Source organism: Rhizobacter sp. P2_G4, from assembly GCF_056403575.1.
The window spans coordinates 169,698-225,207 of sequence record NZ_JBFUFG010000005.1 but is presented as its reverse complement, the minus strand read 5'-3'; the positions used below and the strand labels follow the sequence as shown (position 1 = coordinate 225,207).

The following is a 55,510-nucleotide window of genomic DNA, read 5'->3' as shown; positions in this document are numbered from 1 at the left end:
TTCGCGATCTGCAGCGCGAACGGCCGAGTGTTGGCCGCCATTGATCTCGATGCCGAGCGCGGAAACTCGCATCGCATTCAACAGATAAAGCAATCGGTTCTGTCGGCCTGTCGGGTTCGCTACCTGCGCTGCCCAGCCGATCACCTGCCTTCCGTCGCCGAGCTGCAATTGCTGGTGCCGCACAGTGGTGCCGCTTCGCGCGCCCCGCAACCTGCCCACACACTCCACCAAGCCCGCGACACCCTGGCCAGCACGGTCGCTAACCGCCGTGCCGAGCGAACGGCGCTATGGCAAGACTCCACACTGTTCCAGGACTCCTTCTTCGCGCCCGACAGCCGCCTGGACGCGTTCGCCGCCAGCGAATTCGCCAGCAACACGCTGTCGGACCGCCCATCGTCCTTGATCAGCGGGCATCCTGATGACCGCGACGATGTTGGCGGGGTTGTTGTCGACAATCCTGCTCTCTCGTCGAACGCGCGCCACTGAGCGCAGCATCGCGAAGCGGCGCGTACGATGCGCCATGCCCGATACGCCCTATTCCGCTGAAACTCCTTACGCCGGGCTCACTCCTGAGGCAGTGCTCGATGCGCTGGATTCGGTGGGCTTGCGCGGCGACGGCCGCCTGATTCAACTCAACTCGTACGAGAACCGCGTGTTCCAGGTGTTCCTGGAAGACGGCCGCGTGGTGGTGCCCAAGTTCTATCGCCCAGGGCGTTGGAGCGATGCGCAGATTCTTGAAGAGCACGCTTTCGCAGCCGAACTGGTCGTGGCCGAGATACCCGTGGTCGCGCCGGCGAAGTTCGGCGACAGCACGCTGCCCTCGTTCAACATCGACGGCAAACCCTACCGCTTCAGCGTCTGCGAACGCCAGTCCGGCCGCGCTCCCGAAATCGAAGAGACCGCGACACTGGAGTGGATCGGCCGCTTCATCGGACGCATCCATGCCGTGGGCGCTCGTGCCCCTTTCGCACATCGGCTGACGCTCGACAGCCACAGCTACGGCGAGGCCCCGCGAGATTGGCTGATGGCCTCCGGCATGATCGCCGTCGAAGCGCAGGGCCCATGGAAGGAGGCCGTCAACGAGGTGCTTGGCGAGGTGAAACGCTGCTTCGAGAACGCAGGCCAGTACAAGCCGATTCGCTTGCACGGCGACTGTCACGTCGGCAACGTGTTATGGACCGAGGCCGGCCCGCATTTCGTCGACCTTGACGACGCGCTGATGGGCCCGCCGGTGCAAGACCTCTGGATGCTGCTGTCCGGCGACCGAGACACGATGCAGCGCCAGCTCTATGCGCTTCTCTCAGGCTACGAAGATTTCATGGACTTCGACTGGCGCCAGCTGCGGTTGATCGAGGCCTTGCGCGCCCTGCGCATGATTCACTACAGCGCCTGGATCGCACGCCGCTGGGCCGACCCGGCATTTCCCGCTGCATTCCCGTGGTTCGGCGGCCGTTCGTACTGGAGCGAGCAGACCATCCGCATGCGCGAACAGCTCGAGTCGATGCGGCAACCCGCACTGGGCGGGCTGCCGCTCTGAGCGTCAGGCCGTCAGCAGCGCGTTGACGCGCCTCACGTAAGCCGCGGGGTCTTCGAGGTGGCCGCCTTCGGCGAGCACCGCCTGGTCGAAGAGGATGTTCGCCAGCTCATCGAAATGCGAGCTGCCTTCGAGACGCTTGACCAGCGCGTGCTCGGCATTCACCTCAAGCGTGGGTTGCGACTTGGGCGCTGTCTGCCCCGCCTGCTTCAGCATGCGGGCCAGATGACCGCTGATATCACCTTCATCCACCACCAGGCACGCCGGTGAGTCCACCAGGCGCGTCGTCACGCGCACATCCTTCGCGCGGTCCTTCAGCGCTTCCTTCAGGCGATCAAGCACCGGCTTGAAGGCAGTGGCCATCTCTTCGGCCTGCTTCTTCTCGGCTTCGTCTTGCAGCTTGCCGAGGTCGACAGATCCCTTGGCCACGCTCTGCAAGGTCCTGCCTTCGAACTCGAACACATGGCTGAGCATCCACTCGTCCACGCGATCGACGAGCAGCAGCACCTCGATGCCCTTCTTGCGGAAAATCTCCAGCTGCGGGCTGCTCTTGGCCGCAGCCAGCGTGTCGGCGGTCACGTAGTAGATAACCTCTTGCCCTTCCTTCATGCGGCTCGCGTAGTCGGCGAACGACACGCCTTCGTCCGCATGGGTCGATGCGAAGCGGAACAGCTTTACCAGCCGCTCCTGGTTGGCGTGGTCCTCGCCCACACCTTCCTTCAGCACCGAACCAAAGTCTTTCCAAAACGCAGCGTACTTGTTGCGTTCGGCTTCGTCTTCGCTGTTGGCCAATGACTCGAGCATGCCCAGTACGCGCTTGGTCGAACCTTCGCGAATCGCCTTCACGTCGCGGCTCTCCTGCAGCAGCTCGCGGCTCACGTTCAGCGGCAGATCGGCACTGTCGATCACGCCCTTCACGAAGCGCAGGTACACCGGCATGAGCGCCTCGGCGTCGTCCATGATGAAGACGCGCTTTACGTACAGCTTCACGCCGCCGCGCTTGTCGCGGTTCCACAGGTCGAACGGCGCCTTCGCCGGCACGTAGAGCAACTGGGTGTATTCGCTGCGCCCTTCCACACGGTTGTGCGTGTAGGCGAGCGGCGCATCGCTGTCGTAGCTGATCTGCTTGTAGAACTCCTCGTACTGCTCGGGCGTGATCTCGCTTTTGCTGCGCGCCCACAAAGCCGCTGCCTTGTTGACCGGCGCCCACTCGTCCTTGACCACCTGCTCGGTCTTCTCGGGGTCCCACTCTTCTTTCTGCATCAGGATGGGCAGCGAGATGTGGTCGGAGTATTTGCTGATGATGGAGCGCAGCTTCCACGACGTGAGGAACTCTTCTTCGCCGTCGCGCAGGTGCAGGATGATGTCGGTCCCGCGCGTCGGCTTGGTGATGGTTTCGACCTCGAAATCGCCGCTGCCATCGCTGCTCCAGCGCACGCCCTCTTCGGCCGGCTGACCGGCGCGGCGCGACTCCACGGTGATGTGGTCGGCCACGATGAAGCCGCTGTAGAAGCCCACGCCGAACTGGCCGATGAGCTGCGCGTCCTTCTTCTGCTCACCCTCGAGCTTGCTCATGAATTCACGCGTGCCGCTCTTGGCAATGGTGCCCAGGTTGGCCACTGCTTCTTCTGCCGACAAGCCGATGCCGTTGTCGCGGATGGTGATGGTCTTGGCCGCCTTGTCGAAGCCGACGCGCACCTCGAGATTCGGCGCGTCTTCGTACAGCGCAGCATTGTTCAAGGCTTCGAAGCGAAGCTTGTCGCAGGCGTCCGACGCATTGGAGACCAGCTCCCGCAGGAAGATCTCTTTGTTGGAGTACAGCGAGTGCGTGACGAGGTGAAGGATCTGCTTGACTTCAGCCTGGAAGGAGAGAGTTTGCTTGTTCATGTCGGTATTTTTTGCGATGCGGAAAACAGGTCGATTCTCAACGGCGAGCATTTTGGGCAAGCCTGCCGCGTTTTCAAGACCCCACGCGCAATGCGCTAGTGGAGCTTGATGCGGGGCCGGTAGGTGCGGTCGAGCAGCTCGGACAGGGTGATGAGCAGCATCCTGCGCATGCCGCCCAGTGCGAACTGGTGCTGCTTGTGCAGCGCCCAGTACATCAGCTGCGCCAGCCGCCCTTCGATGAACAGGCTGCCCCGCGTCAGACTGCCCATCAGGCTGCCGACGGATGAGTATTCCGACAGCGATACCAGCGACCCCTGGTCCCTGAAGACGAACGGAACCACCGGTTCCACCTTCATCAACTTGGGCAACGCGCGTACCAAGTACATCGCCTGCTGATAGGCGGCCTGTGCCCGTGGCGGCACCCAGGTGCCGTCAGGTTGCTGGCACGCTGCGCAGTCGCCGAAGGCAAAGATGCACGGGTCGCGTGTCGATTGCAGATTGCCGTTGACCATCAGTTGATTCAACCGATTGGTTTCGAGCGGTTGTTCGCCGCCGATGCCGTTCAGGAAATCGGGCGCCTTCACGCCTGCGGCCCAGACCGTGAGCGTCGAGCTGATCACCTTGCCGCTGGCCATCTTCAGGCCCTTGGCAGTCACCTCGACCACTTTCTCGTTGGTGTGGACTTCGATCGCCAGCTTGCGCAGCTCGCGCACCGCCGCTTCGCTCAGGCGCTCGGGCAGCTGCGACAGCAGCCGTGGCGCCGCTTCGACCAGCACAATCTGCAGGTCTTTCTCGGGGTGGATGTGGTCGAGCCCAAAGTTGGCCAACATGCGCGCCGCGGCATGCAGTTCAGCCGCAAGCTCCACACCGGTTGCCCCGCCCCCGACGATGGCCACCGTGAGCCGCCCGCTGCCTGCCACACGCGGCACGCTCTGCGCGCGGATGCAGGCATTGATCAAGCGGTCGTTGAAGCGCTTGGCTGCCTGCGGGCTGTCGAGCTTGATGGTGTGCTGGGCCGCACCCAAAGTTCCAAAATCGTTGGTCTGGCTGCCGACCGCGATCACCAGCGTGTCGTAGCTCACTTGCTGATCGGGCGTGATCTCGATGCCGCTCTCGTCGTAGCTGGCGGCCAGCTGCACCGTCTTGTTGACGCGGTCGATGCCCACCAGGTTGCCGAGGCGAAACTTGAAGTCGTTCCAGCGCGCCTGCGCCAGGAACTCGAGCTCTTCGGCGTGGGTGTCGTAGCTGCCAGCGGCGAGCTGGTGTAGCAGCGGCTTCCAGACATGCGTGCGGGCTGCGTCGACCAGCGTCACCTCGGCCAACTTCTTGCGGCCGAGGCGCTTACCCAGTTGCGTAGCAAGCGCCAGACCACCCGCCCCACCACCCACGATCACGATGCGATGCATCCGACTTCCTCCCTTGCCGTCTGTTGGTCTATCCGGGCGTTGCCATGTGCTGCGAAGCACGTTGCATCTTATCTGCCACCCTTCAGTCGACGGTCTGCCGATAGCGCAACATCGCCACCGAGCCGGCCACCAACATGAAGAGCGCGATGGGCCAGAGATGTGGAGCAATCTCCGCCAAGCCATTTCCCTTGAGCATGATGCCGCGGACGATGCGCAGAAAGTGCGTCAGCGGCAGCGCTTCGCCAATGGCCTGCGCCCACGCCGGCATCCCGCGAAACGGGAACATGAAGCCCGTCAACAGCATCGACGGCAGGAAGAAGAAAAACGTCAGCTGCATCGCCTGCAGCTGGTTGCGCGCAATGGTCGAGAAGGTGAAACCCACGGCCAGGTTGGCCGCGATGAAGAGCACCAGCACCGCCGACAGCAGCAAGAGGCTACCCACCATCGGCACGTCGAACAACAGGCGCGCGGCGATCAAGATCACTGTCACCTGCACATAGCCGATCAGGATGTAGGGCACGATCTTGCCCAGCATCACCTCGAAGGGCTTGGCCGGCGTGGCAAGCAGGTTCTCCATCGTGCCGCGCTCGCGTTCGCGTGTCATCGCAAGCGAGGTCATCATCACCATCGTCATCGTGAGGATCACGCCGATCAGGCCCGGGATCACGTTGTAGCTGGTCAGGCCCTCGGGGTTGTAGCGCCGCTGCACGCGCAGCTCGAACGGTGAATCAGACGCGCGCAACGCAGCCAGCGGCCCAGTCAACTCACGCCCGATGCTGCGCTGGCCGATGCTGCCGAGCGCCGCGATCGCATTGCCGGTGGCTGCCGGGTCGGTGGCATCGGCCGCCAGCAGCATGGCGGGGTGTTCACCGCGCTGCAGCTTGCGAGAAAAGTCAGACGGCACGACCAACGCGAACTGCACCTGCCCACGCGCGAGCAACTCGTCGGCCTGCTGCACGCTGGCAGGCCGGTGGGTTACGCGAAAGTAGTCGGAGTTCTCGAGGCCGGCGACGAAGCTGCGCGAGAACTCGCTCTGGTCCATCACCACCACGGCCAGCGGCAGGTGCTTGGGGTCCCCATTGATCGCAAAGCCGAACAGGATCAGCTGCACGATGGGCACGGCCACCATCATCCCGAAGGTGAGCCGGTCGCGCCGCACCTGTCGCAGCTCCTTGATCAAGATCGCGAGGAAGCGCACCCAGCTCATGCCGAGGCCTTCGCTGCGAAATTGTCTTGCGCGTCCCGCATAAGCGCGATGAACACATCTTCGAGGCTGGGCTCGATGGTTTCGATCTTCAGCCCGCGGTCTTTCAACGATGCCGTGGCGCGCTCGAGGGACTCGCTGCTGTCGGCGCTGACGTGCAGCGTCGCGCCAAACGGCGCCACCGTCTTGATGCCCGGTGCGTCGCGCAGTTCATGACCGACCTCGACCAGGTTGGCGCCAGCGATGGACCACGTCGTCAGGTTCGCCCCGGCGATCACCTCGGCCACCGTGCCGCGCGTCAGCAGCTTGCCGTACGAGATGTAGGCCAGCTCGTGGCAGCGCTCGGCTTCGTCCATGTAGTGCGTGGACACGAGCACCGTCAAACCAGCGGCAGCCAGGTCGTGGATCTGGTCCCAGAAGTCGCGGCGCGCGGCAGGGTCGACGCCGGCGGTCGGCTCGTCCAGCAGCAACAGCTTCGGCTCGTGGATCAGACAGGCGGCAAGCGCAAGCCGCTGCTTCCAGCCGCCCGACAGCGAGCCCGCCAGCTGCTTGCGCCGCGTGCCGAGGCCGAGGCGCTCCAGCGTGTCGCTCACCTTGCGCTTGCGATCGGGCACGTCGTACACGCGGGCGATGAAGTCGAGGTTTTCCTCGATGCTAAGGTCTTCGTACAGGCCGAAACGCTGGGTCATGTAGCCGACCTGCCGCTTGATCAGCGCCGCTTCGGTGCGAATGTCGTAGCCCAGGCAGGTGCCCTCGCCTTCGTCGGGCGTGAGCAGCCCGCACAGCATGCGGATGGTCGTTGTCTTGCCGCTGCCGTTGGGGCCGAGAAAGCCGTAAATGCGCCCTTGCGGCACCTGCATGTCGAAATGGTCGACCACGACACGATCGCCGTATCGCTTGGTCAACCCGCGCACGTCGATGACGACGGCATCGCTCACAGGCGAACTTCCAGCGGTTGGCCGGGATGCAGACGGCGTGCGTCTTCGGCACTCGGCCGCGCTTCGACCATGAACACCAGCGCCGCGCGGTTCTCCTTGCTGTAGATGATGGGCGAAGTGAACTCGACCTCGCGCGCGATGAAGCTCACTTTGGCTGCGATGGGCGCCGGGCAGCCATCGCAGTGCAGCTGCACCGTCTGGCCGAGCGCAATCTGGCCCAGCACCGGCTGCGGCACGAAGAACCGCGCCTTCACATTGGCGGGCGGCAGCAGGCTCAGGATCGGGCTGCCCTGTGGCACCCATTCACCTTCGCGGTAAAGCAGGTCGACCACGTCGCCTGCGATGGGGATGCGTTGCGTCTTCTGCTGCACGCGCCACTCGGCCTGCGCGAGCTGCGCCTTGGCAGCGTTGACTTCCTGCTGCGCAGCGGCGATCTCGTTCTGGCGGCTGCCCTGGCTCGCAAGCCGCAGCTGCGCGTTGATTTCGTTCACGCTGGCCTGATCGCGCTCGACCGCCGCGCGTGCCTGGTCGAGCGTGGCCGGTGAGTTGAATTTTTCGGCAACCAACTGGCTCGCACGGGCAAACTCGTTCGTCGACAGCTTCAGCGCCGCCTGCGCCTGCGACAACTGTGCCCGCAAGGCCTGCAACTCTTCAGGCCGGCGGCCGAGCTTCAGGTTGGCCAGCTGAGCCTGTGCCTGCTGCACCCGCGACTCGGCCTCTTGCCGCGCCGAGCGCTCGCTTTCCTGTTCGAGCACGAAAGCGGGGGCAGCGGCCGCGACCGTGTCGCCACGCTGCACCAGCAGCTTCGTCAGCGTGCCGCTGATCGGTGCCGAGAGCCGTACGTTCTCGCCTTCCGCATAGCCAGGGTAGACGTCGGCCGGCGGCTTCGCGCATGCCGTAACGAACAGCGCCATGACGCCAACAAACAGAAGTCTCATGGTGATCTCCCGGCAGAGGGTGCAGACAATCCGCGCAGAGCGAGGTCCACGCGCTGCGCGATGGCGGCGTCGGAGAGCACCATCCCGTCGATGCTTTCCGCGGTGGTCACATCGGTGTGCTGCTGCATCGCGGCACCGAAGAGGATCGGCGCACCGACAGCACCAAACAGGAAGGCGATCGCGTTGAGTGGCGGCAGCGGAACCAGCAGCCCGGCCTGCTGTGCCTGCATCAGCAACCCGCCGATCACGTGCAGGTGTCGAGGCAGGTTGGCGCGCAGAAAGTCGGCGGCGAGTGCTTCACCGGCCATCGCATCGGCGGCGATGCGCAGCACCAGTGTGCGGCGGTCACGCGCGAAGCGGGCCAGCACGCTCACGGCGTCACGCAGGTTGTCGAGTGGTGAACGCTGGGGGTTCACCTTCAGCGTGAGTTCCGAGAACATCTCTTCATAGACGCGCTGCAAGACGGCGCGAATGAAGTTGTCCTTGTTCTTGAAGTGATAGTGAAACATGCCGAGGTTGACTCCGGCGTGTTCGGTGAGCCGGCGCACCGATAGGCCCGCGCAGCCGGTGAGCGGCAGCAGCTCGAGGCCGGCATCGAGCAGCAGTTGATCCACGTTCTGGGAAGGGCGTGCCATGCAATTACTATACGTTTGTATAGTAATTGCGTCAACCACCCAAAAGCTCAAAGAAAAAGCGGGCCGAAGCCCGCTTTAGTCATGAGTGCCGAGGCCCTCAGTTCGAGAAGGCAGCGATCCCGGTTTGCGCGCGGCCAAGGATCAGCGCGTGCACGTCGTGCGTGCCCTCGTAGGTGTTCACCACTTCGAGGTTGACCAGGTGGCGCGCCACGCCGAACTCATCGCTGATGCCATTGCCACCCATCATGTCGCGCGCCAAGCGGGCGATGTCGAGGCTCTTGCCACAGGAGTTGCGCTTCATGATCGAGGTGATCTCGACGGCAGCCGTGCCTTCGTCCTTCATGCGGCCCAGGCGCAGGCAGCCTTGCAAGCCCATGGTGATCTCGGTCTGCATGTCGGCGAGCTTCTTCTGGATGAGCTGGTTGGCCGCGAGCGGGCGGCCGAACTGCTTGCGGTCGAGCACGTACTGGCGAGCGCGGAACCAGCAGTCTTCAGCCGCACCCAACGCGCCCCAGGCAATGCCGTAGCGCGCGCTGTTGAGGCAGGTGAACGGGCCTTTAAGTCCACGCACTTCGGGGAAGGCGTTCTCTTCGGGGCAGAACACGTTGTCCATCACGATCTCGCCAGTGATGGAAGCACGCAGGCCCACCTTGCCGTGCACGGCGGGCGCCGACAAACCCTTGGCGCCTTTGTCGAGCACGAAGCCGCGGATCGCGCCTTCATCGTCCTTGGCCCACACGACGAACACATCGGCGATGGGGCTGTTGCTGATCCACATCTTGGCGCCGGTGAGGCTGTAGCCGCCGGCGACTTTCTTCGCACGCGTGACCATGCTGCTCGGGTCGGAGCCGTGATCCGGCTCGGTCAGGCCGAAGCAGCCGATCCACTGGCCCGAGGCCAGCTTCGGCAGGTACTTCTGCTTGGTGGCCTCGTTACCGAATTCGTTGATCGGCACCATCACCAGCGATGACTGCACGCTCATCATCGAGCGGTAGCCCGAGTCGACACGCTCCACCTCGCGTGCAATCAGGCCGTAGCACACGTAGTTGAGGCCCGACCCGCCATATTGCTCGGGGATGGTCGGCCCCAACAGGCCCAGCTCACCCATCTCACGAAAGATGGAAGGGTCGGTCTTCTCGTGGCGAAAGGCTTCGAGCACGCGCGGTGCGAGCTTACCTTGCGCGTAGGCATTGGCGGCGTCGCGAATCGCGCGCTCGTCGCTCGTGAGCTGCTGGTCGAGCAGCAGCGGATCGTCCCAATGGAAAGCGGCTTTGGTGGAAGACATGGTGGGTCTCTTGGGTCTCGTTGATCAGGCGGCCTGCGGCACGTCGCGCTGGCTCAGCTCGGCGAATCGCTGCAGGTGGGAGTCAGTGTCGCCGAAGCTCAGCTCGAAGGCCATCAGGCGCTTGAAGAAGTGGCTCACATTGAGCTCGTCCGTCATACCCATGCCGCCGTGTAGTTGCACCGCCTGCTGGCTGATGAAGCGGCACGCGTTGCCGATCACCACCTTGGCGGCCGACAGCGTGCGGTGGCGTTGCCCATCGTCGGCAAGCGCGCAGTTCATTGCCGCGAGATAAGCCATGGAGCGTGACTGCTCCAGCTGCAGCAGCATGTCGGCCGTGCGGTGTTGCAAGGCCTGGAAGCGGCCGATCGGCTGGCCGAACTGCTGGCGGGTCTTCAGGTATTCAACGGTCGCGTTGACGGTGGCTTCCATCACGCCCAGCGCTTCGGCGCAGAGGCCGGCCAGGCCGATGTCCAACGCACGCGCGATGGCGGGCAAGGCGGCGCCTGGGGTGCCGAGGCATGCGCTGGCGGGCACGTTGACGTCACGCAGGGCCACTTCAGCGGCGCGCCGTCCGTCGAGTGTCGGGTACGCCCTCAGCTCGAGCCCCGGTGTGTTGCGCGGGACGCGGAAGACGCTGACACCCGTCGCATCGCCGGCCGCGCCTTCGCTGCGCGCCGAGACCAGCAGTTCATCGGCAGCCGACGCAAGAAGCACCACGGCCTTGTGGCCGTTCAGCACATAGCCAGCGCCGCTTTGCCTGGCCGTTGTCTCGACCCAGGCCGCATCGCCGCGTGCAGCGGCTTCGCCATGGGCCAGCACCACGATGCGCTCGCCCGAGGCCATGGCAGGCAGCAGCTCCGCTTGCTGCTCGGAGCTGCCAAAGTCACGCACCAGCGCCGTCGCGATCACCGCGCTTTCGAGCAGCGGCTCGCACAGCATGGCGGGGCCGACCGACTGCATCGCCAGCAGCGTCTCGACCGGCCCATAGCCCAGGCCGCCATGCGCCTCGGGCACGTTCATCGCCAGCACGCCCAGATCGCCCAGGCCCTGCCACACCTCGCGGCTCCAGCCTTCAGGGCTCGCGATGATGCCCTTGCGTCGCTCGAAGCTGTAATCGCCTTGAACGAAGCGGGTGATGGCGTCTTGCAGCTGTTGCTGCTCTTCGCTGAAGCTGAAGTCCATTTACTTTCTCCAAAAGGGCCGAGCGCCGCTCCCGAGGTTCTTTTGCTCCCCTCGGGGGGCGGACTCGGCATGCCGAGTCCTTGGGGCTGTCACAAGCCGAGCAATTGCTGGGAAATGATGTTCTTCTGGATCTCGTTGGAGCCCCCGAAGATCGACAGCTTGCGCATATTGCAGTAGTGCGCGCCGAGCGGCGCGGCATAACTCGGCCCGATGTGATCGCCTTCGTAGTTGGCGGCAATGGCCTCTCGCACGAAGGGCAGCGCATACGGCCCGACCGCCTGCACCAGCAGTTCGGTGATGGCCTGCTGGATCTCGGTGCCCTTGATCTTCAGGATCGATGCCGCCGGGCCTGGCGTCTTCTGGGCCTTCTCTTCGGACAGCACACGCAGGTTGGTCATCTCCAGCGCCAGAAGATCGATCTCGACCTGCGCCACCTTGGCGGAGAACAACGGGTCTTCGAGCAGCGGCCGGCCTCTTTTCTGCTCGGTCGCGGCGATGCGCTTCAGGCGGCCGAGTTCGCGCTTGGCGATGCCGATGCCGGCGATGTTGCTGCGCTCGTGGCCGAGCAAGAACTTCGCGTAAGTCCAGCCCTTGTTCTCTTCGCCGATCAGGTTCTCGGCCGGCACGCGCACGTCCTCGAACCAGACTTCGTTGACCTCGTGCGCGCCATCGAGCGTGATGATCGGCCGCACGGTGATCCCGGGGGTCTTCATGTCGATCAGCAGGAAGCTGATGCCGCGCTGAGCCTTGGCCTGCGGGTCGGTGCGCACCAGGCAGAAGATCCAGTCGGCGTACTGGCCGAGCGTGGTCCATGTCTTCTGGCCGTTGACGATGAAGTGGTCGCCCTGCGCATCCACGCCACGCACCGCGCGGGTCTTGACCGACGCGAGGTCGGAGCCGGCGCCCGGCTCCGAGTAGCCCTGGCACCACCATTTGCGCGCCGAGCTGATGTCGGGCAAGAAGCGCTGCTGCTGTTCGGGCGAGCCGAAGGCCATGATCACCGGCGCCACCATCTTGATGCCGAAGGCAATGAGACGCGGCGCGCCGGCGGCGGCGCACTCTTCTTCGAAGATGTACTGCTCGACGGCATTCCAGCCTGGGCCGCCGAATTCCTTGGCCCAACCGGGGCCGCCCCAGCCGCGCTCATGCAGCGTGCGTTGCCACAGCACGTGGTCTTCTCGCGAGAGGCGCAGGCTGTTCACCACCTTGTGGCGAATGGATTCCGGCAGCTTGGCTTTGACGAAGCTGCGCACCTCTTCGCGGAAGGCTTGTTCTTCAGGTGTAAAGGTCAGGTCCATGGGAATCTCTCGTGGATGGCCGGTTGACGCATCGTTCTGCTATGCAGAACTATGTTCCGCATGAAAAGACGATCCGCGATTGTTCTGCTCGGGCGAGATGCTGTCAACTTGCGGTCTCTACCGAGGAAGTGAGCTCCTCCCGCAGGTGAACAATGGGCAAATGGCATACGCATCGGCGACAAGGTTCGGGAATGTCACGAGCATCCGTTTGCAGATTTATGTTCCACTTTGCGCGCCACCGCAGGGAATGAGGAAGATGGAAACACTGAGCAAGTTCGCCAAGGTTGAGCGCAGCCCGCACGTCAGCAAGCCAGGCCCGAAGACCAAGGAAGACCGCCATTTCGTCACCGCGCTGGCGCGTGGGTTGGACGTGCTCTCGTGCTTCCGTTCAGGCGACAAGGCGCTCGGCAACCAGGAGATCGCGCAGCGCTGCCGCCTGCCCAAATCGACGGTGTCGCGGCTTACCTCCACGCTCACCAAGCTGGGTTACCTGATCCAGGTCGAAGAGAGCGGCAAGTACCGCCTGGGCACGGCCACGCTGTCGCTGGGCAGCGCGATGCTGGCACGGCTCGACGTGCGGCAGATCGCCCGCCCGATGATGCAAGAGCTGGCCGATGCGTCGCGCTCGATGGTCTCGCTGGGCACGCGCGATCGGCTGTCGATGATCTATGTCGAGAACTGCCGCAGTTCTGCAGCACTCACRCTGAGCCTCGACGTGGGTTCACGCATTCCGGTCGCCACCTCGGCCATCGGCCGCGCCTGGCTCGCCGTCATCTCGGAGCGCGAGCGGCAAGACTTCATGGAGCGCATCCAGGAGATCGATGAAGTGGCGTGGCCGGAGATCCGCGATGGTGTCGACCGCGCCGTCAACGACTACAGCACCCTGGGCGTGACCTGCTCCTTCGGAGAGTGGCAGAAAGACGTGAACGGCATCGCGCGCGCCTTCCAGCCCGGCGGCGGCTTGCCACCCATGGCCATCAACTGCGGCGGGCCGTCGTTCAACCTCTCGCGCGAGTACCTGCTCAACGAGGTGCGCCCTCGCCTGATCGACATGGTGACGCGGCTGGAAGCCTCGCTGCTGCGCTAAGGCGCTACCAAGCCCAAGCGCCGCTCAGTGCGACGCCTTGTGCCGCCCGTGCAGGCGGCGTGATTCGAGCGACCAGTGCCGTGGATCGGCATACGCGCTCGCCAGTCCGCGCCGAACACCTTTTTCCAGCTGGGTCGAGCTGATCGGTTTGACCCAGTACTCATAGGCACCCAAACTCATGGCCTTGAGGATGTCCATCGACAGATGGTCGGCAGTCAGCAGGGCGACCTTCAGGCCTTCCGAAATTTCCAGCGTCAGCGCGCGCACCACCTCTAGACCCCCGAGGTCCGGTAGGTGCATGTCCAGCAAGACGAGGTCGGGGTGTTCGGAGCGCACCAAGCGCACGCCTTCGGTCCCGGTGCTCGCCTTGATCAGGCGCACGTTCGGCAAGGTGGCTGCCAACTGCGCTTCGACGAGCAAGGCATTCACCTCCTGGTCTTCGATGTAGAGCACCGTGCCATCGGGATTTCTGTCTAGCGACGTGGCTTCACCGACCATGAATCTGCCCCTCTTGTTGCACCGCATCAAGCATAGGACTCGCAGGCGCAGACACAAGGCAAAGCGATGGTCGAGAAAGGGTTTTCGCGGAGGAAACCTGCGCTTCTGAAGGCTTGTAATTATGAATTATTGACTCTAGAGTCGCGTCAGCCGCTTTGCGGAATCCGCTCCCTTCGAGGCCCTCACACCATGGTCGATGCCACGCCGCTGCGCCCTGCTTCACTGCACGAAGAAGTGGCGACCCGACTGCGGCACATGGTGTTCGAACGGCAGCTGGTGCCCGGCCAATGGATCGACGAACTGGCGCTGGCCAACGAGTGGCAGATCAGCCGCACGCCGCTGCGCGAAGCGCTCAAGGTGCTGGCCTCCGAAGGCCTGATGCAGCTGGTGCCACGCCAGGGTTGCCGCGTCACCGAAATGTCGGAAGACGATGCCGATGAGCTGTTCCCCGTGATGGCCCTGCTCGAAGGCCGCTGCGCCCACGAAGCGGTACGCAAAGCCACACCGGAGGGCATCGCCCGTTTGCGCCACCTGCACGACAACCTCGAGATCCATGCCGCCGCGCACAACATCGACGGCTACTACCGCGCCAACCACGAGTTCCACAGCAGCGTGCAGGCGCTGGCCGCCAACCGCTGGCTCGATCGCACCACCAACGACTTGCGCACCTTCCTGCGCCTGCTGCGTGGTCGGCAGCTCAACCTGCCGGGCCGCGTCGAAGACTCGATCAACGAACACCGTGTGCTGATTGCCGCGATCGAACAGCGCGACGCAGAACGCGCCGAGCGGCTGATGCACGATCACCTGATGGCGCAGCTGAGTGCGCTGAAGGCACTGCGCGCCCACGAAAAACTGACAGGACAACGGCATGCTTGACGGCTTGAAATCTGCAGCCCGCCGCGTTGGCGACGATCGCCAGCTGCGCAGCCTGATGCTCGATTGCAAGCGCCTGCTGTCCGAGCGCGGCGAAGCCAACAGCGTGGCCATTGCACGCCAGCTGGTGGCACGCTTCAGCGCGCTGCCCGACGACCAGCAAGGCGGCTTCTTCAGCCGCCTGTCGCGCGATTTCAGCCCTGATCCGCAAGCCGTGTTGTCGATTGCGCAGGCGTATGCGCAAGACCCATCGGCCGAGAACCTGATTCGCCTGACCCACCTGGCCGAGCCGCCGCGGCAGGAGCTGCTTCGCCGCATCAACCGCACACCGGGCGGCACGGCACAGATCGTCTCGATGCGACGCAAGCTGCTCGCGCGCGTCGGCGTGCAGCCCGAGCTGCGCGCGTTGGAGAGCGACTTCCTGCACCTGCTGTCGTCATGGTTCAACCCCGGCTTTCTGCAGATGCAGAAGGTCGACTGGGGCTCGCCCGCGCAGCTGCTCGAGCAGATCATTCGACACGAAGCCGTGCACGAGATCGACGGCTGGGACGATTTGCGCCGTCGCCTGCAGCCCGACCGCCGCTGCTTCGCGTTCTTCCACCCGCAACTGCCCGACGAGCCCCTGATCTTCGTCGAGGTGGCGCTGTTGCCCGAGATGCCGGCGGCCATCGCACCGCTGATCGACAAGCAGGCCAAACCGCTCACGCCAGACCAGTTCAAGGTGGCCGCGTTCTATTCCATCAGCAACTGCCAGCCGGGGCTGCGCGGCGTCTCGCTCGGCAACTTTTTGATCAAGCGTGTGGCCGAACAACTGCAGCGCGAACTGCCGCAGCTCAAGCGCTTCTGCACCTTGTCGCCCATCCCTGGTTTTGCAAGCTGGCTGCAGAACGACAGCGAACCGCCCACCGGCCTTCGGCGCGGCACCGCGGAGCGCATCACCGAGTCGCGCAAGCAGCTGCTGGCCACCACCGGCGGTGATCTCGGCGCGCTGGCCAACACAAGCTTTCTGCAATCGATGTCCGAGCCCGACCACGAAGCTTTGAGCCGCCTCTGCGCGGTGTATCTGATCCACCATGCCACCACGTCGAAGGGCGATGCCGTCGCGCGTTTCCACCTCGACAATGGCGCCCGCCTGGAGCGCCTCAACCCCATGGGCGACCTGTCACGCAAGGGGCTGAAGCAGTCCTGCGGCATGATGGTCAACTACCTCTACGATCTGCAGAAAATCGAAGCAAGCCACGAACAGTTCGTGAACGGTGAAGTCGCGCATTCGCGCGCAGTCGCCGGGCTGATCTGAACCTCTCCACCCATTCCAACTGCACACAGATTCTCGGGAGAACACCATGACCCACGACTCTCACACCACCGCCTCGCGCCGCCGCTTTCTCAACACCGCACTGCGCGGCACCGCCGGCGCCGCTGCCGTGCTCGGCAGCCCCTGGGTCGCTGCACAGGCAGGCTGGCCGAACCGCCCGGTGAACGTCGTGGTGCCCTTCCCTGCCGGGGGCGGCACAGACGCGTTTGCGCGGCCGCTCACCGCCATCCTGAGCCGCAACACCGGCAAGCAGTTTCTCAATGACAACCGGGGTGGTGCCGGTGGCACGCTGGGCGCCACCCTCGCGTCGAAGGCCGCACCCGATGGCTACAACTTCTTCATGGGCGCGGTGCACCACGCGATTGCACCGGCGATGTACCCCAAGCTCGAATACAACCTCGAGACCGATTTCATCCCCGTCGGCTTGATCTCGAGCGTGCCGCAGGTGATCGTGGTCAACCCAACCCGCGTGCCCGTCAAGGACCTCACCAATTTTCTCGACTACGTGCGCAAGAACCCCGGCAAGCTCAACTATGGCTCGGCCGGCAACGGCACCTCGCACCACCTCGCCGGCGAGCTCTTCAAGCTGCAGACCAAGACCTTCATCACCCACATTCCATACCGTGGCGCGGGCCCCGCGCTGCAAGACCTGATCGCCGGGCAGGTCGACATGATGTTCGACGGCCTGGGTTCATCGGCGTCGCACATCAAGAACGGCCGCATCAAGGCGCTGGCCGTTGCAGCTGAAAAACGCGCCCCCGGCTTCCCGGAGATTCCCACCACCATCGAAGCAGGCGTACCCGGCTACCAGGTGGCCACCTGGTACGGCCTGTGGGCACCCAAGGGCACGCCGAAAGAGCTGGTCGAAGCCATGCGCACCGAACTGGCCAAGGCGCTCGGCTCCGACGAGCTGAAGAAGACCTGGAACGGCCTGGGCACCGACACGCCCAACCTCTATGGCGATGCCTTCGGTAAATTCGTCAGCAGCGAAATCAAGCGCTGGGCCGATGTGGTGAAACGCTCCGGTGCCACGCTCGAATAAGCTCGAACAGCTCAACGAGAGCAAGAACAAGAACATCGGGGACCCATGAACCACAGCCTCTTTGCCGCGCTGCGCGGCCAGTTTCCTCACGACCTGGACAGCACTGCGATCGAGACTGCGGACGGCACGCCGGCCCTCTACAGCTGGCGTGATCTTGAACGCGCCACCGCGATGATGGCCAACCTGTTCGCCGCGCTCGGCCTGCCTGCCGGCAGCCGCATCGCGGTGCAGACCGAGAAATCGGTCGAGGCGCTGATGCTGTATCTCGCCGTGCTGCGTGCAGGTTATGTCTACCTGCCACTCAACACCGCGTACCAGGCCGCCGAGATCGAGTACTTCATCGGCAACGCCGAGCCCGCGGTCGTGGTGTGCTCGGGCAAGAACTTCGGCTGGGTCAGCCAGATCGCGTTCAAGGCCGGCTGCACGCACGTGTTCACGCTCAACGAAGACCGCAGCGGGAGCCTCCTCGAACGCGCTGCGCACCACAGCGATCAGCACACGCCGGTGCAACGCCAGGCCGACGACCTGGCCTGCATCCTCTACACCAGCGGCACCACCGGGCGCAGCAAGGGCGCGATGCTCACGCATGGCAACATCCTGAGCAACGCGCAGACGCTGAAGGAATACTGGGGCTGGCGGCCGGGCGACGTGCTGATCCACACGTTGCCACTGTTCCATGTGCACGGCCTCTTCGTCGCCGCGCATAGTGCGCTGCTCAACGGCAGCAAGATGATCTGGCTGTCGAAGTTCGATCCCAAGGCTGTGGTCGCGCGCCTGCCCGAAGCCACGGTGTTCATGGGCGTGCCGACACTGTACGTTCGGCTGCTGGCCGAACCCGGGCTCACGCGCGAAGCCTGCCGCAACATGCGGCTCTTCGTCGCCGGCTCGGCGCCGTTGCTGATCGAGACCTTCAATGCATGGCGAGAACGCACCGGCCACACCATCCTCGAGCGATACGGCATGAGCGAGACCGCCATGCTCACGTCCAACCCCTACGACCCGAAAGACGGCGAGCGCCGCGGCAACACCGTGGGCTTCCCGCTGCCCGGCGTGCAGCTGCGGGTGCGTGACGAGCGCGGCAACGTCTGCGCCGCCAACGAAGTGGGAGGCATCGAGGTAAAGGGACCGAACGTATTCGCCGGCTACTGGTGCATGCCCGAGAAGACGAAAGAAGAATTCACCGACGACGGCTGGTTCAAGACCGGCGACGTGGGCAAGATCGATGAGCGCGGCTACGTCTGCATCGTCGGCCGCAGCAAGGACCTCATCATCTCGGGCGGCTACAACGTCTACCCTGCCGAGATCGAAGGCTTCATCAACGAGATGCCGGGTGTCGCCGAAAGCGCCGTCGTCGGCGTGCCGCACCCGGATTTCGGCGAAGCCGGCGTGGCCGTGGTCGTGGCCCAGCCCGGGGCTTCGCTGGACGATGCGGCCATCGTCAATGCCCTGAAGAGCCGCATCGCCAACTTCAAGGTGCCCAAGCGCGTCTACGTCGTGCCCGAGCTACCGCGCAATGCGATGGGCAAGGTGCAGAAGAACGTGTTGCGCGAGCAGCATAAAGAAGTATTTGGGCCCCCCAGTCGCTAGCGCTCCTGCCCCCGAGGGGCGCCACCCAGCGGCCCGGCAGAGCCGGTTCCGCGGGCGTTGCTTGATGGGGCATCGCTACGCTTGCCCTAGCGGCATCGCGGCTTGGCTTCGATACCTCAGTCCGTTAGAAGCTGAACTGCACGCCCACGGAGGCGAAGTTGCCGTCCGAGCCGCCGATGTTCTCCAGCTCGAAGCGCATCGCAGCCGTGTGCGAGAAGTTCCAGGTCAGGCCGGCTCCGAGGCCCAGCTCGATCGAACTGTCGGGATCGCTCGCGCCTAGCCCGCTCTGCCTCGGCTGCACGTAATGCAAGCCTGCTTTGCCGAAGGCGCTGAGGCTGGCATTCAGCGGAAAGCGTGCCGTGCCCGACGCGCCGATGGCCGTGGCCGAGTGCTTGTAGCCGGGCCGGTACTCTTCGGAGCCGAAGCTGGTGATCTGACCTTCCCAGCCGAAGATCGGTGTGATCTTGCCGCCCAGAAAAACCTTCAGGCCGGTGCCGTAGTCGGTAGATGCGAGCGATGCGCCTGCATACGACGGGGCGCCCGTATTCTGCGCGTGGGCACTTCCCATGGCCAACACAGCGAGCGCAGTGCACACGACTGTGCGGATGTTGATGTGATCGAGCGGGTTGCGGTTCATGGTCTTTTCCTTGTTTGCAATGGCCCGGGCCCCACGGCCGCGCGGCAGCCAGGGAGCTTAGCGATGCAGCTGCCGTTCTTGCCTCACAAGCCCTCGAAGCATCGGCAATCTCGTTGGATGCATGCCACTGCGCGTAAGCAGAAGCATCCTGGCGTGACGGGCGGCAACGCGGCACGCAGCTGTGGCATGCCAAACACCGCACACCACAGGTGATCGCCCCCACGGGAAGGCAGTCGGCCATTCAGCACCTGGCCACACACGGCGTAACAACCTCGCACGGACGCCAACGAGCCGGCACGATGAAATGCATGCATCCGGAAGCTCTGGGGGGCGGTGGCGCCCTTCCATCCATGAATTTTCTCGAACGAATCCCGACCCGCTGGCTTCTCGCTGGAGCAGCGCTTGCCTGCCTGGCCCTGTGGGCCGCGCCGAGCAGCGCGCAGACGACAGGCGACGCCACGCTGGGCAAGACGCTGTTCGAAGACACGCCCAACGCCGCGCCCGACGCCAACCTGACCCACGCCTGCATGAACTGCCACGGTAGCGTGCAGGACCGGCGCAAGAAGATCTCCGGCGACAGCACCACCGCCGGCGGGTTCGCCGACATCAGCTACGACACCGCGATCGGCCGTTTCGGGAACGCGATTGCCACGCAAGCGGCGATGAGCGAATTCAAGGGGCTCGACGTCGATCAGGTGCAGAACATCGCGGCTTACCTTGCGGACACACCCAAGGTCACGGCGCCGGGGCTTTCAACGAGCGCACTGGCTTTCGCATCAGCCGCGTCGGGCACATCGGTGAGCAAGACGGTGACGCTCCACCATTCCCTGGCCACCACCGACAACCTGCAGATCACCGGCATCAGCCTGGGCTCGGGCACGACAGCGTTCACGCGCGGCAGCGGCTGCGGCTCGACACTCGCACCTGCAGGCACCTGCTCGTTCTCGGTCACCTATACGCCTACCAGCACGACGGCGGAGACCCGCACGCTGACCCTCTCTCTGAAGCAAGGCACCGTCGCCTTCACCCGCGCCGTCACGCTGAACGGTTCGGTCGCGGGCGGCACCACCCCACCACCCGCAACACCCTCTTCCGGAGAAGACTCCGGCGGCGGAGCACTCGGCTGGATGTGGCTGACGGGCCTCGGACTCGCCACGGCGGTGCTGTCACGCCGCCGTCGCACCTGAGGTGACACTCAACGCGACCTGCCCGCGCTGCGGCGGCGCGTTTCACTGCGGCGTCAAGGAGCCCATGCCTTGCGCATGCGGTCAGTTCAAGCTGTCGGCTGCCACCACGCAGATGCTGCGCGAGCAGTATGACCGTTGCGTCTGCATGGTCTGCCTGGCTCAGCTGCAAGAGCTTCCGTCGGACACGCCTCCACCAGAAACGAAAAAGCCGGCTCAGTCCTGAGACTGTCCGGCTTTCCGCAGAGCGAGGGTCGTGTCGTCTAGTTCGACGCGGCCGAGGCCGCTGGTGCCACATCAACACTGTGCTTCTCGCCGCTCATGTCGATGTCACCGCCCTTGCCGAGCACCCAGATGACGAGCGCAGAAAAGGCCACGAACCCCACAACGTACTTCCACATGCTTCAGTTCTTTCGTTGAAGGATGTCAAGCCGGAGACAAGCCGGCGTTGGCCCTCGCATTTGCAATGCTCGGGCCTTCGCCGGGACTCCGGCCCTGAGATCAGTCCTTGGCGTAGATGTCCACGTCCTTGGTTTCCTTCACGAACAGCATGCCCACCACGAAGGTGATGCTTGCAAAGATGATCGGGTACCAGAGACCGTTGTACATGTTGCCCGTCTGCGCCACGATGGCCAGGCCGGTAGCAGGCAGCAGGCCGCCGAACCAGCCGTTGCCGATGTGGTACGGCAAGCTCATCGAGGTGTAGCGGATGCGGGTCGGGAACATCTCAACCAGCATCGCCGCGATCGGGCCGTAGACCATGGTCACGTAGATCACGAGCAAGGTGAGGATGGCCACGATCAGCGGCTTGTTCATCTTCTCCGGGTCGGCCTTGGCGGGGTAGCCGGCCTCCTTCAGCGCTGTCGAGATGGCCTTCTTGAAATCAGCATCTGCCTTTTTCACGTCATCCGGTGACATGCCCTTCGACTCGAAACCCGGGATGACCTTGTCGCCGATCTTGATCTGCGCGACGGTGCCCGTGGGCGCTGCTTCGTTGTCGTAGCTCACGGAGCCAGCCGACAACACCTGCTTGGCGATGTCGCACGAGCTGGTGAACTTGGCGGTACCCGTCGGGTTGAACTGGAACGAGCAACGCTCCGGGTCGGCCACGACGACCACCTTGTTCTTGGCCTGCGCAGCTGCCAGGTCGGGGTTGGCCGCTTCGGTCAGCGCCTTGAACAGCGGGAAGTAGGTCAGTGCCGCGATCAGGCAGCCGGCCATGATGATGGGCTTGCGGCCGATCTTGTCCGACAGCGTGCCGAACACGATGAAGAAAGGTGTGCCGATGATCAGCGAGATCGCGATCATGATGTTGGCGGTGGCGCCATCGACCTTCAGTGCGCCGGTCAGGAAGAACAGCGCATAGAACTGGCCCGTGTACCAGACCACGGCCTGGCCCATCGTGAGGCCCACCAGCGCGAGGATCACGATCTTCAGGTTCTTCCACTGGCCGAACGATTCGGTCAGCGGTGCCTTCGAGGTCTTGCCCTCTTCCTTCATCTTCTTGAAGGCAGGCGATTCGTTCATGCTCAAGCGAATCCAGACGCTGACGCCGAGCAGGATCACCGAGACCAGGAACGGAATGCGCCAGCCCCATTCGGCAAAGGCCGCTTCGCCCATCGCCGTGCGCGTACCGAGAATCACCAGCAGCGACAGGAACAGGCCCAGCGTCGCCGTGGTCTGGATCCACGAAGTGAACGCGCCACGCTTGCCATGAGGTGCGTGCTCGGCCACATACGTAGCGGCACCGCCGTACTCACCACCGAGCGCCAGGCCTTGCAGCATGCGCAGGCCGATCAGGATGACGGGAGCCGCCAGGCCGATCGATGCGTAGTTGGGCAACAGGCCGACGATGAAGGTCGACAAGCCCATGATCAGGATGGTCACCAGGAAGGTGTACTTGCGGCCGATCATGTCGCCCAGGCGGCCGAACACAAGCGCGCCGAAGGGGCGCACGATGAAGCCGGCAGCAAACGCGAGCAGCGAGAAGATCGTGCGCGAAGCGGGGTCGAGCGCCGAGAAGAACTGGTTGCCGATGATGACGGCCAGCGTGCCGTACAGGTAGAAGTCGTACCACTCGAAAACGGTGCCGAGACTGGAGGCGAAGATGACCTTCTTTTCCTCTTTCGTCATCGGTTTGCCGACCGCGGATGCAGTTGCCATGAATCTCTCTCCTCGTTGGGGCACCTCATGACAGATGAGGCTGGGCGCATCTTCACGGCACGCTCTGACCACGCGCTGACGCCACGCTGATGCGAAGCTGACAAACTAGGGTGCAACCCTGACGTCGCATTTCTTCATGCGAGATCTACAGGGCTTTCGAGATCAGTATTTACGCGGGGGGCGTTCTGCGAGGCAGGCCGCTGCTGGCTTGCTCCATCAACGAGCGAGGCTCCTCAAGTCGCCTTTGGAGTTCTGCGGACACCCACCGGCACCGCGGCGGCACCGGCCCATTGCGGCCCCTCGAACCATGCATCGCCACGCAGGTAGGCCGACAGCATTTCGAGCCCGTCCAGGCCCCAGAAAACACGGCCATCGACTTCGATCGTGGGCACGCCGAAAAGGCCGCGTGCCGCCGCCTCCACAGTGGCTGCCTTCAACTCGTCTTTCACCTCACTGCCGCTCGGGTCACGCTGCGGCGACAACACTTGCGTCAACGACGCGAGCCGCTCCGCGTCGTTGGCATCGCCACCACCGAGCCAGACATGGCGCAGCACCTGCTCGCATGCCCAGCGATTCGGTGTGTAGCCCGACGGCGCGCTGGCCAGCAGCAAGCGCAGCAAAGCCAGCGGGTTGAACGGATGCTGGGCTGGTATCTCCACCGGCACGCCAAGGCTGTGCCCGAGCCACATGATCTGCCGGTACGTCCACTCACGCTTGGGCTCGATCTCTGCCGGACCCTTCTGCCCCCAGTGCTGCAGCAGCCCCGCGAGCAGGATAGGTTCGTAGCTCACCTCGTAGCTGACACCTTCCAGCACCTGCGGCATGCGCTCGAACGCCAAGTAGGCGTAGGGCGACACGACGTCGAAGCTGAACCGCAGGTGCTTCATGACTGTGGCGTGGCAAAGAGCGGTATGACGGGTTGACGCTGCTCGACCAGGAGCCACACGCCCCGCTTGGCCTCGTCGCTCATCGTCGACCACGCGGCGATCTCTTCGATCGTGCGCAGGCAACCCGCGCAAAGACCGCTGCGCGCGTCCATGCGGCACACGCTGATGCAGGGGCTCGGAACGGCGGCGGTGGAGGATGTGGCAGGCATCGTGGTCAGGTCAGCACCAGTTCGGCCATATCGTCCCACAGTGAAGGATCGATGCGGCCCCGAACTTGTTTCACTTCGCGACCCTGCCGGTCCAGGATGAACGATGTCGGTGTGCGTGCGATGGGGCCGAAGCTGTCGCTGTGCACCGCATCGCCGCGCCACAGGAAGGGAAAGCGCTGCGCTGGCGGCACCATGCGATTGACCACACTGTCGTAGTCCTTCAGTTCTGCCAGGCTGCGGTCCACGCTCACCGCGACGAGCTGAAAACCCTTGTCGCGCCATGCTTCGTAGTTGGCGCGCAGCTCGGGCATCTTGTCGCGGCACACCGGGCACTCGGTCGACCAGAAGAACACCAGCACCGCCTTGCCTTTCTCGTGCCTGAGGTCATAGGCGCGGCCGTCGAGCGTCTTGCCGACCAGACTGAAGCCGCTCGCCGAAGGCTCTGCCCGGGACACACCGCCGAACACGGAAAGTGCCAATCCTCCCAGCAGGCGACGACGTTGGATGACGGGGTGCATGGAGAGCCTTCTGCAAGTTCTGGTCATGTCCCGTTGGTCGCCAGCATGGCGGCGTACTTACGCAATATTTGCGAAACAATCCGCGCTCAGGCAAGTTTGGTCAGGCACCACTCTTCATGGCGTCACGTCGGCGAGCGGCGCGCCGGTCATTGCTTGCAGTTGAGCCGGGGTGAGTTTGAACACGCCGTTCGGGTGGCCGGCGGCGGCCCAGATTTCCTCGAAGCGCAGCAGCTCGCGATCGATCAGCGTGACCGGCTGCGTGAGGTGACCGACCGGTGACACGCCACCGATGCTGAAGCCGGTGCTCGCCTTGACAAAGTCGGCATCGGCCCGCCCCACCGCACCGGTGAGGGCCGCCACCTTCTCCACATCGACACGGCGGTCGCCGGAGGTCACCACCAGCACGGCCACACCGTCGAGCTTGCGCTTGAAGATCACGCTCTTGGCGATCTGGCCGAGCTGCAAACCGAGCGCGTCGGCTGCCTCTTGGGCCGTGCGGGCGGTGACGTCGAGGTACACGGGCGCATGCGGGTGGCCCAGCGCGGCGAGCAGTTCGGTCACGCGCTTGAAGCCTTCCGGACGATCGCTCGCGGTCAGGGCTTGAGGGGTCGTTGTATCGGCACTCATGCTGCAGCCTTCTCCCGTTTGGCCAACAAGGCCTTGCCCACACGCGACGCCGGCGGCCGGCCGATGACGCCCGAGATGTACGCGCCGGCGTCGACCAGCTTGTCGATGTCGATGCCCGTCGAGATGCCGAGACCGTTCAGCATGAAGAGCACGTCTTCTGTCGCCACATTGCCTGTGGCACCCTTCGCATACGGGCAACCGCCGAGGCCCGCCACGCTCGCGTCGAAGGTGTGAATGCCCATTTCCAGGCATGCGTAGATGTTGGACAAGGCCTGCCCGTAGGTGTCGTGGAAATGGCCACTCACCTCGACCAGCGGATAGTGCTTCAGCGCGCGTTCCATTGCATGCTGCACGGCACGCGGCGTGCCCACGCCGATGGTGTCGGCCACACCGCAGTGGTCCACGCCGATGCCCTTCATCAAGCGCACCACGTTCTCCACTTCGTCGGCACTCACCTCACCCTGGTAGGGGCAGCCGAGCGCACATGAAATGGCACCGCGCACTTTCAGACCCTGCGCATGCGCGGCCTCCACCACCGGCGCGAAGCGCTCGATGCTTTCGGCGATGCTGCAGTTGATGTTGCGCTGGCTGAAGGCCTCGGTGGCCGCACCGAAGACCACGATCTCGTCGGGCCGCGTTGCGAGTGCTGCATCCAGGCCCTTCAGGTTCGGCGTGAGCACCGAGTAGCGCACGCCGGCGCGGCGCTGCATCCCGGCCATCACCTGCGCGTTGTCGGCCATCTGCGGCACCCACTTCGGACTCACGAAACTGGTGACTTCGATCTCACGCAAGCCAGCCTCTTGCAGCCGGTGCACGAGCTCGATCTTGTGTTCTGTGCCGACGGCCTGTTTCTCGTTCTGCAAACCGTCGCGCGGACCCACGTCGACCAGAGTCACATGGCTTGGGAATGACGCATGAACCATGACTTATTCCTCACTAACGTTGACTGAAGTCACCCACCCCCCTTGTTAGGGATGTGCGCCTACAGCGCAGAGGTTGAAGATACCCGAACTGCTTGGAGTTTCCTGTGTCCACTCCCGTTCAACTTCGCATCGCTGCACGCATCCACTTCATCCTGAAGCACGATCTGGGTGAAGGCATCAACGTGGCAGCCATGTTGAGCGACGTGCAAGAAGCACGCGAAGTCTTGTTCGTCTGCCAAGCCTCGGGCAACCCCGAATTGGTTTCGCTGGCACGGCAGTACGTCAACGCCGGCAAGCTCGCCAAACCGTCCGCCACGGCCCACCGCGAAGCGCCGCAAGACGCCGCCTGGGCGCGCAACACATCGGGCTTCGGTGTCACCGCCGCCTCGCCTGCGGAACCGGAACCCGAGCCCGAAGAAAGCAGCTGGCGCAGCGCCACGCTGTGGCTGCGCCGCAGCGCGAACCGCGTCACGCGATAACGCGCGACGCGCCTCACGGCGCCGCGAGGCGCAGCAGTTCTCCACCTTCAGCCACCTGGTCACCCGGCGCATACAACAGCGCCTCGACCTTGCCGTCGCGCGGCGACGTGATGGTGTGCTCCATCTTCATCGCCTCCATCACCGCCAGCGCCTGGCCTTGCTTGACGGTCTCGCCCGCTTGGGCCAGGAAGGCGATCACCTTGCCGGGCATTGGCGCAGTCAGGCGGCCGGCTTCAGCGGCGCCCTCGCCCGCGTGCGCCAGCACGTCCACATGGCTGACCGTGGCCGAGCCCTCCGGTGCGAACACGCTGACGCGCTCGCCGACGGCGTAGACCGACAACGTGGCGCGGCGCTCGCCGAGCTGCACATCGTGCTGCCCCTCGCCACGCGCGTTCGCCTCGAACGGCCAGCGCTGATCACCCAGCACCAGCGTCATCGCGCCGCGGTGCGCGCGCTCCAGCAGCACGGTCTGGCGCTGGCCTTGCACCTCGAGGTTGAACTGCCGGCGCGCGCCGCTGAAGAGCCGCCAGCCATCTCGCCGTGACCATGGGTCTGCTGTCTGCAGCGCCTGTTCGCTGGCCAAGGCATGTGCCACCACACCCGCTGCAGCGATCTCGGCGGGCAGCGGCTCCACGTTGAACAAGACTTCACGTTCACGCTCGATCAATGCCGTATCGAGGTCGGCCTGCGAGAACGAGCGACTCGTCACCACACGGCGCAAGAATGCCACGTTGGTGTGCAGGCCGACGATGTGCGTCTGTGCCAGAGCCGCATCGAGACGCGCGAGTGCCTGCGCACGGTCGGTACCCCAGACGATGAGCTTGGCGACCATCGAGTCGTAGTACGGAGAGATGGTGTCGCCCTCACGCACGCCCGCATCGAAGCGGACATTCGCGCGCTCGAAGCTCGCCGCCTGCGGCGTGCGGTAGACCTCCAGCGTGCCGGTGGCAGGCATGAATTGCTTGTCGGGGTTTTCGGCACAGATGCGCGCCTCGATCGCATGGCCGTGGATGCGCAGTTCCTCCTGCTTCAGTGGCAGCGGCTCGCCGCTGGCCACGCGCAGTTGCCACTCCACCAAGTCGAGCCCGGTGATCGCTTCGGTCACCGGGTGCTCGACCTGCAGGCGGGTGTTCATCTCCATGAAGTAGAAGCGCAGGTCGCGTGTTCCCTCGATCGGCTCCGCAATGAACTCGACGGTGCCGGCACCAACGTAACCCACGGCTTTGGCCGCTGCCACCGCCGCCTCGCCCATCTCGCGGCGGCGCGCTTCGCTCATGCCCGGCGCAGGCGCTTCCTCCAGCACCTTTTGATGGCGGCGCTGCACCGAGCAGTCACGCTCGAAGAGATAGACGCAATGGCCTTGCGTGTCGCCGAACACCTGGATCTCGATGTGGCGTGGCCGCGTGACGTAGCGCTCGATCAGCATCGCGTCGTCGCCGAAGCTGTTGATCGCCTCGCGCTGGCACGAGGCCAGCGCCGCCGCAAATTCACTTGCGGCGTCGACGACGCGCATGCCCTTGCCGCCGCCGCCCGCACTGGCCTTGATCAGCACCGGGTAGCCGATGGCATCCGCTTCGCGCTGCAGCAAGGCCGGGTCCTGGTCGGCGCCGTGATAGCCGGGCACCAGCGGCACGCCGGCCTGCGCCATCAAGCGCTTGCTCTCGGCCTTGAGGCCCATCGCCTTGATGGCCGATGCCGGTGGGCCGATGAACACCAGCCCCGCGTCGGCGCACGCCTGCGCGAAGTCTTCGTTCTCACTCAGGAAGCCGTAGCCGGGGTGCACTGCCTGCGCGCCCGTCGCCTTCGCCGCCGCGATGATGCGGTCGCTGCGCAGATAGCTTTCCTTCGGTGACGGCGGGCCGATGTGAACGGCCTCGTCGCAAGCCATCACGTGCTTGGCATTCGCATCGACGTCGGAATACACCGCCACCGTCTGGATGCCCATGCGGCGTGCCGTCGCAGCAACTCGGCACGCGATCTCACCGCGGTTCGCGATCAGTATTTTTTTGAACATCTTGTCTCCATCATTCTTTGGTCACGGAACCCAGACGACCTCGTCGTCCACCGCGTACAGCTTGCATGGCTCGCCGCGGCGCTGGCAGAAGCCGAGCGCCTTGCCCATCACCCAATCGCCTATGGCGTAACCCGAGGCACCTTTCGGCCCGATGGCAAATGCCTTCGGCGGCTTGGCATCGAGAAACTTGCGATACGGGCCGTCGCGCACCATGGCGCTCACCGGCACCTTGTCGACTTCATCGACCTTCGCGAATGCGGTGCTGGCAGGCCGCGCAATCACACCGGGCCGGGTGAACCCGAGCTTGGCGAGAAACGCTTCAGCGAAGGGCACCCAATGGTCCATGTCGAATGCCATCGCGCCGTGCCCGTCGCTGCCTGCGGCAGCCAGCGTGTGCATCTCGGCCTGGCCGCCTCCGCTCACCCAGGCCTCGGCCCAGCGCTTGGGGTTGTCCGGGCCCCAGTACAAGTCGTTCTCCCAATACAGCCACAGCATCGGTACCGCTCCGCCGCTTGCGGCGTTGGAGCGCCAAATCCTCGCAACTTCCTGGGGGCTGCAAGGGTGGCCCGGCGACTTGTCCGGATTGCCGCCCACGCCTCCGGCGAAGTTGATGGCACCGACCAGACCCGGCGGGTGGCGCCACACGATGGTCACCGCGGTGAGGCCACCGACCGACTGCCCCATCACCAGCCAGCGCGAAGCGTTGACGTACGGCAAGGTCTTCGCGAACTCCAGCGTGGCCAGCACCTGGTCGGACGCCGCAACCGACATCGGCTCGAGGCGCCGCGCATTGCAGTCGCCGCTGTACTCGGGGTCGAAGTCGTCATAAGTCTCGCCATAGCCGACACGCGTGGGCACCAGCACCACGAAACCCTTGCTGACCAGGTAGCGCGACAGCGCCTCGTAGCGCTGGCGGCCTTGCAGCGCACGCTTTTCTCCCGGTGCACGGCCGTGGTTCATGATCACCAGAGGGAACGGCCCATCGCCGGCCGGGCGAAAGATCGTGACCGGAATCTGCCGGGTTTCCTGGCGGCGGTACATGTCTTTCACGGTGACGCTGACGTGCTGGATCTCTTCGCGCATGTCCTTGGCCATCGGCTCTTCTACCTTGGCCTGGGCGTGTGCCGCGGCGGTGAGCGTACAAGCCAGCCATGCGGCGAGCAGCCACCGAAAACGAGTCTTCGTCATCTCGGCATCACCTCATCATTGACCGGTACCGATCGTGAGAAGCGGCGCGCAAGTACCCGCAGGAATTTGGCGAACACCCAGATCAGCGCCGCCATCACCACCAGCGCCAGGACCAAGCCGCCGAAGAACACGAATGGATGCGCCCACGACAGCCACAGCATCACCGGCACTGCACCATCGCCCAACAGCGAGAGACCGATGTTCGAGAACGGCTCCGGCGAGGTGTTGGCCGCGGCCCGCGTGGTCGCCTTGGCCACGTGGCTGGTGGCGGCGAGCGCGCCGCCCAAGAGCGCCGCAACCGTCGCTGCCGTTGCATGGTCGGTACCGAACACGGCGGCTGCCAGCGCCGCGCCGGCGGGTATGCGCACCAGCGTGTGCAGTACATCCCAAACCGTGTCGAGGCCAGGGATCTTGTCGGCAAAGAACTCGACGAACAACATCAAGCCACTGGCGCCCAGCATCAGCGGGCTTTGCAACACCTGCAGGCCAGAAGGCAAGTCCACCCAGCCCATGAAGCCGGCAAGCCCGGTGAGAAAGACGACGGCATAGAGCCGCAAGCCGCTGGCCCAGCCCAGGCCGGCGGCGATTGCCATCAGCTGAGTGGTGTCCAGGTTCACGCGTCAGCCAGCCACGAAGGCTTGCGCTTGTTCAGGAACGCCTGCACACCTTCGCGGCCTTCGTCGCTCGCGCGGATGTCGGCGATGCGGCGTGCCGTCTCTTGTCGCAGTTCGGGCGTGATCGGCAGCCCGGCCATGTCCTGCACCAGCCGCTTGCACGCGCGTGTTGCCATCGGGCCGTTGTCGACGATCGCGGTGACGATGTCGTCGACCTTGGCATCGAGCTCATCGCTGCTGCACAGCGCGTGCACGAAGCCCAGTGCGTGCGCCTGAGCGGCATTGAACCGCTCGGCCGTGACGAAGTAGCGCCGCGAGGCCTGCTCGCCTAGTGCACGAATCACATACGGGCTGATGGTGCCCGGCAGCAGGCCGAGCTTGGCCTCGCTCAGGCAGAAGGTGGCCACATCAGCTGCCACCAGCACGTCGCACACCGCCGCGAGGCCCATGCCGCCGGCGTAGCAGTCGCCGTGGATGCGGCCGACCACCGGCACCGGGCAGTTGTAGACGGTCCACAGCATGTCGGCGAGCGACTGCGCATCGGCACGGTTCTGCTCCCAGCTGTAGTCGGCCATTGCGCGCATCCACGACAGGTCAGCGCCAGCGCAGAAGGCCTTGCCATGGCCGCCGAGCACGATGGCGCGCAGCGTCGTGTCGGCGCCCAGTTCCGCAAAGGCGGCACTGAGTTCGGCGATCACCTCGTCGTTGAAGGCGTTGCGCACATCGGGGCGGTTGAGATAGACGCGGGCGATGGGGCCATCGCGGCGGATGTCAAGCGTGCTCATGGCCCGACACCATCCGCGCCATGATGTAGCTGCGCGCTGCTGCCGATGCGCTTGCCGATGTCGGCCTGCCAGACCACATGGTCATCAACGGCGTAGAGCCAGCATGTTTTGCCCTCGCGAGCACAGTGGTTCAGCGCCATCGTCATCGCGTCGGACTGGTTCCAGAAGAAGCGCCAGCCACCGTTTAGGTAGACCACAAAGGCCTTGGGCGACTTGAGGGTGAGGTAATGCCGATAGCGCTCCTGTCCTTCAGATGAGATGGGCACGGCCTCCGCATCCGTGCCGGCAGCGAACCCCGACGCAGGCGGCACCGGCAAACGATGGCGCTTTGGCGCGAGGGCAGGCGTGAGCTCGCTCGCAGCACTGAGTGGAGACGCGGCGCTTGGGGCCGGCGCGGAAACAGACGCAACCGCCGCCACCGGGGCTGGCAGGGTGAGCGCTTGCGCCGCGCGAAGCGCGGCGCCCTGTGTTTCGAGCGCAGTCCATCGCGACAACTCGATGCCAGTCGGCGGCGCCAGCTCGGCGCCTGCCACCACGGCCTGCAGCGCCGCCTTTCGGCGTTCGCCCAGCGCACGGGTGCGTGAGTACACCGGGGCCTTGGCCTTGGGCGCCTCGTCTGACTGCATGCGCTGTAGGAAGGCCAGGTAATCCGCGGGCGATATGCCATAGGCCACCAGCAGTCGCAAGGTCAGGCGGTCGGCCTCGATCAACTCTTCTTCCGACGGTGCTTCAGCATCGAGCTCGATGTTGCGACGAAAGTCCTGGATCTGCTGAACCGCCTTCGGCACCAGCAACTGAGCCATCATCGATCGGCCATGCTTGCCTTCGTTGCCGAGCATTCTCTGGGCTACCTCGTGCGCCAGCACCATGGTGAGTTCGGTGTCATCGACACGGCTCAGCAGCGGCACCGTCACCACAATGGCTTTGCCCAGGATGTCGGCATAGACGTACTGGCTGTCGAGCGGCAGCAGTTGCAGGTCGCAGACCTGCACGGCCCGCGCCACCAAGTGCAGTGTGTTGCCGCCGCGCTGCACCGTTAGCAGCCGCTGAGGCTGCGCCTCCAGGGCCTTGCTCTCAGCCTGACGCCGCTGCTGGAAGGTCAAGGATGCGGCAGGCTCTGGCGGCTCCACGGAAACTTGGCCACCCGCGGCGACACCGATCAGATCAGTCGCCAGCATGCGATCGCCCGGCTTGACGCCCGCCTGCGCATAAGGGGTATTGAACTGCTGCGACACGAAGATGCGCTCACCGGGTCCGAACGTGAGGTTTGGCAGCCAGCGCTCATGCACCTGACGAGCAAACTCATCGCGCGTCGGATCGGCCAGCGCCAAGGGAGACGGGCCGAGACGCCATGCCACCTGGCCGGCGCACAGAGGCACCGCCAAGCGAGAGAGTTCGAACAGGCGCGATTCCGCTGCCTGCGCCGCTATGCGCACTGTGAGTACGCGATCTCGCGCCATCTGCGGCGGAGCTGCCAACGCGGCACCTCCTACCAACACAAGGGCACCAAATGCCATGCGCCACCAAGAGCACTTCTTCTTTGACGGCTCCCGACCTCCGCTCTTTGTCATCATGCGCGTGCCTCCTCTTGCAACATCCAAACCAGATCAAGTTCCGGGCAGGCGTGGCCCATCGCCGTGATGGCCGCGCTGATCTGCCCGCGGTGGTGGGTGCCATGGTTGAACACGTGGCTGAGCGTCATGTCGAAGGGAAGCGACTGCGCCACGCCCTGGGTGCTGGTGTACTCGAGCCTGCCGCCGAAGCGCTCGTCCGGCAGTGAGGCAATCAACGGTTCCCAGCGCTGCGCGCCTTCCAAGAGTCGCTCGCGCAGCCGCCGCCGGTCGGCTTCCACTTCTTCGTTCAGCTTGATGATGGGCGAGACGCCTTCGGCAAAGCGGCGAAACCACACCAAGTGCTCGCCGACCAGCAGGTGGTTCAGCGTGCCGTGCACGCTCTTGAAGAACAGGCCCACGTCGCGCCGGTAGTCGGCCTCGGGCAAGGCATCCACGTGATCGAAGAGCTTGCGCGTGGCCCAGACGTTGTAGCGGGCGAGTGTCGAGAAGTAGGCCTTCATGCGGACTCTCCCGTCACATCCGGAACAGCCCGAACTTCGTCTCGGGAATCGGCGCATTCATGCTCGCGCTCAGGCCGAGCGCCAGCACGCGCCGCGTGTCGGCCGGGTCAATCAGACCGTCGTCCCACAGCCGCGCGGTTGCGTAGTACGGGTGGGCCTGGCGCTCGAACTGGTCGCGCACGGGCTTCTTGAATGCCGCTTCTTCATCAGCGCTCCAGGCACCGCCCTTGGCTTCGATGCCGTCGCGCCGCACGGTCGCGAGCACGCTCGCGGCCTGCTCGCCGCCCATCACCGAGATGCGCGCGTTCGGCCACATCCAGAGGAAGCGCGGGTCGAAGGCACGCCCGCACATGCCGTAGTTGCCGGCGCCGAAGCTGCCGCCGATGATCACGGTGAACTTGGGCACGTTGGCGGTCGACACGGCCGTCACCATCTTCGCGCCGTGCTTGGCGATGCCTTCGTTTTCGTACTTCTTGCCGACCATGAAGCCGGTGATGTTCTGCAGGAAGACGAGCGGAATCTTGCGCTGGCAGCACAGCTCGATGAAGTGCGCGCCCTTCTGCGCCGACTCGGAGAACAGAACGCCGTTGTTGGCCACGATACCGACGGGCATGCCCTCAATGTGCGCAAAGCCCGTCACCAGCGTCGCCCCGTAGCGCGCCTTGAACTCCTCGAAGTCCGACGAATCGACGATGCGCGCAATGATCTCGCGCACGTCGAAGGGCTTACGCGTGTCGGTGGGGATCACGCCGTGCAGCTCGGCGGCGTCGAAGAGCGGCGGCTTCGGCGTGATGCAGCGCATCGCGATGTCCTTGCGCCAGTTCAGGTGCGCCACCGCATTGCGGGCAATCGCCAACGCATGCGTGTCGTCGTTGGCCAGGTAATCGGCCACGCCACTCAAACGCGTGTGCACGTCGCCACCACCCAGGTCTTCGGCGCTCACCACCTCGCCGATGGCCGCCTTCACGAGAGGCGGACCAGCGAGGAAGATGGTGCCCTGGTTCTTGACGATGATCGACTCGTCGCTCATCGCCGGCATGTAGGCGCCGCCTGCGGTGCACGAGCCCATCACCACCGCGATCTGCGGGATGCCCAGCGCGCTCATCTGCGCCTGGTTGAAGAAGATGCGGCCGAAGTGGTCGCGGTCGGGGAACACCTCGTCCTGGTTCGGCAGGTTGGCGCCGCCGCTGTCCACCAGATAGATGCACGGCAGGCGGTTGGCCTGCGCGATCTCTTGGGCGCGCAGGTGCTTCTTCACCGTCATCGGGTAGTAGGTGCCGCCTTTCACGGTGGCGTCGTTGCACACCACCATGCAGTCGACGCCCGAGACGCGGCCGATGCCGGTGATCAGCCCCGCGCCCGGCGCGTCGTCGTTGTACATGCCGTTGGCGGCCAGCGGCGCGATCTCGAGAAACGGCGTGTCGGGGTCGAGCAGCATCTCGACGCGGTCGCGCGGCAGCAGCTTGCCGCGCGCCACGTGTTTGACCCGGGGCGCCACACCGCCACCGAGTGCCACCTGCGCGAGCTTGGCGTTCAGGTCATCAACCAACAGCCGCATGGCCGCGGCGTTGGCCTTGAAGTCATCGGAACGCGGGCTGAGCTTGGACGTGAGGGCAGGCATGCGGTCTCCGGCGGGCGGCTGTCGAGCCGTCTAGTTGACGTATACGTCAATTCTAGAGCCGACGGCTGGCCGGCGACTGAACGAAGCTTTGATCCCTCAGCCCGAACGGACTTTCTCTCGCCGCCGGTCAGAACGGCCCGGTTTCCAGCCAGCGCTCCATCTGCGCACGGCGGTCGTTGCCCCAGAAGGGCTCCCCGTCGATGACGAAGTGCGGCGCGCCGAAGATGCTGGCGGCAATTGCGGTGTCGTTCGCCTCCTTCAGCCGCGCCTTCCACACCGGGTCGGCCCACACGGCTTCGGCCTCCTGCGGCACCAGGCCGAACTCGGCCACGAGGCCCTTCAGGGCGGCGCTGTCGCTCAGGTTGACGCCCCGCGTGAAGTAGGCGCGCAGCGCATGGTGGGCCCAGGCGGTCGCGCGTTCGATGTCTTGCGCATGCAGCCACCAGAACACGCGCGCGGCGTTCTGGGTGGCGATGGGGAACGGTTGCGGCATGACCAGCGGCACGCCGGCGAAGCGCGCCGAGCGCTCGAAGTCGAGCATCGTGTAGTCGCGCTTGATCGGGTGTGCCACCGGCGTCTTCAGCTCGGCCGCCTGGAAGGTGGCTCCCAGCAGGATGGCGTGCCAGCGCACCGTGCGCGCATGCCGAGCGGCCAGCGCCTCGATCCATTCGGACGCGATGTACGAATAGGGCGACGAGAAGTCGAAATAGAAGTCGATGCGGCGTTCGATGGTGTCCATGAGATCGAGGCTACCCGCTCGCACACCGCTTGGCGTGCGCAGTTTCCCCAACATCGGCGTGCGGCACGCGGCCGCGTGAACTTTGGCTTACAGCGTGGTCCAGCCGTTCGCCACGGCAATCTTCAGCAGGTCGCTGGCCGAATCGACACCGAGCTTGCGGCGCAGGCTCAGGCGGTGCGTCTCGACGGTGCGGACGCTGATGTCGAGCTCGCGCGCCACCACCTTGTTGCTGCGGCCATGCGCCAACAGCAACAGCACCTCGTGCTCGCGCACCGTGAGCTGCGGCGTCTCGGTGCCGACCGAATTGGCGAGGTTTGCCAGGTGGGCGCTGAAGTAAGTGCCGCCGGCGGTGACCTTGCTGATCGCCGCGAGGATCTCCTCGGTCGGCGACTCCTTCAGCACATAGCCGAGCGCGCCGGCGCGGATGGCGCTCACCACGTATTCGCGGTTGTCGTACATGCTCAGCATGAGCACGCGGATCGCCGGGTGCTGGTGGCGCAGCGCGTTCGCGAGGTCGATGCCGTTCATGCCGCGCATGCCCACGTCGACCAGCATCAGGTCGGGCGTCAGCGTCTGCGCCAGCTCCAGCGCCTCGGCGCCGCTCGCGGCCTCGCCCACGACTTCGAGATCCGGCACCACGGCAAGCCGCGCGCGCAGCCCATCGCGCACCAGCGAGTGGTCATCGACGATGACGAGACGGACGGTCATCTCAGGCCTCGTCGGAAAAACGCACAGCGGTCGCCATGCTCATGCGGCCACCAGCGGAAAGCTCGCGATCAACGCGGTGTGCCCTGGCTGCGAAACCAATGCGAACGTGCCGCCATTCCGCTCCACGCGCTCGCGCATGTTGGTGAGGCCGATGCCGCGGTCCTTGCTCTTCTCGATGTTCTTCACATCGAAGCCCACGCCGTCGTCGGTGATGCGCAGCTCGAGTTTGTCGTGGCTGTCGTCCAAACGAATGTCGATGCGCGTGGCCTGCGCATGCCGCTCCACGTTGCGCAGCGCCTCTTGCGCCACGCGGAAGAGGCTCACCGCCTGCAGCTCGGGCAGACGCTCCTCGCACACGTGGGGTGCCACGTGCACCTGCAGCCCGCTGCGCTCGGCGAGTTCGTTGCCGATGTGCTCCAGCGCGGCCGGCAGCCCCAGGTCGTCGAGCAGCGCGGGGCGCAGGTCGTGCGAGATGCGGCGCACTTCGGCAATGGCTTTCGAGAGCGAGCTGATCTCCGCATCGATCGCGGTCACGGGTTTGTCGCCCGGGTGGGCCAGCCGGTGGCCGACGAGTTCGAACTGATACTTGATCGAGACCAGCACCTGGCAGATGTGGTCGTGCAGCTCACGCGAGACGCGCGCCCGCTCCTCTTCCTGCGAGCTCACCACCCGGTGCGCCAGCGCCTTGAGCTTGCGGTCGGCCTGGCGCTGCTCGCTGATGTTGAGCGCCAGGCCGCCGGCAAAGACCGCGAGCGCCGCCACCATCGCCACCGCGGCCAGACCGAGCAGCGTCTGGCGCACGCTCTCCAGCAGGTTGCCGCGCAGGCGTGCGGCCGCCTCGTCCACGTCGTCGAGGTAGATGCCAGTGCCCAGCATCCAGCCCCAGCGCGGCAGGTAGACCGAATAGCCGAGCTTGCGTTCGACCTTGCCGGTCGATGGTTTGGGCCACAGGTAGCGCTGGAAGCCGCCGCCCTCTTTGGCCCGCGCGATCAGTTCGCGGATCACGAAGGTGCCGTCGGAGTCATGCATGTCCCAAAGGTTGGTGCCCACCAGATCGGGCTGCCGCGGGTGCACGAGGCTGAGCCCGTCGTCGGCGTACACGTAGAAGTAGCCGTCGTCGCCGAAGGTCATGTTGCTCAGGATGGCCTTGGCCTGCTCCTTGGCCGCTTGGTCGTCGCGGCCGGCTCCGTAGAGGTGGTCGATCGAGGTCATCGCGAGCGTGATATAGCTGCGCAGTTCGTCGCGCTTGGTCGCGAGCAGCACCTCTTCGAGCACCTGCGCCTGCTGCCGTTCGAGGCTTTGCGTCTCGACCACCAGCAGCCCGCCGATCAGCGCGACGGCCAGCAGCAGCGGCGTCACGGCCAGCAGCAGGATCTTGGATTTGAGCTTCATCCGCGCCCGCCCGGCCGACGAACGGCCACTGTGGAAAACCGCGTACGAAGTGCGCATGGAGCTGTCATCCGGCAATTGTGCTGCGGCGCGACATGAACTTCATGGCTGGCGTTTTCCCCTATGCACTACTACGCAGCATTCCCTAGGAGTGATGCTCATGCGCGGCGGCACGCCAATCCACATAATCAATATTGCCTTGAGGCCATGACCTCACCATTCATCGACGGAGACTACACATGATTCGATTCTCGAAAATCGCCCTCGCCGCTGCACTCGCTGCGGCCGGCACCCTGGCGCTGGCAGCCGACCCGATCAAGATCGGCGTGGCCGGCCCCTTCACCGGCGGTTCGTCGTCCATGGGTGTCAGCATGCGCGACGGCGTGCGCCTGGCGGCTGAAGAAATCAACAAGGCCGGCGGCGTGCTGGGCCGGCAGATCGTGCTCGTGGAGCGCGACGACGAAGCCAAGAACGAACGCGGCGTGCAGATCGCACAGGAGCTGATCAACAAGGAGAAGGTCACCGCCACGGTTGGCTACATCAACACCGGCGTGGCGCTCGCCTCGCAGCGCTTCTTCCAGGAAGCCAAGATCCCCGTGTTCAACAACGTGGCCACGGGCTCGCTGATCACCCATCAGTTCGACGACCAGCCCGAGAACTACATCTTCCGCAACGCCGCGCACGACAGCATCCAGGCGCCGATGATCGTGGAAGAAGCCATCACCCGCCGCGGCTTCAAGAAGGTCGCCATCCTGGCCGACTCCACCAACTACGGCCAGCTCGGCAAGGCCGACCTCGAGAAGGCACTCAAGGCCAAGGGCATCACGCCGGTGGCCGTCGAGAAGTTCAACATCAAGGACGTCGACATGACGGCCCAGCTGCTCAAGGCCAAGGAAGCCGGCGCCGAAGCCGTGCTCACCTACGGCATCGGCCCCGAGCTGGCGCAGATCGCCAATGGCATGACCAAGCTCGGCTGGAAGGTGCCGATGGTCGGTTCGTGGACCCTGTCGATGGCCAACTACATCGACAACGCCGGCCCCGGCGGTGAAGGCGCGCGCATGCCGCAAACCTTCATCCAGGAGCCGACCACGCCGAAGCGCCAGTCGTTCATCATCAGCTACCTGAAAACCTTCAACCCCAAGAACGCGCGCATGGATTCGCCGGTCTCGGCCGCACAAGGCTACGACTCGATCTACCTGCTCGCCGCCGCCATCAAGCAAGCCGGCAGCACCGACGGCCCGAAGATCAAGGCCGCGCTCGAAGACCTGAAGGCACCGGTCGAAGGCGTGGTCACCACCTACAACAAGCCCTTCACCAAGACCGACCACGACGCGATCACCGCCAACATTCCGGTGTTCGGCGAGGTCAAGGGCGGCAAGGTGGTCTACGCCTATCCGGAAGACCAGAAGAAGGCTGCCTCGGTGCAAGTCAAGAAGTAAAGCACCGCCCCGTGAAGACGCCGCCCCGGACAACCGCGGCGGCGTCTTTTATTGAGGGGCCCTTCTTTGCCCCGAACGCGCCGCCATCACGGCGCAGAGAGAAATCACCATGCAAATCCTGACTCAACTCATCTTCAGCGGCATCGCGCTGGGCATGATCTACGCGGTGATCGCGTTCGGCTATCAGCTCACCTTTGCGACCTCCGACACGCTGAACTTCGGCCAGGGCGACGCGTTGATGCTGGGCGCACTGGTCGGCCTCACGCTGGTCGGCCTGGGTGTCAATTACTGGCTGATGATTCCGCTGGTGTGCGTGTTCGGTGCCGTGCAGGGCGCGGTGGTCGAGCGCATCGGCGTGCGGCCCGCCATCAAGATCAAGTCGGAGTTCGGCTGGATCATGTCGACCATCGCGCTCGGCATCATCTTCAAGAACGTGGCCGAGAACGTATGGGGCCGCGACGACCTCAAGTTCCCGTCGCCGCTGCCCGAGTCGCCCATGAAGTTTCTCAACGCCAACGTGCTGCCGATGGAAATCCTGGTGGTCGTCGGCGCGGTGCTGATGATGCTGGCGGTCGAGGTCTTCAACCGCCGCTCGATCTACGGCAAGGCCGTGGTCGCCACCTTCAACGACCGTGATGCCGCCAAGCTGATGGGCATCAACACCGGCCTCGTGATCACCTTCTCGTACGCGCTGTCGTCGATGAGCGCAGCCTTTGCCGGCGTGCTGATCGCGCCGCTTACGCTGACCGGCGCCACCATGGGTGCTGTGCTCGGGCTGAAGGCCTTCGCGGTCGCCATCATCGGCGGCTTGACCAGCGGCATGGGCATCATCCTCGGCGGCATCATCCTCGGCGTGGCCGAGACCACCACTGGCTTCTACCTCAGCACCGGCTACAAGGACGTGCCTGGCCTGGTTCTGCTGCTGATCGTGCTGGCCGTCAAACCCGCCGGCCTGTTCGGCAAGACCGCGATCAAGAAAGTCTGAGAATGAAACGCAAGCTCCTGATCGCATCGATCGTCGGCATCGTCGCGTTGGCGGTGTTCCCGTCCGTCGTCGGCAACCCGTACTACATCCACCTGCTCGAGACCATCATGATCTACGCGATCGTGCTGTTCGGGCTCGACATCGTGGTCGGCTACACCGGCCAGGTGTCGCTCGGCCACGCCGGCCTGTTCGGCATCGGCGCATACACCGCCGGCGTGCTGGTCACCAAGCTGGGCGCGCCGTTCCTCGTGGCGCTGATCGCGTCGATCGGCGTCACCGCCGTCTTCGGCGCGTTGCTTGCGCTGCCGGCGCTGCGGGTCACCGGCCCCTACCTCGCGATGGTCACGCTCGCTTTCGGCACCATCATCCAGATTCTCATCAACGAGATGACGTTCCTGACCGAAGGGCCAATGGGCATCAAGCTCAGCAAGCCGCCGCTCTTCGGCCACCGGCTCGACGAGCAGGAGTTCTTCTGGGTCGTGGGCGTGCTGCTGATCGCGTCGCTGCTGGTCGTCGACCGCATCCTGCGCTCGCACCTCGGCCGTGCCTTCGAGGCGCTGCGCGGCAGCCCGGTCGCATCCGACTGCATGGGCGTGTCGGTCTACCGATACAAGGTCTACGCCTTCGTCATCAGCGCCGGGCTCGCCGGGCTCGCGGGTTCGCTCTACGCCTACTCCGAGCAGTACATCTCGCCGAACACCTACAACTTCGAGCTGACGGTGCTCTTCTTGCTGGCGGTGATCATGGGCGGGCGCAAGACACGCATCGGCTCCATGCTCGGCGCCACCATCATCGTGATGCTGCCCAAGCTGCTCGACGACATCGAGATGTTCCGCTACGTGTCGATCCTGATCGCGGTCGTGGTTGCCATCGGCGCGTTCGTCGCGCTGCGCCGCGGCAAGGCCTCGTTGAGCAAGGTCGCCATTCCCGTGGTGGGCAGCATCGCGCTCGCCGGCCTCTCGTTCGTGCTGACCAGCATGACCGACTGGCGGCTCTCGATCTTCGGCCTGATCACGCTCTTCGTCGTGTACTACCTGCAAGACGGCATCGTGGGCTTCGTGCGCTCGGCACTCAACATGCAGACACGCGTCGAGGTGCCGGTGGTCGACGAGTCCAACGCCCCGAAAGACGCCGTCTCGACTGCAGCAACATCGGCCGCACCCGAGCTGCTCACGGCCAAGGGCGTGCTGATGCAGTTCGGCGGCCTGAAGGCACTCAACAACGTCGACCTCGTCGTCAAGCGCGGCACCATCCACGGCCTGATCGGCCCCAACGGCTCCGGCAAGAGCACGATGATGAACGTGCTCACCGGCATCTACGTGCCCACCGCCGGCAGCATCGACTTCGGTGGCCGTTCGCTGGTCGGCCGCACCTCGTCAGACATCGCGCTGTCGGGCGTGGCGCGCACCTTCCAGAACGTGCAGCTCTTCGGCGAGATGACGGCGCTGCAGAACGTGCAGGTGGGCCTGCACCACACCTTCCACAGCAACCTGGTCGACGTGGCCGTGCACACGCCGCGCTACAAACGCGAAGACGCCGCCGCGGTGGCGCGCGCCATCGGCCTGCTGCGCATGGTCGGCCTGGCCGACCTGTTGAACGAAGAAGCGCGCAACCTGCCCTACGGCAAACAGCGCCTGCTAGAGATCGCCCGCGCGCTGGCGCTCGACCCGCAGCTGCTGCTGCTCGACGAGCCCGCCGCAGGCCTGACCGCGCCGGACATCAAGGAGCTGATCGCGATCATCCGCAAGATCCGCGAACACGGCATCACGGTGATCCTGATCGAGCACCACATGGATGTCGTCATGAGCATCTGCGACACCGTCTCGGTGCTCGACTTCGGGCAGAAGATCGCCGAAGGCTTGCCCGCACAGGTGCAGGCGGACGAGAAGGTGATCGAGGCTTATCTCGGTGGCCAAGCGGCTTGAGGACAGTTATGACAACCCCCAATCTCACTACGTTCGCCACCCCCCAAGGGGGCGCGGTCCTGCCTTGGGGCGGCCCGGCGGGAGGACCGACATGCTGACCATCAAAGAACTCGTCGCCGGCTACGGCAAGGTGCAAGTCCTGCACGGCATCTCGATCGAAGTGCCCAAGGGCAAGGTCGTCACGCTGATCGGCTCCAACGGTGCCGGCAAGACCACCACCATGCGCGCCGTCTCCGGCATGATCAAACCCACCGGCGGGCAGATCAGCCTCAACGGCGACCGCATCGACGGCCTGGAGTCGTATCACATCGCCAAGCGCGGCCTCGCGCATTCGCCCGAAGGCCGGCGCGTGTTCGCGACCATGAGCGTCACCGACAACCTGACGCTCGGCGCCTTCCCCCGGCTCACCGGCAGCCGCCCCAAAGGCGACGTGAAGGCCGACCTCGAACGCGCGATGGAGCTCTTCCCGCGTTTGAAGGAACGGCGCGAGCAGCTTGCAGGCACCCTGTCCGGCGGCGAGCAGCAGATGCTCGCGATGGCCCGCGCCGTGATGCTCAACCCCGACATCGTGCTGCTCGACGAACCGTCAATGGGCCTCGCGCCCATCCTGGTCGAAGAGGTGTTCCGCATCATCGCGCGACTCAAATCCGAAGGCGTGACGATGCTGCTCGTGGAGCAGTTCGCGGCCGCTGCACTCAACGTCGCCGACTACGGCTACGTGCTCGAGAACGGCAAGATCGCGGTGCACGGCCCGGCCGAGAAACTCAAGGTCGATCCGGCAGTCAAGGCGGCCTACCTCGGCGGCGGGCACTGAGGGTTTCGGCTTTGAGCGGCTTGCTGCCGCTCGAGGCCGATCCTTCGAAAGCCCAGGCTAGTCGGCCACGCCGCCCATGGTCAAGTTGACGGTGGTTCCCGTCATCCCACTCGCCTTGTCGGACGCCATGAATGCCGCCATGCTTGCCACCTCCTCAAGCACCATGACGCGGCGCGGGTGGCTCCAGTTCGCGAGAAACGTCTGGAACTGCTCCCAGCTCATGCCCGCGCGGGAAGCCTTGAGCTCGAAGGCCTCCTTCATCGTCTTGGTCTCCGGCATGCCGTGTGGTCGCAGACTGAGCACGCGGATGCCATGAGGTGCGAGTTCGGTCGATAAGTCGCGCGTGAGTGCCTCCTTGGCGGCCTGGGCGCAACCGTAGCCCCCGTTCAATGCGGTTCCCGTCCGCCCGGGGAGCGCGGTGACCGTCATGATCACCCCCGACTTGTTCGGCACCATCCGTCTGGCAGCCAGGCGCGCTGTCAAGAAGTACGACGTGGTGTAGTCGGTGATCGGCTGAGAGAACTGCTCGAGAGCCAGCTCGAGCAGGGGCACACCCAGCGCCTTCGCATTGGAGGTTCCCACCGCATTGAACGAGATGTCGAGCCGACCCGCCACGTCGATCACATGCTGCAGGTGCATGTTCACCGCCTGCTCGTCCAGAGCGTCGACTTCCATCGCCTCCGCAGACCCGCCAGCCGACTGAATCTCGTCGGCGATGGCTTCCACGGGCGCTCGATGGCGACCGGTAAGAAAAACCCTCGCCCCTTCGCGCGCAAAAGCGCGCGCCACGACCGCGCCTATCCCGCCTGCGGCTCCGTAGATCACCGCAACCTTGTCTTTGAGCATCATCTCGCGTTCCTTTTTTGTTGCTGGACGGTCACTCCCGCCCACCCGTTGGTTAGACCGGTGGCTGAATTCATCGGAGCTTCAGTCCGGTGTATTGCCACCCGCCGACGTCCTGATCGTCAGATACGTCGGAGGTATAGACACCGCAACATCGACAAACTGGGCGCGCGCCCACCGCCCAGTTCACCCCCTTGCCGGTGTCTATACCGTCATGGAAGACACTGCAGCCGGGAGAAGTGATGCGAGGATGGACGTGATGACAGCCGACCTGATCAGCAGGGCGCGGGCCGGAGACGGCGACGCGTTCAGAGAGGCGATAGCACACCACCGCAGAGAGCTGCAGGTGCATTGCTATCGAATGCTCGGTTCCTTCCAGGATGCCGAAGACGCCCTGCAAGACACGCTGCTGGCGGCATGGCAGGGCTTGGAACGGTTCGAGGGGCGCGCCTCGCTGCGCACCTGGCTGTACCAGATCGCCACCAACCGATGCCTCAACATGCGGCGCTCGGCCGGCCGAAGGCCTGCAAAGGAATGGGATGTTCCTGGAGTCGAACCGCCGGAGCCGACCCGGCTGGGCGAGGTCGTCTGGCTCGAGCCTTATCCCGACGCGCTCTTCGAAGATGCGATCGACGCGGCGCCTGGCCCCGAGGCTCGCTACGAGCAGACCGAATCCATTTCACTGGCCTTCGTGACCGCCCTCCAACTTCTCCCACCCCGGCAACTCGCCGTCCTCATCCTGCGCGACGTGCTCGGCTTCCCCGCGAACGAGGTGGCCGGCATGCTCGACTCCACGGTCGAATCAGCCAACAGCGCACTCAAACGTGCGCGTGCAAGCCTGCAGCGCCGCTGGTCGCCGCCCGCCATGTGCGAACGGCCTCCCGCCTGCGACCCAAGCGCCGAGGATGGGATCGTGGCGAAATTCGTCAGCGCGTACGAGTCCGCCGATCTGGAGGCACTGGTCGCCCTTCTGACGAATGACGTCTTCGTGTCCATGCCGCCGATGCCGCTCGAATACGAGGGCCGCGATGTCGTGGCCCGCCTCTTCGCCAGCATCTTCGGCGCTGGCCGGAGGTTCGACCTCGTGCCGACGCGAGCAAACGGTCAGCCGGCGTTCGGCAGCTACCTTCGCACCCCCACCGGCATGCGCCATGGAACCGGCCTGTTCGTCATCACGCTCAGGGGCGAGAAGATCGGCGCCATGACGCGCTTCGAGAAAGGCGTGCTGCCCTGGTTCGAGCTACCGCGTTCACTCCCCAACCGTTAGCGCTTCCGCCGTCATCTCATCGCTGGGGAGAACTCATGGCCGCCGCAGGTTCATTCGGAGTCGAGAGCACTCCAGACTGATGCATCTGCGAGGGCTGGGCCGCTGACCCCAAGTCCATGTGATCCGGCAGCAAGGCCCCGGTACTTGGGCTAGGCTGCTGCGAGCGCAGCAACGACAGTCATGCGCCGCGGGCACCTTGCGGCCGAAACGGACGGTGCCTTTGTCAGGAGATTGCCTTCAGGCGCTGCAGGAAACGGCCGATAACAGGGGACTCCCGACCGCGACCTCTCCTGCCCCAAGTCCCACCATGACCTCCTTTTTCATGAATCTGCGCATTGGCATGCGACTGGCTCTGTGCTTCAGCGTCATCGTTGCGCTCATCCTGGCGTTGGCCGCCTTCACCCTGTTCCAGCTTGAAGCGGTACGCGGCGTGACGGCGGAGGCCAGCGGCATCCAGGCTGAACGCCTTTCACTGGCGCAGGAATGGCGCCAAAACATCGCGATGAATGCGCAGCGTGCACTTGCCATTGGCTTGAGCAGTGACCTCGGATTGGTCAATCACTTCGAGCAGGACATGAAGCGCTCGACGGCGCGCACATCCGAGATTCAAAAGCGCTTCGCCGAGGTCGAAACCTCGCTCGAGGGCAAAGCGGTGCAGGAGAAGCTGGCTGAAGTCCGCAAGCGCTATCTTGCAGGACGGGACGCAATGCTGAAGGCCAATGACGCGGGCGACACCGACACCGCCGCTCGAGAGGCCGGATCGTTCAAGAAGATCGTGGCTGAATACCTCGGCGTGGCAGGTGAGGTCGTCCAACTCGAAGAAGCACGTTCTCGTGTGCTCGCCCAGACCACGGAGTCGACCATGTCGATGACCCGCAACGCGACCATCGCAACGGCGGCCGGCTGCGCCCTCATTGCCGTGCTGCTCGGCTGGTTGCTCAACCGCGGCATCGTCGGGCCGCTGGCCCAGGCCCAGGCCATCGCGGACCGCATTGCCTCAGGCAACCTGGCGGAAGATATACCACCAGCGGGGCGCGACGAGGTCGGGCGGCTCACGGGTTCCTTGTCGCAGATGCAGGACGCGCTGCGCGAACTGGTCGGCCACATCCGCCGGTCGGTGGACAACATCGGCGTGGCCAGCACCGAGGTCGCATCGGGCAATCAGGACCTGAGCGCCCGTACCGAGCATGCGGCTGCCAACCTGCAGCAAACCGCCAGCTCGGTGAAGCAAATGGCCGTTACCGTGCACCAGAGTGCGGAGTCCGCATCGCAGGCGAACCAGCTGGCCGTGTCGGCCTCGGACATCGCAGGCAAAGGCGGGCAGCTGGTGCTCGAGGTGGTCGACAGCATGGGCGTCATCAACGCCGGGTCCAAGCGCATCGGCGACATCGTCGGCGTCATTGACGGCATTGCCTTCCAGACCAACATCCTGGCCCTGAATGCGGCCGTCGAAGCGGCTCGCGCCGGCGAGCAAGGTCGCGGCTTCGCGGTGGTGGCCAGTGAGGTGCGCAGTCTCGCCCAGCGCTCGGCGGAGGCCGCCAAGGAGATCAAGTCGCTGATTGGCGCGAGTGTCGACCGTGTGGAGGCGGGCGCACTGCAGGCCAAGCGCGCGGGCGACACCATGAACGACATCGTCGCGAGCGTGCACCGCGTGTCGGACATCGTTGCTCAAATCTCGGCGGCGGCCCGCGAGCAGGCGCGGGGCATCGGCGAGGTCAACGACGCCGTAGCCCAGCTCGATCAGGCCACGCAGCAGAACGCAGCCTTGGTGGAGGAATCCGCAGCAGCAGCAGAAAGCCTGAAAGAGCAGGCCATGGGACTGGCGGGCGCCGTGCAACGCTTCCGGCTCAACCCAACGGGCACCTGAGCTCGCGATCATCGCGCCGCGGCGCCCTGACACACGGCTCCTGCATGACTCTCTCCGCAAGCAGCGCCTCGATCGACAGCACCGCCGCTTGACCCGGTCGGTCATCCCAGCGTCATCCGACGATGCCCATTGAAGGATGGCCAAGCAAGAGGTGCTGTCGACCCGTTGCAGCCCCACGCTTCAATGGTCTCGCCGCGCAAGAGCGCTCGTTCTCTATGATCGCGGCTTTGCCCTCTGGGCTGCTTGCCATGCTGCCTCGCCTCAAGGACAAGGGCTATCGCCTCGGCCGTACCTTTCTGACCGGCCTGGCGGCCATCTTGCCGTTGGCCGCCACCTTCGCGCTGTTGGCCTGGGCTTGGCAGCTGCTGTCGGCGTGGCTGGGACCATCCAGCATGTTCGGTTCGGTGCTGGTCGCCATTGGCGTTTCGGTCTCGCGCTCCGAGTCCATTGGCTACGTGCTGGGTCTCGTCCTGCTGTGCATGGCGATCTGGCTGCTGGGCGTGCTGGTCGAGGCCGGGCTGCAGGTGGGCATCAAGCGCCTGATCGACCGGCTGATGCAGCGCATCCCGCTGGTGCGCAATGTTTACGACGTGATCACGCGCATGGTCGAGTTGTTCTCGCGCAAGGACGCCGACGGCCTGGGCTCCATGAGCCCGGTGTGGCTGCATTTCGGCGGTAGGCCGGCCGAGGACGCACAGGGCAGCGATGGGCAGAAGGTGGCCGTGCTGGCGCTGCTGTGCACACCCGAGCCCGTGGTCATGGACGGCGGGCGACGCTACCTGGGCGTGTTGGTGCCCACGGCGCCGGTGCCCGTGGGTGGTGGCCTGCTCTACGTGCCCGAGGACTGGGTCAGCCGCGCCGACATCGGCGTGGAGGCCTTGACGAGCATCTATGTGTCCATGGGCTTGACGACGAGCCAGTACATGAACAAGCCGAACGCCTAGTCCTCGATGATGGCAAGCCCGCGGCGCTTCAGCTCTTGCAGAGCCTCCACCATCTTGCGAATCTCTTCTTCGGCGTGCCCCTGCCAGTCCTTGACCACTCCGACGACTTTGAGCGGCTTCTGCGTGCGATAGGACTTGGTGGGGTTGCCAGGAAATCGCTTGTTTGTGAGGTTCGGGTCATCCTCGAATGGCCCGGTGGGCTCGACGATGTAGATGTGGCCACGCCCGCCCGAGCTGGCGAATGCCACCGCAAGCTCAGCGCCCCAAACGGCGGGCTCCAGAAGGCTTGAAAAGTAGATGTGGTTGAGAACCCGACCTTCCTCGTGGTTGGAGGGAAAGCCCGGGGACAGTAAATCACCGATCGACAAGTTGGCCTTGGTCCCGTGATAGAACGGACCGCGTACCTGTTCGCAGTTGTCGACAGTAACAGGTTCCCATTGATCGTCGCTCATTGCCGAAGTCTCTGTTGAAGCCTACCGTTTGACATGTTTGCAAGACCTAGCAGGGCTCTGCTGAGTTCCCAGCCCTGAGCTCAAGATGACAAATCGAACGCCGTGAACGACGAAGCCTTCTTTGCGAAGATCCGGACTTACGCAGACCTCTCGGATCAAGCCGAGCGGGCGTGGGCCGCGTTGCTTCGCCGCAGACAGTTCAAAAAGGAAGAGCCGTACATCGTTGCAGGTGCGATACCGACGACGTTCGCCTTCGTTGTCGAGGGGCTGTTCTCCCAGCACTATGTCGGTCCCGAGGGCGATGTGGTGATCAAGTACTTCTTCCCAGAAGGTCGAATCGCGGCCTCCGTCAGCGCGACCCTGCTGGGTGAGCCCAGTCTCTTCGGGATCACCGCGATCGAAGACAGCACCATGCTCGAGTACGACTTCGCCGCCTTCAAGTCGCTGGTCGCCCGGTTCCCCGACGTTGCTGCCTTCTACATCCGGTACATCGAGCGCCACTGGATCATCGAAAAGGAACCGGGCGAGATCAACCCGGTCCAGGATCTCGGCTTTCTGTACAACCGGAACCTCATCGATCCCGATGGCCACGTGTGGGAAGCGATGTGGATGGACCCGGCCGCCATCCCTTCCAGCTGATGCTGGCATGAAGAAGGCCCGAGTCAATCCGCCGGTCGATGCCTGGCATCGCGAACGCCGCGGACTCTATTGGCCAGCAGGCATCTCGCGGTTGAGTCGCTCGATGCGTTGCGCCATGGGCGGGTGGCTGGAGAAGAGGGCCAGCATCCCGCTCGGTCGGGCGCTGATGCCCATGGCGCGCATGGCCTTGGGCATCTCGCCCGGGTCCAAACCACCCAGCCGGGCGAGCGCGTTGATCATCGGCTGCTTGCGCCCCATGAGCCGTGCGGCGCCTGCGTCGGCACGGAACTCGCGCTGTCGCGAGAACCAGGCCACGATCAACGCAGCGGCCACGCCGAGCACGATGTCCAGCACGATGGTCGTGACGTAGTAGCCCACGCCAGGGCCTTCGTTCTGGTTGCGCAAGACGAGCTTGTCGACGACATAGCCAATCACCCGCGACAAGAAGACCACGAAGGTATTCATGACGCCCTGGATCAGCGCCATGGTGACCATGTCGCCATTGGCCACGTGCGCCACCTCGTGGCCGATAACGGCTTCGACCTCATCACGCGTCATCGACTCCAGCAAGCCCGTGGACACGGCCACCAGGGCCGAGTTCTTGAATGCGCCGGTGGCGAACGCGTTGGGCGGGCCTTCATAGATTCCGACCTCCGGCGTCTTCACGCCCGCCTGCTGCGCAAAGCGCTCAACCGTGCCGACCAGCCAGGTATGGGTTGGGTCAGTCGATCCGTTGATCACCTGCAGCCGGGTGGTCCACTTGGCCATGGGTTTGCTGATCAACAGCGAGATGAAGGCACCGCCGAAACCCATCACCAGCGCAAAGCCCAGCAGCCCCGTCACGCTCAGACCGTTGGCGCTGAGAAACTGGTTGAGCCCGAGCAGGTTGACGACCAGGCCGAGTACGAGCATGACGCCCAGGTTGGTCAGCAAGAACAAGGCAACGCGTTTCATCTTCAAATTCCTCTGTTTATGTCAATGCGGCAGATGCGCGCTTCAATTTCTCTGGAGGACGACACGCCTGGGCCGTCACTGAAGCATCTCGCGGTGCAAACCCCAGTGCTCCACCGCTGCGGTCAGCACGATCGCCTCGCCATCGGTCACTTTCGTGTCGGCCTCGGAAATCTCGATGCATAGGTGAAGCAGTTTCCGACGCAAAGCGGGGTCCTCGATGTCGCCCATCAAACTGGCCAGCGTCCGCTCATCCACCGGACAGGTGCCTGCCCACTGCAGTTGCTCGCTGGACAAGAGGTCTTCGCAGAAGTGGTCCAAGACGGTGTGCAGTTCGTTTCGGTCGAGACCGAGCTGTTCGTGAACAGCCAGGCGGTCCAACAGCTCGAGTTCCGTCGTGCCGATGTCACGGTCTGCCAGGACGGTCAGTGCGACGATGCGAGCAGCGGCCTGCGGGCTGTCAGGGTGATAGTGGCGCATGCTGTTTCTCCAAGGGTGAAGCGGTGGGGCTCAATCGAAGATGTCGCTCAGCCATGACTTCCTTCGTCCCGGGTTTCGGCCGTGGCGATAGTCCGAGTCGACGAATCCGGGATGTCTTTCGTTGCTCTGCCCGGCGCTTCTCGCAGGGGCGGCCGAGACGGACCGCTCGACCAGTTTGTCGAGCTCTCCTCGATCGAGCCAGACACCGCGGCAGGTGGGGCAATAGTCGATCTCGACACCCTGGCGATCAGTCATGATCAACGTGGATTCAGGACAGTTGGGGCACTTCATACGTTCTCCTTAAATGGTTTTCCTTGAGCCGTGGGTCAGCCATGCTGCTCTTGGTGGCCCAAAGGCAGGGCGCGTTGGCGCAGCGATCTCTTGTCATTTCCTCGGCGCCACTGGCGCATCAGGAACCGCAAGGCCCGCGACAAGGCGTTGTCCAAGGCAGTGCGCCAGTCGCGCGCCACGGATGCCACCACCACGGTGCCGGCGACGTCGCTCCTGATCTCAACCTGGCAGCGCTTGTCGAGGCCGCCGCGCGGCCCGTTGACATCCGACAACTGGACGATGGCCTTCGGGACCAGCCAGTCGAGACGACGGAACACGAAGCGCGCGCGGCGTTGAGCCACATCCCGCAGTTCGTCGGCTTGTGGATCACGAGATTTGAAAAGAACCTGCATCACAGCTCTCCTTTGGTTGAGGTGTGACCAGAAGGTAAGGCGCATCTGCGTTCTGAAAAAGAAGCAAATCAGTGACAGGAACTTCGTAAAAACCGAACCGGTCACTGGGGCATTCCAGGCTCCGCATGGACGCACGCGCAGACATGCGCGCCTGAGCGAACCGTCAGCTGCGTGCGCTTTCCAGCAGTTGCATCACGAGCGGGTGATGTTGTCCGCGGCGCGACCGGATCGCATGGATCTCCTCGGACACGCCGGGCGAGTGACCGAGCAGTCGCAATCCGTGCATCAGGGCAAGATCTGAGGCGCCGAGTCGGCTGACCGGAAACACACCCATCCCGCGCGCTGCAAAGACCGCCATCAGCGCGCTGTCTTCGAATTCCCCCACGATGCGTGGCCGCAGGCCCTCGGTTTCAAACCAGCGATCGAGGCTGAACCGCAACGCCGAATGGCCGGTGGGCAGGAGTATCGGCAGCCTGCCCAGTGACTGCGGGAACTCGGCCACTTCGGCTTTGCGAACGAGCGCGACAGGCCCGTACCACTCCACCGGCGATTGAACGAGCCGTTCACTCGTCAACCGCAAGTTGTTGTTGTTGGGAGCGGGCTGACCGGCCAGCACCAGATCGAGGTGGTGCATGGCCAGCTCGGCGAGCAACTGTTGCACCTCGCCTTCGTGGCAAACGAGCCGCAACGACGGTGTGGTGAGTATGGGCGCGAGCATCGCGTGTACGGCCAGCTTGGAGATGCCGTCCGAGAGGCCCACTGCCAGGCGCACCACCTTGTTGCTGGCCGCCTCACGCACTTCTTCCGCTATGGCCTGCCCGATCTGGAAGACCTCCTCGGCGCGTGCGAAGGCGGCCTCACCCGCCTCGGTCAACGCGATGCCTCGGCCGGCGGGCTTGAGCAGCTGATGTCCCAGCGCTTTCTCGAGTTCGCGCACTTGCGCACTGATGGTCTGCACGGCCATGTCCAGCCGCTCGGCGGCGCGRGCAAAGCCGCCTTCTTTGGTGACGACCCAGAAGTAGTACAGGTGGCGGAAATTCAGCATGCAATATCACTTCGTAAAAACCGAACGTGAGTTCACTCTAGCGCTGATTCCTTCGAGTCTTGGCTACAGCGTCGGACTCGCGCTGCTCATTGATACGCTCGTTGGAACGTCGTGTAGGCTGAGCGCCCATCGCCCCCTCGGGCATTCTTGCTTCATCAATGACCCACACCGAGCGCACTGCACGATTCGCACAGATCTCAACGGCATTGGCGCTGCAAAGCGATCAGCAGTTGACCCGGCTCGTGGATACGGCCGAGCAATTGGCAACGGGCATCGGTGGCACCACGTTGGCAATTGAGCTTGATGGTTGCAAGGTGTTCGCCAAGCGTGTGCGGCTGACGGATCTAGAGCGGCGCTCCGAGAACCGTATGTCAACGGAGAACATCTTCCAGCTCCCGACCTTTTGCCAGCGCAACGTCGGCTCGGTCGGCTTTGGCGTGTGGCGTGAGCTGGCCGCCAACTCCATGACGACCGGCTGGGTACTTTCTCAACAATCGGAGGCTTTCCCCTTGATGTACCACTGGCGCGTACTCGAGGGCGCCGCATCGGCGGGCGCTGCGCCTCTACCCGATGAGCTGGCCGACGTCGAAGGCATGGTCAGCTATTGGGATGGCTCTGAGTCCATGGGCCTGCGCCTCAAAGCGCTTGCCGATGCCACGGCCAGCGTCATGATCTTCTTGGAATACCTGCCCTGGAATCTGTCCGTGTGGTTGGAGCAGCAATTGGCAGCGGGTCCCGCGGCGATGGAATCGGCTTGCGCAATGGTCGATCGCGGCTTGACGGCCGACATTCCCCGGATGAACGCGCTGGGGCTGCTGCACGGAGATGCTCACTTTGGCAACATCCTTACCGACGGGCACAGGCTCTACTTTGCCGATCTCGGGCTGGCCACGTCCGAGCGCTTCGCGCTCTCGCCGGATGAGTTGAACTATTTGCACCACAACGCGAGCCTGGACCGCGCCTACGTGCTGGCCAAGTGGGTCAACTGGCTGATCAAGGCTTTTGCTCCAACGGCAAGCAGCCTGCAGGAACGAATGGCATTGGTTCGTGCCGTCGCGCAGGGACAAGCAGCGCATCAGCTGATCCCTGAGTTACCTTCCGAAGTCGCCGCGATCATCCATCGCCATGCGGCAATCGCCTCGCTCGTCAACGACTTCTACGTCGAGCTGCACAGCGAACGCCGAAGCGCACATTACCCGCACGACGAAATCGAAGCCGCGTTTTCGGCAGTACCAACCTCGCAGCCGGCCGTCGGGAGACCGCATTGACGCGATGATTCGCCGTGCTAGCTGACCTCGCCCGGCTGCGTCAAGCGACGGCACCGCGGCACCTCCATCCGGCCATCGGGGCTGCATACTATTGAGATGCTGCTTCGAGTAGGCGAACTCGCAAAGCGCACGGGCGTGACCGTGCGTGCGCTGCATCACTACGACAGCATCGGGTTGCTTCAACCCTCGGCCCGCTCAGAGGGCGGCTACCGTCTCTATGACCGCGACGATGTGGCGCGGCTGCACGGCATTCAGACGCTGCGGCGGCTGGGTGTGCCCCTGGCCGAAATGACCCAACTGTTAAGGGGCGGGACCAGCTCCCTGCAGAACATCCTGGCGAGACAGATCAGCACGCTCGACCAGGAGATTGCCGGCGCCAATGCGCTGCGAGAACGTCTCGCGGTGATGCAACTTGTTTTCGCCGGTGGCGGACACCCGGAGATCGACGACTGGCTCGCCGGACTGGCCTTGATGCGCACCTACGAGCAGTACTTCAGCCCGGACGAGCTCAAGCGCGTTTTTGTGCAATGGAAGCGATGGGAAGCCGAGTGGCCGCCGCTCCTGAAGGACATCCACCTCGCGATGGAACGCGGCATACCTCCGGATACCGTCGAGATCCAGCCGTTGGTCCATCGCTGGATCGATCTGACGACCCGCTGGATGGACGGCAACCTCGATGTCCTGGCGCGCTGGGGCAGCATGCTGCGTCAGCAGCCCGGCGTTCCGCTCCCGGCGGGCATGGACCACAAGTTGATCGAGTACATCGAAGAGGCAATTCGTCGGCGCATGGCAGTCCTCGCCCGGTACATCAGCCCTGAAGAGCAAAAGTGCCTGAGCCAAACCCGGCTTGAATGGCGCGACCTAGTGCAGCGTGGACATCGCTTGATGAGCGACGGCGTGCCCCATCGCGCGGCGAAGGCGCGCAAATTGGGGCGTGAATGGCAGACGCTGAAAACGCGCACGGTAGGAGACAACCTCGCCTTCTGGGACCGCTTGATCTCTGCCTACGAGAACGAACCGCTTCTCAATGCCGGCATGCCGATCACCCCAGCGCTGCGGCGCTACGTCGAACAGGCCCTGGCCCTTTGAACCGCTTGACCCTCACGCAACGTGAGGGTGGACGATGCGATCTCCACGTCACCGGAGGTCGCCGTGTCCGCACTGCAGCCCAACATTGTCCGCACCGGCAAGCCAAGTCGAACGGCCCACACCGTCGCGATGCTGCGGGCGGTTCACCAACTGCTCGACGACCCGATCGTCCTGCCCGACCCAGCCGCACTGCCGATACTGGGTGCGACCGCGCAAGCGGCATTGCGCGACGATCCGTTCGGGCTGAATGATCCGATCGCCCGTGGACTGCGTGCGGCCGTGGTCGCCCGCAGCCGGTTTGTCGAGGACGAGTTGTCGCGCTGCATGGCGTCGGGCGTGCGCCAGTACGTTCTGCTGGGCGCTGGGCTCGACACCTTCGCCTATCGCAGCGCCTACGTCGGGACGGGATTGCAGGTGTTCGAGTTGGATCACCGCGGCACACAACGCTGGAAACGGCAGTTGCTGGTCGAGGCAGACATCTGCACGCCCCCTTCGGTGACCTTCGCTCCGATGGACTTCGAGCGAGACAACCTGCATGAGACGCTGGCGCTCGCAGGGTTTCGAGCAGACCTGCCGGCTTGCGTCAGCTGGATGGGGGTCACGGCCTACCTGACGAGCGAGGCCGTGATGCGAACGCTCGGCACCTTGGCTGGCTTGGCCGCTGGAAGCCGTGTGTGTTTTGACTATCGCGTGCCGGCCCCCGTCTTGGGCCCTGTTGATCGCGCAGTCGACGAGTTCCTCGGGCGGCAGGCTGCCAGTGCCGGCGAGCCCTGGCTGTCGACCTTCGATCCCGAACAGCTGCAACGGCAGTCACTCGATCTGGGTTTCGCGACTGCCACGAGTGTCACACCGGATGAGCTCAATGCCCGCTATTTCGCACGTCGCAAGGACGGGCTGCGCGTCGGCGGGGACCTGCGGCTCATGTTGGCCAGCACGGGTCGGCGTGAGGCATCACCATGATTTCGAGACACATGCGCCGACCGGGCGAACCCACTCGTCCGCCGGGTTGGACCGAACCGCCGAAGGAGGAACCGCCGTCTCCGACTCCAGCGGATCCACCCAACCCCGTCGATGACCCAGGAGTTGACATGACGATGCCGACCTCTCCCGAACTGGCCAACACCAAGCCCACGAATTTTCCGGATCGCCCGCACTGCGGCGCCGTTCTGCAGCGGACGGGCGTGGCCTGCTGCCCGCAACGCGATCACGACTTGCACGTGCCCGCAGTCGACGCCTGGCACCACACAACTGCGAACGGCATCGGGAGGCTCGCAATGAAGGCTTCGCCACCCGTTCGCCCGGCAAGGCACCGCGGCGCTCGCATCGTTGCTCTCGCCGGCGCAGCGACGCT

General features: G+C 64.6%; 57 protein-coding genes (2 of these 57 only partly in view). 22 read left to right on the top strand and 35 right to left on the bottom strand.

Features of this window, described 5'->3' with window-relative positions:
- Positions 1 to 486: the 3' portion of a DUF2726 domain-containing protein gene (locus AC1DYS_RS19930; RefSeq protein ID WP_477902321.1), read on the top strand. Its footprint begins 237 nt before the window's first position; 486 of the gene's 723 nt are visible here — the last part of the coding sequence; its start codon lies off the left edge, out of view; the stop codon is at positions 484 to 486.
- A gap of 34 nt (positions 487 to 520) precedes the next feature.
- Positions 521 to 1,537 (top strand): serine/threonine protein kinase, encoded by a 1,017-nt coding sequence (locus AC1DYS_RS19925; RefSeq protein WP_477902319.1) that lies wholly within the window; start codon positions 521 to 523, stop codon positions 1,535 to 1,537.
- A 3-nt stretch (positions 1,538 to 1,540) separates the two neighbouring features.
- On the opposite strand, the gene htpG is transcribed toward AC1DYS_RS19925, so the two are convergent.
- From htpG to AC1DYS_RS19880, 9 genes are all read right to left on the bottom strand, one after another.
- The gene (htpG, locus tag AC1DYS_RS19920) at positions 1,541 to 3,421 is read right to left on the bottom strand and encodes a molecular chaperone HtpG (RefSeq protein WP_477902317.1); all 1,881 of its coding nucleotides are present in this window, start codon (positions 3,419 to 3,421) and stop codon (positions 1,541 to 1,543) included.
- 95 nt (positions 3,422 to 3,516) lie between these two features.
- The gene (locus tag AC1DYS_RS19915; RefSeq protein ID WP_477902315.1) at positions 3,517 to 4,827 is read right to left on the bottom strand and encodes an NAD(P)/FAD-dependent oxidoreductase; all 1,311 of its coding nucleotides are present in this window, start codon (positions 4,825 to 4,827) and stop codon (positions 3,517 to 3,519) included.
- A gap of 82 nt (positions 4,828 to 4,909) precedes the next feature.
- Complete coding sequence (locus AC1DYS_RS19910; protein ID WP_477902313.1) at positions 4,910 to 6,034, bottom strand: ABC transporter permease; 1,125 nt, start codon at positions 6,032 to 6,034, stop codon at positions 4,910 to 4,912.
- Positions 6,031 to 6,969 (bottom strand): ABC transporter ATP-binding protein, encoded by a 939-nt coding sequence (locus AC1DYS_RS19905; protein WP_477902311.1) that lies wholly within the window; start codon positions 6,967 to 6,969, stop codon positions 6,031 to 6,033. Before AC1DYS_RS19905 ends, AC1DYS_RS19910 begins: the two co-directional genes overlap by 4 nt.
- Complete coding sequence (locus AC1DYS_RS19900) at positions 6,966 to 7,907, bottom strand: HlyD family secretion protein (protein ID WP_477902309.1); 942 nt, start codon at positions 7,905 to 7,907, stop codon at positions 6,966 to 6,968. The genes AC1DYS_RS19905 and AC1DYS_RS19900 overlap by 4 nt, the downstream gene beginning before the upstream one ends.
- Entirely contained in the window at positions 7,904 to 8,542 is a 639-nt protein-coding gene (locus tag AC1DYS_RS19895) for a TetR/AcrR family transcriptional regulator (protein WP_477902307.1), read from the bottom strand. The genes AC1DYS_RS19900 and AC1DYS_RS19895 overlap by 4 nt, the downstream gene beginning before the upstream one ends.
- Positions 8,543 to 8,639: 97 nt before the next feature.
- Positions 8,640 to 9,827, bottom strand: coding sequence for an acyl-CoA dehydrogenase (locus AC1DYS_RS19890; RefSeq protein WP_477902305.1), 1,188 nt, complete (start codon positions 9,825 to 9,827; stop codon positions 8,640 to 8,642).
- A gap of 24 nt (positions 9,828 to 9,851) precedes the next feature.
- Entirely contained in the window at positions 9,852 to 11,009 is a 1,158-nt protein-coding gene (locus tag AC1DYS_RS19885) for an acyl-CoA dehydrogenase family protein (protein WP_477902303.1), read from the bottom strand.
- Between the two features lie 89 nt (positions 11,010 to 11,098).
- Entirely contained in the window at positions 11,099 to 12,307 is a 1,209-nt protein-coding gene (locus AC1DYS_RS19880; protein ID WP_477902301.1) for an acyl-CoA dehydrogenase family protein, read from the bottom strand.
- 256 nt (positions 12,308 to 12,563) lie between these two features.
- On the opposite strand from AC1DYS_RS19880, the gene AC1DYS_RS19875 reads away from it, so the two are divergent.
- Positions 12,564 to 13,394 (top strand): IclR family transcriptional regulator, encoded by an 831-nt coding sequence (locus AC1DYS_RS19875; RefSeq protein WP_082000884.1) that lies wholly within the window; start codon positions 12,564 to 12,566, stop codon positions 13,392 to 13,394.
- A gap of 24 nt (positions 13,395 to 13,418) precedes the next feature.
- Here the strand turns inward: AC1DYS_RS19875 and AC1DYS_RS19870 are convergent, their stop codons facing one another.
- Positions 13,419 to 13,892: a response regulator gene (locus tag AC1DYS_RS19870; protein WP_052197484.1), complete on the bottom strand. Its 474-nt coding sequence runs from the start codon at positions 13,890 to 13,892 to the stop codon at positions 13,419 to 13,421.
- 189 nt (positions 13,893 to 14,081) lie between these two features.
- On the opposite strand from AC1DYS_RS19870, the gene AC1DYS_RS19865 reads away from it, so the two are divergent.
- Genes AC1DYS_RS19865 through AC1DYS_RS19850 form a run of 4 tightly spaced genes read left to right on the top strand, consistent with a single transcriptional unit; the run spans position 14,082 to position 18,709 of the window.
- Positions 14,082 to 14,768, top strand: a complete 687-nt coding sequence (locus AC1DYS_RS19865) for a GntR family transcriptional regulator (protein WP_477902298.1) — start codon at positions 14,082 to 14,084, stop codon at positions 14,766 to 14,768.
- Complete coding sequence (locus AC1DYS_RS19860) at positions 14,761 to 16,062, top strand: malonyl-CoA decarboxylase (protein ID WP_477902296.1); 1,302 nt, start codon at positions 14,761 to 14,763, stop codon at positions 16,060 to 16,062. The genes AC1DYS_RS19865 and AC1DYS_RS19860 overlap by 8 nt, the downstream gene beginning before the upstream one ends.
- A 46-nt stretch (positions 16,063 to 16,108) precedes the next feature.
- Positions 16,109 to 17,122 (top strand): Bug family tripartite tricarboxylate transporter substrate binding protein, encoded by a 1,014-nt coding sequence (locus AC1DYS_RS19855; RefSeq protein ID WP_477902294.1) that lies wholly within the window; start codon positions 16,109 to 16,111, stop codon positions 17,120 to 17,122.
- 45 nt (positions 17,123 to 17,167) lie between these two features.
- Positions 17,168 to 18,709, top strand: coding sequence for a malonate--CoA ligase (locus tag AC1DYS_RS19850; RefSeq protein ID WP_477902292.1), 1,542 nt, complete (start codon positions 17,168 to 17,170; stop codon positions 18,707 to 18,709).
- Positions 18,710 to 18,833: 124 nt separating this feature from the next.
- On the opposite strand, the gene AC1DYS_RS19845 is transcribed toward AC1DYS_RS19850, so the two are convergent.
- Positions 18,834 to 19,346: an outer membrane beta-barrel protein gene (locus AC1DYS_RS19845; protein WP_477902290.1), complete on the bottom strand. Its 513-nt coding sequence runs from the start codon at positions 19,344 to 19,346 to the stop codon at positions 18,834 to 18,836.
- 350 nt (positions 19,347 to 19,696) lie between these two features.
- On the opposite strand from AC1DYS_RS19845, the gene AC1DYS_RS19840 reads away from it, so the two are divergent.
- Both AC1DYS_RS19840 and AC1DYS_RS19835 read left to right on the top strand, forming a co-directional pair.
- Complete coding sequence (locus AC1DYS_RS19840) at positions 19,697 to 20,533, top strand: hypothetical protein (protein WP_477902288.1); 837 nt, start codon at positions 19,697 to 19,699, stop codon at positions 20,531 to 20,533.
- A 1-nt stretch (position 20,534) separates the two neighbouring features.
- The gene (locus AC1DYS_RS19835) at positions 20,535 to 20,756 is read left to right on the top strand and encodes a cysteine-rich CWC family protein (RefSeq protein WP_477902286.1); all 222 of its coding nucleotides are present in this window, start codon (positions 20,535 to 20,537) and stop codon (positions 20,754 to 20,756) included.
- Between the two features lie 37 nt (positions 20,757 to 20,793).
- Here AC1DYS_RS19835 and AC1DYS_RS19830 read toward each other — a convergent pair whose 3' ends face one another.
- From AC1DYS_RS19830 to AC1DYS_RS19800, 7 genes are all read right to left on the bottom strand, one after another.
- Positions 20,794 to 20,931: a hypothetical protein gene (locus AC1DYS_RS19830; protein WP_477902284.1), complete on the bottom strand. Its 138-nt coding sequence runs from the start codon at positions 20,929 to 20,931 to the stop codon at positions 20,794 to 20,796.
- A 100-nt stretch (positions 20,932 to 21,031) separates the two neighbouring features.
- On the bottom strand, positions 21,032 to 22,693 hold the full coding sequence (locus AC1DYS_RS19825; RefSeq protein WP_477902282.1) for an MFS transporter: 1,662 nt from the start codon (positions 22,691 to 22,693) through the stop codon (positions 21,032 to 21,034).
- 233 nt (positions 22,694 to 22,926) lie between these two features.
- The gene (locus AC1DYS_RS19820; RefSeq protein WP_477902280.1) at positions 22,927 to 23,580 is read right to left on the bottom strand and encodes a DsbA family protein; all 654 of its coding nucleotides are present in this window, start codon (positions 23,578 to 23,580) and stop codon (positions 22,927 to 22,929) included.
- Entirely contained in the window at positions 23,577 to 23,789 is a 213-nt protein-coding gene (locus AC1DYS_RS19815) for a DUF1289 domain-containing protein (RefSeq protein WP_477902278.1), read from the bottom strand. The genes AC1DYS_RS19820 and AC1DYS_RS19815 overlap by 4 nt, the downstream gene beginning before the upstream one ends.
- A gap of 5 nt (positions 23,790 to 23,794) precedes the next feature.
- Positions 23,795 to 24,307, bottom strand: a complete 513-nt coding sequence (locus tag AC1DYS_RS19810; protein ID WP_477902276.1) for a peroxiredoxin family protein — start codon at positions 24,305 to 24,307, stop codon at positions 23,795 to 23,797.
- A gap of 114 nt (positions 24,308 to 24,421) precedes the next feature.
- A complete protein-coding gene (locus AC1DYS_RS19805) occupies positions 24,422 to 24,934 on the bottom strand; it encodes a YbaK/EbsC family protein (protein WP_477902274.1) in 513 nt (170 codons plus the stop codon).
- Entirely contained in the window at positions 24,931 to 25,857 is a 927-nt protein-coding gene (locus tag AC1DYS_RS19800; RefSeq protein ID WP_477902272.1) for a hydroxymethylglutaryl-CoA lyase, read from the bottom strand. Before AC1DYS_RS19800 ends, AC1DYS_RS19805 begins: the two co-directional genes overlap by 4 nt.
- Positions 25,858 to 25,961: 104 nt before the next feature.
- Here AC1DYS_RS19800 and AC1DYS_RS19795 point away from each other — a divergent pair, with 104 nt between their 5' ends.
- On the top strand, positions 25,962 to 26,336 hold the full coding sequence (locus tag AC1DYS_RS19795; RefSeq protein WP_477902270.1) for a hypothetical protein: 375 nt from the start codon (positions 25,962 to 25,964) through the stop codon (positions 26,334 to 26,336).
- A 13-nt stretch (positions 26,337 to 26,349) separates the two neighbouring features.
- Here the strand turns inward: AC1DYS_RS19795 and AC1DYS_RS19790 are convergent, their stop codons facing one another.
- The 10 genes from AC1DYS_RS19790 to AC1DYS_RS19745 form a co-directional block, all read right to left on the bottom strand.
- Positions 26,350 to 28,350, bottom strand: a complete 2,001-nt coding sequence (locus AC1DYS_RS19790; RefSeq protein WP_477902268.1) for an acetyl/propionyl/methylcrotonyl-CoA carboxylase subunit alpha — start codon at positions 28,348 to 28,350, stop codon at positions 26,350 to 26,352.
- Positions 28,351 to 28,371: 21 nt separating this feature from the next.
- A complete protein-coding gene (locus AC1DYS_RS19785) occupies positions 28,372 to 29,538 on the bottom strand; it encodes a dienelactone hydrolase family protein (RefSeq protein ID WP_477902267.1) in 1,167 nt (388 codons plus the stop codon).
- Entirely contained in the window at positions 29,535 to 30,131 is a 597-nt protein-coding gene (locus tag AC1DYS_RS19780; RefSeq protein ID WP_477902700.1) for a DUF4126 domain-containing protein, read from the bottom strand. Before AC1DYS_RS19780 ends, AC1DYS_RS19785 begins: the two co-directional genes overlap by 4 nt.
- A gap of 20 nt (positions 30,132 to 30,151) precedes the next feature.
- Positions 30,152 to 30,937: an enoyl-CoA hydratase/isomerase family protein gene (locus AC1DYS_RS19775; protein WP_477902266.1), complete on the bottom strand. Its 786-nt coding sequence runs from the start codon at positions 30,935 to 30,937 to the stop codon at positions 30,152 to 30,154.
- Positions 30,934 to 32,268 carry a M48 family metalloprotease gene (locus AC1DYS_RS19770; RefSeq protein ID WP_477902264.1) on the bottom strand — a complete coding sequence of 445 codons (1,335 nt, stop codon included), beginning with the start codon at positions 32,266 to 32,268 and terminating at the stop codon, positions 30,934 to 30,936. Before AC1DYS_RS19770 ends, AC1DYS_RS19775 begins: the two co-directional genes overlap by 4 nt.
- Before the next feature lie 239 nt (positions 32,269 to 32,507).
- Positions 32,508 to 33,011: a DinB family protein gene (locus AC1DYS_RS19765; protein WP_477902262.1), complete on the bottom strand. Its 504-nt coding sequence runs from the start codon at positions 33,009 to 33,011 to the stop codon at positions 32,508 to 32,510.
- A 13-nt stretch (positions 33,012 to 33,024) separates the two neighbouring features.
- Positions 33,025 to 34,632, bottom strand: coding sequence for a carboxyl transferase domain-containing protein (locus tag AC1DYS_RS19760; protein ID WP_477902260.1), 1,608 nt, complete (start codon positions 34,630 to 34,632; stop codon positions 33,025 to 33,027).
- Positions 34,633 to 34,759: 127 nt separating this feature from the next.
- A complete protein-coding gene (locus tag AC1DYS_RS19755) occupies positions 34,760 to 35,371 on the bottom strand; it encodes a 2-hydroxychromene-2-carboxylate isomerase (RefSeq protein ID WP_477902258.1) in 612 nt (203 codons plus the stop codon).
- Positions 35,372 to 35,458: 87 nt separating this feature from the next.
- Positions 35,459 to 36,079, bottom strand: coding sequence for a response regulator (locus AC1DYS_RS19750; RefSeq protein ID WP_477902256.1), 621 nt, complete (start codon positions 36,077 to 36,079; stop codon positions 35,459 to 35,461).
- 39 nt (positions 36,080 to 36,118) lie between these two features.
- Complete coding sequence (locus AC1DYS_RS19745) at positions 36,119 to 37,471, bottom strand: cache domain-containing protein (RefSeq protein WP_477902254.1); 1,353 nt, start codon at positions 37,469 to 37,471, stop codon at positions 36,119 to 36,121.
- Positions 37,472 to 37,707: 236 nt separating this feature from the next.
- Here AC1DYS_RS19745 and AC1DYS_RS19740 point away from each other — a divergent pair, with 236 nt between their 5' ends.
- The 4 genes from AC1DYS_RS19740 to AC1DYS_RS19725 all read left to right on the top strand — a co-directional run bounded on the left by AC1DYS_RS19740 (position 37,708) and on the right by AC1DYS_RS19725 (position 42,631).
- Positions 37,708 to 38,907 carry an ABC transporter substrate-binding protein gene (locus AC1DYS_RS19740; RefSeq protein WP_477902252.1) on the top strand — a complete coding sequence of 400 codons (1,200 nt, stop codon included), beginning with the start codon at positions 37,708 to 37,710 and terminating at the stop codon, positions 38,905 to 38,907.
- 109 nt (positions 38,908 to 39,016) lie between these two features.
- The gene (locus tag AC1DYS_RS19735) at positions 39,017 to 39,892 is read left to right on the top strand and encodes a branched-chain amino acid ABC transporter permease (RefSeq protein ID WP_477902250.1); all 876 of its coding nucleotides are present in this window, start codon (positions 39,017 to 39,019) and stop codon (positions 39,890 to 39,892) included.
- Positions 39,893 to 39,894: 2 nt separating this feature from the next.
- Positions 39,895 to 41,817, top strand: coding sequence for a branched-chain amino acid ABC transporter ATP-binding protein/permease (locus tag AC1DYS_RS19730; protein ID WP_477902248.1), 1,923 nt, complete (start codon positions 39,895 to 39,897; stop codon positions 41,815 to 41,817).
- 91 nt (positions 41,818 to 41,908) lie between these two features.
- Positions 41,909 to 42,631: an ABC transporter ATP-binding protein gene (locus tag AC1DYS_RS19725; protein WP_477902246.1), complete on the top strand. Its 723-nt coding sequence runs from the start codon at positions 41,909 to 41,911 to the stop codon at positions 42,629 to 42,631.
- A gap of 57 nt (positions 42,632 to 42,688) precedes the next feature.
- Here AC1DYS_RS19725 and AC1DYS_RS19720 read toward each other — a convergent pair whose 3' ends face one another.
- Entirely contained in the window at positions 42,689 to 43,522 is an 834-nt protein-coding gene (locus AC1DYS_RS19720) for an SDR family NAD(P)-dependent oxidoreductase (protein WP_477902244.1), read from the bottom strand.
- A gap of 211 nt (positions 43,523 to 43,733) precedes the next feature.
- On the opposite strand from AC1DYS_RS19720, the gene AC1DYS_RS19715 reads away from it, so the two are divergent.
- The 3 genes from AC1DYS_RS19715 (at position 43,734) to AC1DYS_RS19705 (ending at position 47,552) form a co-directional block, all read left to right on the top strand.
- Positions 43,734 to 44,741, top strand: coding sequence for a sigma-70 family RNA polymerase sigma factor (locus AC1DYS_RS19715; protein WP_477902242.1), 1,008 nt, complete (start codon positions 43,734 to 43,736; stop codon positions 44,739 to 44,741).
- 322 nt (positions 44,742 to 45,063) lie between these two features.
- Positions 45,064 to 46,608, top strand: a complete 1,545-nt coding sequence (locus AC1DYS_RS19710; protein WP_477902240.1) for a methyl-accepting chemotaxis protein — start codon at positions 45,064 to 45,066, stop codon at positions 46,606 to 46,608.
- Between the two features lie 248 nt (positions 46,609 to 46,856).
- Positions 46,857 to 47,552 (top strand): DUF502 domain-containing protein, encoded by a 696-nt coding sequence (locus AC1DYS_RS19705; RefSeq protein ID WP_477902238.1) that lies wholly within the window; start codon positions 46,857 to 46,859, stop codon positions 47,550 to 47,552.
- On the opposite strand, the gene arr is transcribed toward AC1DYS_RS19705, so the two are convergent.
- Positions 47,549 to 48,004, bottom strand: a complete 456-nt coding sequence (gene arr, locus AC1DYS_RS19700; RefSeq protein ID WP_477902236.1) for an NAD(+)--rifampin ADP-ribosyltransferase — start codon at positions 48,002 to 48,004, stop codon at positions 47,549 to 47,551. The two genes, AC1DYS_RS19705 and arr, sit on opposite strands and share 4 nt — an antisense overlap.
- 102 nt (positions 48,005 to 48,106) lie before the next feature.
- On the opposite strand from arr, the gene AC1DYS_RS19695 reads away from it, so the two are divergent.
- On the top strand, positions 48,107 to 48,643 hold the full coding sequence (locus AC1DYS_RS19695) for a Crp/Fnr family transcriptional regulator (RefSeq protein WP_477902234.1): 537 nt from the start codon (positions 48,107 to 48,109) through the stop codon (positions 48,641 to 48,643).
- A gap of 66 nt (positions 48,644 to 48,709) precedes the next feature.
- Here AC1DYS_RS19695 and htpX read toward each other — a convergent pair whose 3' ends face one another.
- The 5 genes from htpX to AC1DYS_RS19670 form a co-directional block, all read right to left on the bottom strand.
- Positions 48,710 to 49,597: a protease HtpX gene (gene htpX / locus AC1DYS_RS19690; protein WP_477902232.1), complete on the bottom strand. Its 888-nt coding sequence runs from the start codon at positions 49,595 to 49,597 to the stop codon at positions 48,710 to 48,712.
- Between the two features lie 75 nt (positions 49,598 to 49,672).
- On the bottom strand, positions 49,673 to 50,074 hold the full coding sequence (locus AC1DYS_RS19685) for a TerB family tellurite resistance protein (protein ID WP_477902231.1): 402 nt from the start codon (positions 50,072 to 50,074) through the stop codon (positions 49,673 to 49,675).
- A gap of 30 nt (positions 50,075 to 50,104) precedes the next feature.
- Entirely contained in the window at positions 50,105 to 50,365 is a 261-nt protein-coding gene (locus AC1DYS_RS19680) for a TFIIB-type zinc ribbon-containing protein (RefSeq protein ID WP_477902229.1), read from the bottom strand.
- Between the two features lie 35 nt (positions 50,366 to 50,400).
- Positions 50,401 to 50,862, bottom strand: coding sequence for an HPF/RaiA family ribosome-associated protein (locus AC1DYS_RS19675; RefSeq protein WP_477902227.1), 462 nt, complete (start codon positions 50,860 to 50,862; stop codon positions 50,401 to 50,403).
- A gap of 58 nt (positions 50,863 to 50,920) precedes the next feature.
- Positions 50,921 to 51,802: a LysR family transcriptional regulator gene (locus AC1DYS_RS19670; protein ID WP_477902225.1), complete on the bottom strand. Its 882-nt coding sequence runs from the start codon at positions 51,800 to 51,802 to the stop codon at positions 50,921 to 50,923.
- Between the two features lie 158 nt (positions 51,803 to 51,960).
- Here AC1DYS_RS19670 and AC1DYS_RS19665 point away from each other — a divergent pair, with 158 nt between their 5' ends.
- From AC1DYS_RS19665 to AC1DYS_RS19650, 4 genes are all read left to right on the top strand, one after another.
- Positions 51,961 to 53,070 (top strand): BUD32 family EKC/KEOPS complex subunit, encoded by a 1,110-nt coding sequence (locus tag AC1DYS_RS19665; RefSeq protein WP_477902223.1) that lies wholly within the window; start codon positions 51,961 to 51,963, stop codon positions 53,068 to 53,070.
- Between the two features lie 96 nt (positions 53,071 to 53,166).
- Complete coding sequence (locus AC1DYS_RS19660) at positions 53,167 to 54,159, top strand: MerR family transcriptional regulator (protein WP_477902221.1); 993 nt, start codon at positions 53,167 to 53,169, stop codon at positions 54,157 to 54,159.
- Between the two features lie 63 nt (positions 54,160 to 54,222).
- On the top strand, positions 54,223 to 55,119 hold the full coding sequence (locus tag AC1DYS_RS19655; RefSeq protein WP_477902219.1) for a class I SAM-dependent methyltransferase: 897 nt from the start codon (positions 54,223 to 54,225) through the stop codon (positions 55,117 to 55,119).
- Between the two features lie 128 nt (positions 55,120 to 55,247).
- Positions 55,248 to 55,510, top strand: partial view of a hypothetical protein gene (locus AC1DYS_RS19650; protein ID WP_477902217.1) — the 5' portion only. Its footprint extends 424 nt past the window's final position; the window shows 263 of its 687 coding nt (coding positions 1-263); its start codon is at positions 55,248 to 55,250; its stop codon lies off the right edge, out of view.

Coding starts and splice junctions, on each gene's coding strand:
- AC1DYS_RS19820 (WP_477902280.1), bottom strand. CDS start 23,580: ATGAAGCACCTGCGGTTCAGCTTCGACGTCGTGTCGCCCTACGCCTAC.
- arr (WP_477902236.1), bottom strand. CDS start 48,004: ATGAGCGACGATCAATGGGAACCTGTTACTGTCGACAACTGCGAACAG.
- AC1DYS_RS19840 (WP_477902288.1), top strand. CDS start 19,697: ATGAATTTTCTCGAACGAATCCCGACCCGCTGGCTTCTCGCTGGAGCA.
- AC1DYS_RS19915 (WP_477902315.1), bottom strand. CDS start 4,827: ATGCATCGCATCGTGATCGTGGGTGGTGGGGCGGGTGGTCTGGCGCTT.
- AC1DYS_RS19780 (WP_477902700.1), bottom strand. CDS start 30,131: ATGGCAATCGCCGCCGGCCTGGGCTGGGCCAGCGGCTTGCGGCTCTAT.
- AC1DYS_RS19765 (WP_477902262.1), bottom strand. CDS start 33,011: ATGAAGGCCTACTTCTCGACACTCGCCCGCTACAACGTCTGGGCCACG.
- AC1DYS_RS19910 (WP_477902313.1), bottom strand. CDS start 6,034: ATGAGCTGGGTGCGCTTCCTCGCGATCTTGATCAAGGAGCTGCGACAG.
- AC1DYS_RS19705 (WP_477902238.1), top strand. CDS start 46,857: ATGCTGCCTCGCCTCAAGGACAAGGGCTATCGCCTCGGCCGTACCTTT.
- AC1DYS_RS19815 (WP_477902278.1), bottom strand. CDS start 23,789: ATGCCTGCCACATCCTCCACCGCCGCCGTTCCGAGCCCCTGCATCAGC.
- AC1DYS_RS19925 (WP_477902319.1), top strand. CDS start 521: ATGCCCGATACGCCCTATTCCGCTGAAACTCCTTACGCCGGGCTCACT.
- AC1DYS_RS19855 (WP_477902294.1), top strand. CDS start 16,109: ATGACCCACGACTCTCACACCACCGCCTCGCGCCGCCGCTTTCTCAAC.
- AC1DYS_RS19685 (WP_477902231.1), bottom strand. CDS start 50,074: ATGCGCCACTATCACCCTGACAGCCCGCAGGCCGCTGCTCGCATCGTC.
- AC1DYS_RS19680 (WP_477902229.1), bottom strand. CDS start 50,365: ATGAAGTGCCCCAACTGTCCTGAATCCACGTTGATCATGACTGATCGC.
- AC1DYS_RS19800 (WP_477902272.1), bottom strand. CDS start 25,857: ATGGTTCATGCGTCATTCCCAAGCCATGTGACTCTGGTCGACGTGGGT.
- AC1DYS_RS19790 (WP_477902268.1), bottom strand. CDS start 28,350: ATGTTCAAAAAAATACTGATCGCGAACCGCGGTGAGATCGCGTGCCGA.
- AC1DYS_RS19660 (WP_477902221.1), top strand. CDS start 53,167: ATGCTGCTTCGAGTAGGCGAACTCGCAAAGCGCACGGGCGTGACCGTG.
- AC1DYS_RS19755 (WP_477902258.1), bottom strand. CDS start 35,371: ATGGACACCATCGAACGCCGCATCGACTTCTATTTCGACTTCTCGTCG.
- AC1DYS_RS19805 (WP_477902274.1), bottom strand. CDS start 24,934: ATGAGTGCCGATACAACGACCCCTCAAGCCCTGACCGCGAGCGATCGT.
- AC1DYS_RS19665 (WP_477902223.1), top strand. CDS start 51,961: ATGACCCACACCGAGCGCACTGCACGATTCGCACAGATCTCAACGGCA.
- AC1DYS_RS19715 (WP_477902242.1), top strand. CDS start 43,734: ATGACAGCCGACCTGATCAGCAGGGCGCGGGCCGGAGACGGCGACGCG.
- AC1DYS_RS19880 (WP_477902301.1), bottom strand. CDS start 12,307: ATGGACCTGACCTTTACACCTGAAGAACAAGCCTTCCGCGAAGAGGTG.
- htpG (WP_477902317.1), bottom strand. CDS start 3,421: ATGAACAAGCAAACTCTCTCCTTCCAGGCTGAAGTCAAGCAGATCCTT.
- AC1DYS_RS19865 (WP_477902298.1), top strand. CDS start 14,082: ATGGTCGATGCCACGCCGCTGCGCCCTGCTTCACTGCACGAAGAAGTG.
- AC1DYS_RS19760 (WP_477902260.1), bottom strand. CDS start 34,632: ATGCCTGCCCTCACGTCCAAGCTCAGCCCGCGTTCCGATGACTTCAAG.
- AC1DYS_RS19775 (WP_477902266.1), bottom strand. CDS start 30,937: ATGAGCACGCTTGACATCCGCCGCGATGGCCCCATCGCCCGCGTCTAT.
- AC1DYS_RS19825 (WP_477902282.1), bottom strand. CDS start 22,693: ATGGCAACTGCATCCGCGGTCGGCAAACCGATGACGAAAGAGGAAAAG.
- AC1DYS_RS19735 (WP_477902250.1), top strand. CDS start 39,017: ATGCAAATCCTGACTCAACTCATCTTCAGCGGCATCGCGCTGGGCATG.
- AC1DYS_RS19850 (WP_477902292.1), top strand. CDS start 17,168: ATGAACCACAGCCTCTTTGCCGCGCTGCGCGGCCAGTTTCCTCACGAC.
- AC1DYS_RS19890 (WP_477902305.1), bottom strand. CDS start 9,827: ATGTCTTCCACCAAAGCCGCTTTCCATTGGGACGATCCGCTGCTGCTC.
- AC1DYS_RS19870 (WP_052197484.1), bottom strand. CDS start 13,892: ATGGTCGGTGAAGCCACGTCGCTAGACAGAAATCCCGATGGCACGGTG.
- AC1DYS_RS19830 (WP_477902284.1), bottom strand. CDS start 20,931: ATGTGGAAGTACGTTGTGGGGTTCGTGGCCTTTTCTGCGCTCGTCATC.
- htpX (WP_477902232.1), bottom strand. CDS start 49,597: ATGAAACGCGTTGCCTTGTTCTTGCTGACCAACCTGGGCGTCATGCTC.
- AC1DYS_RS19895 (WP_477902307.1), bottom strand. CDS start 8,542: ATGGCACGCCCTTCCCAGAACGTGGATCAACTGCTGCTCGATGCCGGC.
- AC1DYS_RS19710 (WP_477902240.1), top strand. CDS start 45,064: ATGAATCTGCGCATTGGCATGCGACTGGCTCTGTGCTTCAGCGTCATC.
- AC1DYS_RS19885 (WP_477902303.1), bottom strand. CDS start 11,009: ATGGACTTCAGCTTCAGCGAAGAGCAGCAACAGCTGCAAGACGCCATC.
- AC1DYS_RS19745 (WP_477902254.1), bottom strand. CDS start 37,471: ATGAAGCTCAAATCCAAGATCCTGCTGCTGGCCGTGACGCCGCTGCTG.
- AC1DYS_RS19730 (WP_477902248.1), top strand. CDS start 39,895: ATGAAACGCAAGCTCCTGATCGCATCGATCGTCGGCATCGTCGCGTTG.
- AC1DYS_RS19860 (WP_477902296.1), top strand. CDS start 14,761: ATGCTTGACGGCTTGAAATCTGCAGCCCGCCGCGTTGGCGACGATCGC.
- AC1DYS_RS19725 (WP_477902246.1), top strand. CDS start 41,909: ATGCTGACCATCAAAGAACTCGTCGCCGGCTACGGCAAGGTGCAAGTC.
- AC1DYS_RS19750 (WP_477902256.1), bottom strand. CDS start 36,079: ATGACCGTCCGTCTCGTCATCGTCGATGACCACTCGCTGGTGCGCGAT.
- AC1DYS_RS19845 (WP_477902290.1), bottom strand. CDS start 19,346: ATGAACCGCAACCCGCTCGATCACATCAACATCCGCACAGTCGTGTGC.
- AC1DYS_RS19740 (WP_477902252.1), top strand. CDS start 37,708: ATGATTCGATTCTCGAAAATCGCCCTCGCCGCTGCACTCGCTGCGGCC.
- AC1DYS_RS19900 (WP_477902309.1), bottom strand. CDS start 7,907: ATGAGACTTCTGTTTGTTGGCGTCATGGCGCTGTTCGTTACGGCATGC.
- AC1DYS_RS19810 (WP_477902276.1), bottom strand. CDS start 24,307: ATGCACCCCGTCATCCAACGTCGTCGCCTGCTGGGAGGATTGGCACTT.
- AC1DYS_RS19785 (WP_477902267.1), bottom strand. CDS start 29,538: ATGACGAAGACTCGTTTTCGGTGGCTGCTCGCCGCATGGCTGGCTTGT.